Annotated in this window: 56 protein-coding genes, 6 tRNA genes and 1 other RNA gene (1 of these 63 running past the window's edge); 37 read left to right on the top strand and 26 right to left on the bottom strand. The window is 44.3% G+C overall.

The window, feature by feature from the left end:
• The 10 genes from J7M13_05545 to J7M13_05500 all read right to left on the bottom strand — a co-directional run.
• Positions 1-472 carry the 5' portion of an indolepyruvate oxidoreductase subunit beta gene (locus tag J7M13_05545; GenBank protein ID MCD6363442.1) on the bottom strand. 92 nt of this gene lie to the left of the window's left edge, so only the first 472 of its 564 coding nucleotides appear in the window; it begins with the start codon at positions 470-472; its stop codon lies beyond the left edge, outside the window.
• Between the two features lie 3 nt (positions 473-475).
• Complete coding sequence (gene iorA, locus J7M13_05540) at positions 476-2,275, bottom strand: indolepyruvate ferredoxin oxidoreductase subunit alpha (GenBank protein MCD6363441.1); 1,800 nt, start codon at positions 2,273-2,275, stop codon at positions 476-478.
• The gene (locus J7M13_05535; GenBank protein MCD6363440.1) at positions 2,276-2,683 is read right to left on the bottom strand and encodes an acyl-CoA thioesterase; all 408 of its coding nucleotides are present in this window, start codon (positions 2,681-2,683) and stop codon (positions 2,276-2,278) included.
• Between the two features lie 30 nt (positions 2,684-2,713).
• Positions 2,714-2,978, bottom strand: an RNA gene (ffs, locus tag J7M13_05530) — signal recognition particle sRNA large type.
• 23 nt (positions 2,979-3,001) lie between these two features.
• Positions 3,002-3,093, bottom strand: a tRNA-Ser gene (locus J7M13_05525).
• A 15-nt stretch (positions 3,094-3,108) separates the two neighbouring features.
• Positions 3,109-3,200, bottom strand: a tRNA-Ser gene (locus tag J7M13_05520).
• A gap of 2 nt (positions 3,201-3,202) precedes the next feature.
• Entirely contained in the window at positions 3,203-3,667 is a 465-nt protein-coding gene (gene tadA / locus J7M13_05515) for a tRNA adenosine(34) deaminase TadA (protein ID MCD6363439.1), read from the bottom strand.
• Between the two features lie 14 nt (positions 3,668-3,681).
• Positions 3,682-3,758 (bottom strand) — tRNA-Arg (locus tag J7M13_05510).
• Between the two features lie 9 nt (positions 3,759-3,767).
• Positions 3,768-3,857: transfer RNA gene (locus J7M13_05505), tRNA-Ser, on the bottom strand.
• A gap of 41 nt (positions 3,858-3,898) precedes the next feature.
• Entirely contained in the window at positions 3,899-4,762 is an 864-nt protein-coding gene (locus J7M13_05500; GenBank protein ID MCD6363438.1) for an ABC transporter substrate-binding protein, read from the bottom strand.
• A 125-nt stretch (positions 4,763-4,887) separates the two neighbouring features.
• On the opposite strand from J7M13_05500, the gene J7M13_05495 reads away from it, so the two are divergent.
• Genes J7M13_05495 through J7M13_05480 form a run of 4 tightly spaced genes read left to right on the top strand, consistent with a single transcriptional unit; the run spans position 4,888 to position 8,113 of the window.
• A complete protein-coding gene (locus tag J7M13_05495; protein MCD6363437.1) occupies positions 4,888-5,841 on the top strand; it encodes a diguanylate cyclase in 954 nt (317 codons plus the stop codon).
• The gene (locus J7M13_05490; protein MCD6363436.1) at positions 5,838-6,617 is read left to right on the top strand and encodes a tRNA (adenine-N1)-methyltransferase; all 780 of its coding nucleotides are present in this window, start codon (positions 5,838-5,840) and stop codon (positions 6,615-6,617) included. Before J7M13_05495 ends, J7M13_05490 begins: the two co-directional genes overlap by 4 nt.
• A complete protein-coding gene (locus tag J7M13_05485; protein ID MCD6363435.1) occupies positions 6,601-7,170 on the top strand; it encodes an epoxyqueuosine reductase QueH in 570 nt (189 codons plus the stop codon). Before J7M13_05490 ends, J7M13_05485 begins: the two co-directional genes overlap by 17 nt.
• On the top strand, positions 7,157-8,113 hold the full coding sequence (locus J7M13_05480) for an AIR synthase family protein (GenBank protein ID MCD6363434.1): 957 nt from the start codon (positions 7,157-7,159) through the stop codon (positions 8,111-8,113). The genes J7M13_05485 and J7M13_05480 overlap by 14 nt, the downstream gene beginning before the upstream one ends.
• Here the strand turns inward: J7M13_05480 and J7M13_05475 are convergent.
• The 7 genes from J7M13_05475 to J7M13_05445 are packed head-to-tail and all read right to left on the bottom strand — an operon-like array spanning position 8,071 to position 15,350.
• A complete protein-coding gene (locus J7M13_05475; protein ID MCD6363433.1) occupies positions 8,071-8,595 on the bottom strand; it encodes an NTPase in 525 nt (174 codons plus the stop codon). The two genes, J7M13_05480 and J7M13_05475, sit on opposite strands and share 43 nt — an antisense overlap.
• Positions 8,592-9,617, bottom strand: a complete 1,026-nt coding sequence (locus tag J7M13_05470; GenBank protein ID MCD6363432.1) for a homoserine dehydrogenase — start codon at positions 9,615-9,617, stop codon at positions 8,592-8,594. The genes J7M13_05475 and J7M13_05470 overlap by 4 nt, the downstream gene beginning before the upstream one ends.
• 30 nt (positions 9,618-9,647) lie before the next feature.
• Positions 9,648-10,775, bottom strand: coding sequence for a hypothetical protein (locus tag J7M13_05465; protein ID MCD6363431.1), 1,128 nt, complete (start codon positions 10,773-10,775; stop codon positions 9,648-9,650).
• Positions 10,763-12,676, bottom strand: coding sequence for a hypothetical protein (locus J7M13_05460; protein MCD6363430.1), 1,914 nt, complete (start codon positions 12,674-12,676; stop codon positions 10,763-10,765). The genes J7M13_05465 and J7M13_05460 overlap by 13 nt, the downstream gene beginning before the upstream one ends.
• Positions 12,673-13,428 (bottom strand): fibronectin type III domain-containing protein, encoded by a 756-nt coding sequence (locus J7M13_05455; protein ID MCD6363429.1) that lies wholly within the window; start codon positions 13,426-13,428, stop codon positions 12,673-12,675. The genes J7M13_05460 and J7M13_05455 overlap by 4 nt, the downstream gene beginning before the upstream one ends.
• Positions 13,425-14,045 (bottom strand): tetratricopeptide repeat protein, encoded by a 621-nt coding sequence (locus J7M13_05450; GenBank protein ID MCD6363428.1) that lies wholly within the window; start codon positions 14,043-14,045, stop codon positions 13,425-13,427. Before J7M13_05450 ends, J7M13_05455 begins: the two co-directional genes overlap by 4 nt.
• 21 nt (positions 14,046-14,066) lie before the next feature.
• Complete coding sequence (locus tag J7M13_05445; protein ID MCD6363427.1) at positions 14,067-15,350, bottom strand: FAD-binding oxidoreductase; 1,284 nt, start codon at positions 15,348-15,350, stop codon at positions 14,067-14,069.
• Between the two features lie 99 nt (positions 15,351-15,449).
• On the opposite strand from J7M13_05445, the gene J7M13_05440 reads away from it, so the two are divergent.
• The 15 genes from J7M13_05440 to J7M13_05370 all read left to right on the top strand — a co-directional run bounded on the left by J7M13_05440 (position 15,450) and on the right by J7M13_05370 (position 29,815).
• Complete coding sequence (locus J7M13_05440) at positions 15,450-15,791, top strand: TraR/DksA C4-type zinc finger protein (GenBank protein MCD6363426.1); 342 nt, start codon at positions 15,450-15,452, stop codon at positions 15,789-15,791.
• Positions 15,788-17,077 carry a glutamate--tRNA ligase gene (locus tag J7M13_05435; GenBank protein MCD6363425.1) on the top strand — a complete coding sequence of 430 codons (1,290 nt, stop codon included), beginning with the start codon at positions 15,788-15,790 and terminating at the stop codon, positions 17,075-17,077. Before J7M13_05440 ends, J7M13_05435 begins: the two co-directional genes overlap by 4 nt.
• Positions 17,063-17,137: transfer RNA gene (locus tag J7M13_05430), tRNA-Gln, on the top strand. Before J7M13_05435 ends, J7M13_05430 begins: the two co-directional genes overlap by 15 nt.
• Before the next feature lie 20 nt (positions 17,138-17,157).
• Positions 17,158-17,233, top strand: a tRNA-Glu gene (locus J7M13_05425).
• A 146-nt stretch (positions 17,234-17,379) separates the two neighbouring features.
• On the top strand, positions 17,380-17,868 hold the full coding sequence (tsaA, locus tag J7M13_05420; protein MCD6363424.1) for a tRNA (N6-threonylcarbamoyladenosine(37)-N6)-methyltransferase TrmO: 489 nt from the start codon (positions 17,380-17,382) through the stop codon (positions 17,866-17,868).
• 71 nt (positions 17,869-17,939) lie between these two features.
• Complete coding sequence (locus J7M13_05415) at positions 17,940-19,103, top strand: amidohydrolase (protein ID MCD6363423.1); 1,164 nt, start codon at positions 17,940-17,942, stop codon at positions 19,101-19,103.
• Positions 19,104-19,116: 13 nt separating this feature from the next.
• Positions 19,117-20,034 (top strand): ABC transporter permease, encoded by a 918-nt coding sequence (locus tag J7M13_05410; protein ID MCD6363422.1) that lies wholly within the window; start codon positions 19,117-19,119, stop codon positions 20,032-20,034.
• Positions 20,027-20,878, top strand: coding sequence for an ABC transporter permease (locus J7M13_05405; protein MCD6363421.1), 852 nt, complete (start codon positions 20,027-20,029; stop codon positions 20,876-20,878). Before J7M13_05410 ends, J7M13_05405 begins: the two co-directional genes overlap by 8 nt.
• A gap of 7 nt (positions 20,879-20,885) precedes the next feature.
• Positions 20,886-21,866: an ABC transporter ATP-binding protein gene (locus J7M13_05400; GenBank protein MCD6363420.1), complete on the top strand. Its 981-nt coding sequence runs from the start codon at positions 20,886-20,888 to the stop codon at positions 21,864-21,866.
• Complete coding sequence (locus J7M13_05395; GenBank protein MCD6363419.1) at positions 21,841-22,812, top strand: ATP-binding cassette domain-containing protein; 972 nt, start codon at positions 21,841-21,843, stop codon at positions 22,810-22,812. The genes J7M13_05400 and J7M13_05395 overlap by 26 nt, the downstream gene beginning before the upstream one ends.
• 17 nt (positions 22,813-22,829) lie before the next feature.
• Positions 22,830-23,942, top strand: a complete 1,113-nt coding sequence (locus J7M13_05390; GenBank protein ID MCD6363418.1) for a beta-aspartyl-peptidase — start codon at positions 22,830-22,832, stop codon at positions 23,940-23,942.
• A 75-nt stretch (positions 23,943-24,017) separates the two neighbouring features.
• The gene (locus tag J7M13_05385) at positions 24,018-25,586 is read left to right on the top strand and encodes a glutathione ABC transporter substrate-binding protein (GenBank protein MCD6363417.1); all 1,569 of its coding nucleotides are present in this window, start codon (positions 24,018-24,020) and stop codon (positions 25,584-25,586) included.
• 140 nt (positions 25,587-25,726) lie between these two features.
• Positions 25,727-28,528: an isoleucine--tRNA ligase gene (ileS, locus tag J7M13_05380; protein ID MCD6363416.1), complete on the top strand. Its 2,802-nt coding sequence runs from the start codon at positions 25,727-25,729 to the stop codon at positions 28,526-28,528.
• Complete coding sequence (gene lspA, locus J7M13_05375) at positions 28,474-28,938, top strand: signal peptidase II (GenBank protein MCD6363415.1); 465 nt, start codon at positions 28,474-28,476, stop codon at positions 28,936-28,938. The genes ileS and lspA overlap by 55 nt, the downstream gene beginning before the upstream one ends.
• Entirely contained in the window at positions 28,916-29,815 is a 900-nt protein-coding gene (locus J7M13_05370) for an RluA family pseudouridine synthase (GenBank protein MCD6363414.1), read from the top strand. The genes lspA and J7M13_05370 overlap by 23 nt, the downstream gene beginning before the upstream one ends.
• On the opposite strand, the gene J7M13_05365 is transcribed toward J7M13_05370, so the two are convergent.
• The 4 genes from J7M13_05365 to J7M13_05350 form a co-directional block, all read right to left on the bottom strand.
• On the bottom strand, positions 29,778-31,331 hold the full coding sequence (locus J7M13_05365; protein ID MCD6363413.1) for an NFACT family protein: 1,554 nt from the start codon (positions 31,329-31,331) through the stop codon (positions 29,778-29,780). The genes J7M13_05370 and J7M13_05365 overlap by 38 nt on opposite strands.
• A gap of 103 nt (positions 31,332-31,434) precedes the next feature.
• Positions 31,435-32,514: a diguanylate cyclase gene (locus J7M13_05360; GenBank protein ID MCD6363412.1), complete on the bottom strand. Its 1,080-nt coding sequence runs from the start codon at positions 32,512-32,514 to the stop codon at positions 31,435-31,437.
• A 3-nt stretch (positions 32,515-32,517) separates the two neighbouring features.
• On the bottom strand, positions 32,518-33,450 hold the full coding sequence (locus J7M13_05355; GenBank protein ID MCD6363411.1) for an ADP-ribosylglycohydrolase family protein: 933 nt from the start codon (positions 33,448-33,450) through the stop codon (positions 32,518-32,520).
• Between the two features lie 19 nt (positions 33,451-33,469).
• Positions 33,470-34,390, bottom strand: a complete 921-nt coding sequence (locus J7M13_05350) for an asparaginase (protein MCD6363410.1) — start codon at positions 34,388-34,390, stop codon at positions 33,470-33,472.
• 159 nt (positions 34,391-34,549) lie between these two features.
• Here J7M13_05350 and citC point away from each other — a divergent pair, with 159 nt between their 5' ends.
• Genes citC through gcvPB form a run of 11 tightly spaced genes read left to right on the top strand, consistent with a single transcriptional unit; the run spans position 34,550 to position 45,349 of the window.
• Positions 34,550-35,602, top strand: coding sequence for a [citrate (pro-3S)-lyase] ligase (citC, locus tag J7M13_05345; protein MCD6363409.1), 1,053 nt, complete (start codon positions 34,550-34,552; stop codon positions 35,600-35,602).
• A 20-nt stretch (positions 35,603-35,622) separates the two neighbouring features.
• Entirely contained in the window at positions 35,623-35,895 is a 273-nt protein-coding gene (citD, locus tag J7M13_05340; GenBank protein MCD6363408.1) for a citrate lyase acyl carrier protein, read from the top strand.
• A complete protein-coding gene (locus tag J7M13_05335) occupies positions 35,892-36,767 on the top strand; it encodes an HpcH/HpaI aldolase/citrate lyase family protein (GenBank protein MCD6363407.1) in 876 nt (291 codons plus the stop codon). Before citD ends, J7M13_05335 begins: the two co-directional genes overlap by 4 nt.
• A gap of 4 nt (positions 36,768-36,771) precedes the next feature.
• Entirely contained in the window at positions 36,772-38,319 is a 1,548-nt protein-coding gene (citF, locus tag J7M13_05330; protein MCD6363406.1) for a citrate lyase subunit alpha, read from the top strand.
• Positions 38,309-38,827 (top strand): citrate lyase holo-[acyl-carrier protein] synthase, encoded by a 519-nt coding sequence (gene citX, locus J7M13_05325; GenBank protein ID MCD6363405.1) that lies wholly within the window; start codon positions 38,309-38,311, stop codon positions 38,825-38,827. Before citF ends, citX begins: the two co-directional genes overlap by 11 nt.
• Positions 38,824-40,698, top strand: coding sequence for a diguanylate cyclase (locus J7M13_05320; GenBank protein MCD6363404.1), 1,875 nt, complete (start codon positions 38,824-38,826; stop codon positions 40,696-40,698). The genes citX and J7M13_05320 overlap by 4 nt, the downstream gene beginning before the upstream one ends.
• On the top strand, positions 40,670-41,122 hold the full coding sequence (tsaA, locus tag J7M13_05315; GenBank protein ID MCD6363403.1) for a tRNA (N6-threonylcarbamoyladenosine(37)-N6)-methyltransferase TrmO: 453 nt from the start codon (positions 40,670-40,672) through the stop codon (positions 41,120-41,122). Before J7M13_05320 ends, tsaA (J7M13_05315) begins: the two co-directional genes overlap by 29 nt.
• Complete coding sequence (gcvT, locus tag J7M13_05310) at positions 41,100-42,167, top strand: glycine cleavage system aminomethyltransferase GcvT (GenBank protein MCD6363402.1); 1,068 nt, start codon at positions 41,100-41,102, stop codon at positions 42,165-42,167. Before tsaA (J7M13_05315) ends, gcvT begins: the two co-directional genes overlap by 23 nt.
• Positions 42,167-42,547: a glycine cleavage system protein GcvH gene (gcvH, locus tag J7M13_05305; protein ID MCD6363401.1), complete on the top strand. Its 381-nt coding sequence runs from the start codon at positions 42,167-42,169 to the stop codon at positions 42,545-42,547. Before gcvT ends, gcvH begins: the two co-directional genes overlap by 1 nt.
• A gap of 5 nt (positions 42,548-42,552) precedes the next feature.
• Positions 42,553-43,896, top strand: coding sequence for an aminomethyl-transferring glycine dehydrogenase subunit GcvPA (gcvPA, locus tag J7M13_05300; protein MCD6363400.1), 1,344 nt, complete (start codon positions 42,553-42,555; stop codon positions 43,894-43,896).
• On the top strand, positions 43,889-45,349 hold the full coding sequence (gene gcvPB, locus J7M13_05295) for an aminomethyl-transferring glycine dehydrogenase subunit GcvPB (protein MCD6363399.1): 1,461 nt from the start codon (positions 43,889-43,891) through the stop codon (positions 45,347-45,349). Before gcvPA ends, gcvPB begins: the two co-directional genes overlap by 8 nt.
• 18 nt (positions 45,350-45,367) lie before the next feature.
• Here the strand turns inward: gcvPB and buk are convergent, their stop codons facing one another.
• From buk to tgt, 4 genes are read right to left on the bottom strand one after another with little or no spacing between them, the layout of a single operon-like run.
• Positions 45,368-46,432, bottom strand: a complete 1,065-nt coding sequence (buk, locus tag J7M13_05290) for a butyrate kinase (GenBank protein ID MCD6363398.1) — start codon at positions 46,430-46,432, stop codon at positions 45,368-45,370.
• 2 nt (positions 46,433-46,434) lie between these two features.
• On the bottom strand, positions 46,435-47,331 hold the full coding sequence (locus tag J7M13_05285) for a phosphate butyryltransferase (protein MCD6363397.1): 897 nt from the start codon (positions 47,329-47,331) through the stop codon (positions 46,435-46,437).
• The gene (locus J7M13_05280; GenBank protein ID MCD6363396.1) at positions 47,332-47,880 is read right to left on the bottom strand and encodes a DUF1464 family protein; all 549 of its coding nucleotides are present in this window, start codon (positions 47,878-47,880) and stop codon (positions 47,332-47,334) included.
• Positions 47,870-49,000: a tRNA guanosine(34) transglycosylase Tgt gene (gene tgt / locus J7M13_05275; protein ID MCD6363395.1), complete on the bottom strand. Its 1,131-nt coding sequence runs from the start codon at positions 48,998-49,000 to the stop codon at positions 47,870-47,872. The genes J7M13_05280 and tgt overlap by 11 nt, the downstream gene beginning before the upstream one ends.
• Positions 49,001-49,132: 132 nt before the next feature.
• Between tgt and J7M13_05270 the strand changes: the two genes are divergently transcribed.
• From J7M13_05270 to mnmG, 7 genes are all read left to right on the top strand, one after another.
• The gene (locus J7M13_05270) at positions 49,133-49,345 is read left to right on the top strand and encodes a hypothetical protein (protein MCD6363394.1); all 213 of its coding nucleotides are present in this window, start codon (positions 49,133-49,135) and stop codon (positions 49,343-49,345) included.
• Positions 49,345-50,799 carry a sodium:solute symporter family protein gene (locus tag J7M13_05265; GenBank protein ID MCD6363393.1) on the top strand — a complete coding sequence of 485 codons (1,455 nt, stop codon included), beginning with the start codon at positions 49,345-49,347 and terminating at the stop codon, positions 50,797-50,799. Before J7M13_05270 ends, J7M13_05265 begins: the two co-directional genes overlap by 1 nt.
• Before the next feature lie 150 nt (positions 50,800-50,949).
• Positions 50,950-51,744 (top strand): electron transfer flavoprotein subunit beta/FixA family protein, encoded by a 795-nt coding sequence (locus tag J7M13_05260; protein ID MCD6363392.1) that lies wholly within the window; start codon positions 50,950-50,952, stop codon positions 51,742-51,744.
• A 14-nt stretch (positions 51,745-51,758) separates the two neighbouring features.
• Entirely contained in the window at positions 51,759-52,763 is a 1,005-nt protein-coding gene (locus tag J7M13_05255; protein MCD6363391.1) for an electron transfer flavoprotein subunit alpha/FixB family protein, read from the top strand.
• Positions 52,757-54,175 carry an FAD-binding oxidoreductase gene (locus J7M13_05250; protein ID MCD6363390.1) on the top strand — a complete coding sequence of 473 codons (1,419 nt, stop codon included), beginning with the start codon at positions 52,757-52,759 and terminating at the stop codon, positions 54,173-54,175. The genes J7M13_05255 and J7M13_05250 overlap by 7 nt, the downstream gene beginning before the upstream one ends.
• 239 nt (positions 54,176-54,414) lie before the next feature.
• Positions 54,415-54,717 (top strand): hypothetical protein, encoded by a 303-nt coding sequence (locus J7M13_05245; GenBank protein ID MCD6363389.1) that lies wholly within the window; start codon positions 54,415-54,417, stop codon positions 54,715-54,717.
• Between the two features lie 130 nt (positions 54,718-54,847).
• Positions 54,848-56,731, top strand: a complete 1,884-nt coding sequence (gene mnmG / locus J7M13_05240) for a tRNA uridine-5-carboxymethylaminomethyl(34) synthesis enzyme MnmG (GenBank protein MCD6363388.1) — start codon at positions 54,848-54,850, stop codon at positions 56,729-56,731.
• On the opposite strand, the gene J7M13_05235 is transcribed toward mnmG, so the two are convergent.
• Positions 56,698-57,671, bottom strand: a 974-nt coding sequence (locus J7M13_05235) for a TIGR01212 family radical SAM protein (protein ID MCD6363387.1), incomplete at its 5' end; no start/stop codon positions are given. The genes mnmG and J7M13_05235 overlap by 34 nt on opposite strands.

Below are 57,671 nucleotides of genomic sequence, written 5' to 3'. Positions count from 1 at the left end.
CGTTCTTTATCTCCTCTGGAGGAAATTTATCTCTCAGAAGCGATGTTAACTTCCCCAGCATAACTACATTTAGAGTCATAGGAGCGTTAAGCTCTCCAAGAGCTATCTTATACCCATCCACTATATATATCCTAAGCTCTCTTCCTTCTATGAGATCCTTTAAAACGGGATGCTCTATTCGCGAGCCTATATCGCTATTTAAAAGAGCTATCCCTCTTTTAGCAAGAAAAGGGAGGTTTCTCAACCCCTCATGCCAATCGAATGAAATTAAAAGATCCGCTTCACCTTGAGCGACTAAGGGGCTTTTATAATCCCCCACCTTGAGGTGAGAAACCACACTACCCCCTCGCTGTGCCATACCATGTACCTCAGAACCTATAACGTTAAAGCCCTTTGATAGGGCATATTCAGCTATAACACGTGTTGCTAAAAGTATTCCCTGGCCACCTATACCGGAAAATACTATCTGCATGACTCATTCCTCCTTTATAGCCTTTACCGGACATACCTGAACACAAACCCCACAATTTATGCAAAATCTGGGGTCTATCATGGCCTTATTTTTATCCTCGTCAAATATCAATCCTGGGCAAACGAACTCATCTATACAATATCTACAACCCGTACACTTAGATTCATCAACGTAGATCTTTTTATCATATTTCTTTCTCTCAAGGAGCTTACACGGGTGCTTAGCTATAACCACCGCTACCTTTTTCTCCCGCTTTACATATTCCCCTGCCTCCTTAAGCACAGATATGGTTCGGGGGATATCATAGGGATCAACCACCTCAACGAAGTCCACACCACATCCTTTAATGAGCTTAACCATGTCAACTTTTTCTCCCTCTTTCATGAGATTAACGCCAAACTCCGGGGTAGGTTGCCCACCAGTCATAGCTGTAATATGATTATCCAAGACAAATAGTATAAACCTGCGCTTATTATAAACAGCATCTATAAGGCCTGGCACCCCCATATGATAGAAAGTGGAATCCCCTATCGTGGAAATGACAGGAACATCATCCCCCAACGCTACATTAAAGCCCGAACCCATGGTCACGGCACCGCCCATGCAGATAACGCTATCAACCGCTTTTTGATTCACACCAAGGGTATAGCATCCTATATCACTGGGGTAAATTCCCTTCGGAAAAGCTCTCCTTAGGGCAAAGAAAGAAGCTCTATGGGGACAACCCGGGCATAAAACGGGCTTTCTCACCTTTACGCCAAGTTCAGATAGAGCCTCACTATATCCCTGGGGCTCTCCCTCAAAGCTGAGCGGGAAATGCTTAGACAAAACATCCCTTATAACCTCAGGTGTCAGCTCTCCCGCTCCAGGAACATACCCACTCAGTTTTCCTAAGACCCTTCTTCTCTCCTCTACTTGAAGCTCTATAACAGGATAGGTTTCCTCAAATATCAAAACTTTATCACAAAGTGATAAAAACTCATTCAACGCTCTCTCATCGATAGGAAACGCTCTACCTACCTTAAGAAGCGGAGCATTTATAGAGTACCCTTCAAGTATATCTTTAACTATTGCATAGCTAACGCCACTTGCTATTATACCCAAGGAGCTTTCCCCCGAGTTCTCTATAACCGTAAAAGGATCTCGTTCCCCACCTATCTGTCTCAGCTTATCATTTAACCTCTTATGATGCTCCCTTCTTATAGCAGGTAAACATACCCATCTTTTTACATCCTTAACGAATTCTCCTTTCTTAGGAGCGAATGAAAGCTCTTCCAGTGGAACGTTTTGCCTTGCGTGGCATACCCTTAATCCAGGTCTAATCATTACCATAATCCTATGTCTCTCCGAAAATTCATACGCAAACTTGACCATCTCCTTGGCCTCACGGGGCGAAGATGGATCAAAAACGGGAACCTTAGCCATCATAGCAGCAAACCTGCTATCCTGCTCCGTCTGAGAACTGTGAGGGCCGGGATCATCAGCTGAAACTATTATAAAGCCCGCGGCTGGTTCCGTATAAGCCACACTCATAAACGGATCAAACGCTACATTAAGCCCCACTTGCTTCATCGCTACCGCAGATCTTTTACCAGCAAAGGACGCAGTAGCAGCTATTTCGAATGCCACTTTCTCATTAACGCACCATTCCACGGTAGCATCTATTCCTTCTTCCTTATAAAATCTCGCCACAGCTGGAAGTATCTCAGATGAAGGCGTACCAGGATAGGAAGTCACAACCTCAGCGCTGCTCTCGACTATTCCCCTCGCTATCGCTTCATTTCCAAGAAGTATCTTCTCCACCTACTTATTTACCTCCTTTCCAAAGAGAGATATAAAACTTTTCGGAACTTTAATCATCCTACCATTTCTATCCACAAAGCAGTGTTTAGTTTTCCCAAGGGCTATCAGCTTACCACCTCTTTCAACCCTATAAGAGAACGAAACCGAATAATCCGTTATTTCCTCAAGCTTTGCTCTGAGCGTCAAAAGATCATCATAAAAAGCTGGGGATTTATAACGGCACCAGCTTTCAACTGCAGGCATGAAAAACCCCATTTTTTCAAGCTCAGCATAGGGAAGTCCCGCTCTCCTACACAGCTCGGTTCTGCCGACCTCAAACCAATCCAGATATCTCGCATAGTAAACAACACCCATTTTGTCGGTCTCTCCATATCTAACTCTCAAGCTTATCTCTATTTCCAACGGTATCTACCTCCTTAGCCTAAAAAGAAACCGTGGCCGTGCACCTATCGTCGATTTCCTCCCCCAGGACGTTTCTCGGGCCTCCAGCTCCAGCCAAGCACCCCCGTGGCACCCAGAGAATACCGCTTACCGTTGCTCCCTTCCGGGCCTGGCGGGGTTCACGGCTCTCTGCCGCACGGGACCCAGCCTTCATCGCCTTCAACCTGAGACAGCTCCCATGAGAGGAAACCTCTGATAGGAATTCAACCCCGCTATAGCGGATTGCGGGTTCAGGGCACCGCTACCTCCCCGTCTAGCACGACCACGGCTTTTTCCTAAACTAAATGGCGGAGAGGGAGGGATTTGAACCCCCGGGGCGGGATCAACCGCCCACTCGCTCTCCAGGCGAGCGCCTTCGACCGCTCAGCCACCTCTCCGCTCTTATTCCTACATGGCGGAGAGAGCGAGATTCGAACTCGCGAGGCGGGATCAACCGCCTGCTCGATTTCGAATCGAGCGCCTTCGACCCCTCGGCCATCTCTCCGCCTACTTATTCCTTTTTCTGGAGAAAAAAGCCCTTAAAAGCTCCCTGCTTTCCTCCGCCAGAATCCCTCCTTTTACCTCAACGGAGTGATTCAGGCTCTCATGTTGAAGTATATTCATAACGCTTCCTGCAGCTCCAGAACGAGGATCCGCCAATCCATATACCAGACGCTTTATCCTCGCCTGAACCATCGCACCCGCACACATTGGACAAGGTTCAAGCGTAACATAAATAACAAGGTCAACCAAACGCCAGCTTCTTAGCCTTAAAGCAGCTTCCCTTATCACAAAAAGCTCAGCATGCGCTAAGGGATCCTGCAACTGCTCTCGCCTATTGTGAGCTCTGGCTACAATCTCATCTCCTATAACTCCAACCGCTCCTACTGGAACCTCATCCTCATCTGCCGCTTTTCTCGCTTCCTCAAGCGCAATTCTCATAAAGTACTCGTCTATATTTAAGACATCCATTTTCCTAAATTAAGTGGCGCGCCCGAGAGGACTTGAACCCCCAACCAGTGGATCCGTAGTCCACCGCTCTATCCAGTTGAGCTACGGGCGCGCATCCTAATGGCGGTGAGGGAGGGATTCGAACCCTCGAGAGGAGTTACCTCTACTCGCTTAGCAGGCGAGCGCCTTCGACCTACTCGGCCACCTCACCGCCTATTCTCGTAAAGATTTTAGCAATCTATTTATTAATTGTCAAGGAGTTATAAGCTTAAGGAATACTGGCTTGTTGCCCTTCCACTGAATAAGGAAAGCGGGCTTTGTCGGATTACCAGCTTCAGGATCTATTGTGATCTTACCGGTCACACCTTCGAGATCTTTCGTATGTCTTATATAATAGTTAATGTTATCCCTCGTCAGCTCTTTCCCATCCTTAAGACAGTTCTTTATAGCGTTATATACTATCAGATAGGCATCATAGGCAACCGCAGCTGCAGCATAAGGTTCCTTATTATATTTGCTTCTGAACTGCTCAACGAACTTCTCCGCTATTCCCGTCTTAGCGCCATCTGGATGGAAGTGATCATAGAAATACATTCCATCAACAGCCCCACCGGACATCTCCCAGAGAGATGGAGATCCTCCAGTATCTCCCATCATCCTGATACCCTTAAAGCCCTTCTCCTTGAGAAGAGCCAAGCTCATTGCAGCTTCTCTCGAATAAACGGTCATCACAACGGCCTCAGGCTTGCTCTTAACGATCTCATCTATAACCTTAGCTACGTCAGGAGGTGAGGCGCCCGTCTCAGTGGAGTAAATCTTCGCGGTCCCTCCCAGAGCCTCTATTTCCTTCTTAGCAAACTCGGCAAGACCTGTGGAATAAGGCTGTTTCGTGTCTTGGAGGATAGCTATCTTTTTAACACCCTTATCCTTAACCAGGAAGGTCGCTATAATCTTTCCACCGAAGGTGTCTATGAAAGCAACTCTCGAAACGTATTTTCTCCCTTCAGTTACCTTTGGATTGGTTGCCCACGTGCAGACCATCGGCACCTTAAGCTCCTCAGCCACTGGTGCTGCCCCGAGAGCAAGGCCACTCCAAGGCCATCCTATGAGCGCCAAAACCCTCTGAGGCAAGCTTTTATCACACGCTTTTATACCCTAAGGCCAAAGGTGTTGCCTAATCAAGAGATGTGTGTGATAATTTTTAATGTGATTTTTTTCCTGGAAGGAGTGATACTGTAGGAGTGAAAATCCTCGTAGTAGATGACAGCAAGCTGATACGAGCCCTGCTTAGAAATATCTTGGAAAGAGAGCTAAGATCTCAGATAGAGGAAGCCTCAAGCGGAAGCGAGGCTGTGCAGAAGACGGCTGAAGCTGAGTACGATTTGGTTATACTCGACATGTTTCTACCAGACACCATAGGTGTAAACATTATCAAGCAGATAATAAAGCTCGAGAGGGGATGGCTTCCGGTAATAATAATCACATCTGCAACAGATAAGAGGTATCTAAAGGAAGCCCTCGAGAAGGGAGCCATAGACTATATAAGAAAACCTTTCGATGAGGTAGAGCTCACTGCTCGTGTAAAGGCTGCTTTGAGAACAAAAAAGCTATATGATAGATTGAGAGAAATGAACCAAAAGTTATTGGAAATGTCCATAACGGATGAACTAACGAAGCTATATAATAGGAGACACGCCATGACGAGCTTAGAAATGGAGTTTAAAAAAAGCAAAAGATATAAAACCCCTATGTCTGTGATAATCTCGGACCTCGACCACTTTAAAAGCATCAATGATGCTTATGGACATTTAGCAGGAGATGAGGTTCTTAAAAAAGCTGCAAGCCTTATAAGAGAGAACATTAGAGAAGCGGACATCGCAGGAAGATATGGCGGTGAGGAATTTATGATCATCTTGCCAAATACGAGCTTAGATGGGGCGATAACCACGGCGGAAAGGCTACGCAGTAAAATAAGCCAAAGTCAGATTCTAGTACCAGGGAATGGAAAGGTTATCACTATAACCATGAGCTTTGGAATTTGCTCTTATCCTGAGGAAACCATAAGGGATAAAGAAGATATGATAAAATTAGCTGATGAAGCGCTCTACATTTCGAAGAAGAAAGGCAGGAATAAAACGACGTTTTATAGCCGAGGAGTTTTCTTATCCATACCAACAGAGGGAGGTAAAAAATGAAACTTAAGGAGAAGGATCTGGTTCTATTACTTTCGGAATCGGGAGCATCCTTTTTAACGAGGTTGAGTAAGAGAAAGTTCTCAACCCACCTTGGAGAAATAAACTTAAGTGATGCTCTAAATAAGGAATATGGCGATTTTATCAAGACACACAAGGGAGAAAAGTTCTTTTTGATAAAACCTCCCATCGGAGAGTTCACAAGAAGAATAAAACGTCAAACTCAGATAATCTTTCCAAAAGAAGCGGGATATATACTTATGTACCTTGACATATTCCCCGGAGCCAGAGTTATAGAGTGCGGATCTGGTAGCGGTTCACTGACAACGATATTAGCCCATTTCGTTGGAGAAAACGGAAAGGTTTTCTCATATGAAAGAAGAAGGTCATTCGCTAACCTTGCCGAGGAAAACCTTAGAAAATGGGGGGTAATAGATAGGGTGGAAATAAAGATCAGAGACATAGAAGAGGGATTCGATGAGGAAGGAGTAGATGCGATATTCCTTGATCTGCCGAATCCTTGGGACTATCTAAGGCACGTCAGAAAAGCTCTACTTCCGGGAAGACACTTTGGAGCCATCTGCCCAACTTATAATCAGCTGGAAAAGCTAACGGAAGCTCTGAAAGATAACGGATTCACCTGGATAAGATCCTTAGAGCTGCTTAAGCGTGATATTCGCCCCTTCCCTGGAAGAATAAGACCAGAAGACAACATGATAGCCCATACCGGCTTTTTAATCTTTGCTACGCTTGTTAAGCGAGATGAAAAGGAAATCTAAAGTATTGCTTCATATATGTTGTGCCCCAGATGCTACATATCCATTCTTAGAGCTATCAAAGGAGTTCGAAACCATTATAGGATACTTCTATGGATCCAATATTCATCCAATAGAGGAGTATGAAAGGAGAAAAGAAGCACTCGTTAAGCTCTCCAGGGAGTGGAAATTCACAGTGATATTTGAGAGGTATGACCCGGAAAGCTGGGTCAAAGAAATGAAAGGCCTTGAGAAAGAACCCGAAGGTGGTAAAAGATGTGAAAAATGCTTTCGTCTACAGCTTGAGAGAACCGCTTTAAAAGCCAAAGAGCTTGGAATAGAAGCCTTCACAACGACACTAACGATAAGCCCCCATAAAGATGTAGTGCTGATAAACTCATTGGGAAAAGAGATAGCCGAGAAAACCGGTTTAAAATTTATCGAAAGAATTTTCAGGAAAAAGAATGGTTTTAAAAAGAGTGTTGAGCTCAGCAAAAAATCAAATCTATACAGGCAAAACTATTGCGGTTGCATATTTAGTATTAGAAAGGAGGAAGGAAGTAATGGAACTGGGTAAGCTTCCCCCTCATATGATGGAAAAGCTCGTTTTCCCCTACCTTGGAGCACCTAATCCCCGCGTAGAGCTTGGTCCAGCGGTGGGAGAAGACGCCGCTGTTATCAACGTTGAAGGGAAAAAATACCTCGTAGTATCATCGGACCCTATAGTTGGAGCCGACGAGGAACCAGGGTTTTACCTCGTCCATATAAACGCTAATGACGTTGCATCAAAGGGAGCAGATCCATCCTTTTTCACCACTACTATAATAGTTCCGGAAAGCTGGGAAGAGGAAGATCTTGAAACTCTCATGAAGGAGATAGACAGAGAGTGCAGGAAAATAGGAGCCAGTCTCGTTGGAGGACACACAGAAATAACAAGGAAATTCAAACATCTTATACTCTCCGGAACGATGTTTGGCTTCGCAGATAGGGTGCTATCCGCCAAGAATATAAAACCAGGGGATAAGATAATACTAACCAAGGGAGCAGGAATAGAAGGAACTTCTATACTCGCACGAGCGAAAAGAAGCTTTCTTGAAAAAAGGCTATCGCAACAAGAGATTGAGAAAGCTATTTCCTTAAAGGAAGAGATATCCGTAGTAAAAGAGGCAAAAATCCTAAGAAAGTGGGCTATATTTATGCACGATCCAACGGAAGGAGGAGTCTTGGGAGGATTAAACGAACTCCAGATAAGAAGCGGGTTAAGCATAGAAGCTCATCTTAATGAAATTCCCATTCCCGAAATAGTAAAAAAGGTGTGCGACGCACTTAATATAGATCCTTTGAAGCTAATTGGATCGGGAGCCCTTTTAGCGGTCATTCCGGAATCCGATGTAGAAATAGCCATATCTTCCCTAAACGCCCGCGGTATAGAAGCTAAGATCGTAGGAACCTTCGTAGAAGGAGAGGGGAACCTACCTTATTCAGAGGGAGACGAACTTTGGAAAATCCTAAGCTGGTGAGCTAAAATACTTCTATTATCCAGCCTAACCTCTATAATCTCGACATCCTTCCTTGCTCTGATTCTTTTTACTACAGGATGGTTTATCCTCCCCATCGTGGCTACGACTCTCAAGGAATCAAGCGCTTTTAATAGAGCTTTCTCAAATCTCCTTGAGAAAAGCTCCATCTTACCTATTTCATCTATGACTATAATTGAAGCTCCCTCAGAGAGGCCTTTCTCTATCTCCCCAACGCCAATTTTCTCAAAATCACTTAGGTTAACACCATATTTTCCAACCCTATAAGGGGAAGAAAGCGATTCATGCGCGAGAACACATTCCCTTCCGGAGAGAGTTATAAGCTTAAATCCCCGCCTTCTTCCCCCTTCCCTTATTTCTTCGGTGAAAAAACCACGGGCATCTGAAACCCCTTCCATAAGCTTCTTAAGAAGGGTAGTTTTACCAACGCCCGGAGGACCAGTTAATATAAGATGCTTTCTCATCCTCTTGAGAGTTTCCTCGCAAGGGAAACAAGGTCTGAAAAGAGGGCATATCCAGCTTCTCTGCCACCAGCTCCCCTACCCACTATGGTAATCTCTCCCACAGTATCGGTTGAAAATGTAACCGCATTTAGCGTTCCCAAAATGTTAGCCAGAGGATCAGTTAAAGGAACCTTCTCAGGAGAAACCTTAACCCGAACGCTTCCGCCATCTCTATATCCTTTAGCTATAAGCTTATATCTCGCTCCCTCTCTTAGAGCTCCTTTGATATCCTCAACCTTAAGCGATGTTATACCCTCACACTCTATCTCATCGAGTTTCAGGTTAGCTCCCATAAAGACGTTAGCCATTATAAGCGCTTTGGCTGCCGCATCCCATCCCTCAACATCCATTGTTGGATCCGCTTCAGCATAACCAAGTCTCTGAGCTTCTTTAAGAGCTTCCTCAAAACTGAGCCCATCCTCCATTTTCGTCAAGATGTAATTGGTAGTCCCATTAAGTATCCCTCTAAAGGAAACTATCTCACTACCAGGCAAGCACTCCCTAATCAGATTAAATACTGGAGTACCTGAAAGGACAACCCCTTCAAACCTTATCTCGACACCGTTAGCCTCAGCAAGTCTGAGAAGCTCTCCCAGGCGCAGAAGGATAGGCCCCTTATTGGTGGTTATAACGTGCTTTTGGGCCTCGAGAGCTTCCCTCATGTGGGTAAAAGCAGGCTCCCCCGTTTTAAGCTCGGTCCATGTAGCCTCAAGAACCACATTGGCATTGGTTTTAGTTATGGTAGATACAGGGTCGAGATCTTTTATTCCCCCAGGATAAGATGATATTTCGGACTTAGATGCAAGTTCAAGAACCTTAACCACATTTAGTCCCTCAGGGTCGTAAACAGAGCCCCTAAGCTTATCACAAACTGCTACAACATTGATCCTCAATCCCTCTTTCTCAAGCTCGCTCTTTTTCTCAACCAATAGACTTAAAAAACCTTGACCAACGTTCCCACAGCCTATTAAAGCAACGTTAATTCCCACGAGAAAATCACCCCCGCCAGCTCTTTAAAATCTTGATTTAACAAACTCATACCAATCTGAGGCATCCGTAGCTATCGTGAAACCGCTATAGGCGCTTTCCCTACTTCCAAGAGTATATATATAGAGTGAAACGCCGCGAGATCCAGAAACTATACCATCTGAGACATGCCATTCATTTTTGACCATATCCTCTATCGATTTTTTTAGATTCTCTATCGTCTCCTTGGTAGAATCGCTTAAATCCAAAGCTCCGAGCCTCTCGCAAAAATCATAAAGATCTCTGAAAGAAGCCTCCTCACCAGGCGTTATGAAATAAGACTGTGTTTGAAGAACAATCCCCCAGAGAGCAGAAGTATCCGAAAAGTTAAGAAGATCACTACCAAGGTCATTAAGATAGCCTACAACATCCGCTACCTTAGCTATATCGATAACCGATATCGCCACATCGTTTCTCCCCTGATAGAGATTTTTAAAATCTTCAACGAAACTTCCCGAAACTTCCAATGCGGTATGATGAGGATTTGCAACTACTTTCTGAAAGATATTCTCATAGTTAAAGCCATCATCGGGCATGGCACCCTGAAGAGCCACAACTACAGACACATTTCCCTTAAGCTCATCCAAAAGCTCAAGCTCTGCTTTAACCGATGAGTCTAAAACGAGCAGATCTACATTCTCCGTAAAGGAAGAAAGAGCCTTAGAAAGATTAAGGCAGCTAACTAAACCATCCCACGAGTTATCCTCATCCCTACTCCAAAGAATCAAGAGATATTTTTCAGCCGGATAGTTTTCAAAGCACCAATTAGCAAAAGACGCAAGAGCATCTGAAGAGGTAGGTGAAGCATCCGAAAGAGTCCCAAGAAGTTCCATATTCCCCTTCTCGACAAGATAGCGAACCATTCCACTGCCGGTTTCAGAACAGCGTTGCACAAGTATTTTAACATCATCCGTTGAGCCTATTTGCCTCATCTCATAGAGATCTATACCTGCTAATTCTCGAGAGGCTAAAGTAGCATCGTTCATGAAGACCATTATCGTCCATTTAGGCATATGACTTGACGGACTTCCTCCTCCCTCTCCACAACCGCATAATAGCGTTGATAAAGAAAGAAGAGCGATGAAAATAAAGATAAGTGATCTTAATCTTCCCACTTTTTTCTCACCTCCAGTATCAGAAGCCATCCCACAAGCATTGGAGCAAAGTAAAGGAAGCTTCCTCCTTCAACAGACGAGCAACCAGCCGATGCGATAAACTCGTCTCCGCCGCCTCCTCCACCACCGCTTTTCTCAAGCTTCAGAGCTCCATACATTAAAGGCTCAAGGCTTGCAGTATCAGAAAAGTTAAGGAAGGGATATTCTCCAACAAACGCATCCTCTCCACCGTCATAGACCTGGAGATAATATCCTATCTCAGATCCCGCCTTAAAAGGAAATCTTCCTGTACCCAGAGGTATCTTTACCTCCATCTCAAGGAAGCCATCCTCGCTTAATTCCCCTTCCGCTTCAACCTCAGGACAGAAAACCGCATCGAGAGATCTAACTCTATATTGAGAATAGTCATACCATAACGGATAAAAGTAAGCCACCCATTGACTCCCATCGTAAAATACCCTAAGCTCCCCTTCATCAGTGTCTCTCGTTGAAGGAAAGGAACCATCATCGTTAGAATCAAGATAAACTATCAGAGAATCTCCTATATCAAGGCTCTCGTCATTATAGCTCCTGATACCTATATAAAGATATTCCTGATCGTTCTTTAAATAAACAGAAATCGAGGACGTGGCTGAAGTTGAAAGGTCCTCTGGAGGCAGAACAAGAGCTCCTGCTATGTCAGAATCGCTCAAAACTCCATCTATTTCCATGTCCCCCCACTTAATTTCTTCCACATCTCTTGTTTCTTTAAGATAGGCTTTCAAGAAGTCTCCCCATCCCGTGAAATTCGCAAAATCATGTCTCCCATCATCATAAAATCTATCATAAGACCCCTCTCCTCTATCTGGGAAAAATATGCTCAATCCATTAGCATTTCCATAAGCTGAATAATTTTCTCGGACGGCACTTTTAATCGCATCGCATAAGGAAGAGGCAAGTTCTGAAACAGATGTTCTCCAACCAGCAAGAAAGGCACAAAAAGAGTAAAGATCTATCACAGATGGGAGGTAAAAGGAAGTCGCCTTTGCCCTTGAAACTCTTGCAAGCGGGACCTTTTCTATCAGAGCAGAAGAAAGCTCCTTGAGGAGAGAAGCTATATCGTCCATCCTTCCAAGATCTATAAGAGAAAGCGTAGCTCCACTCGTCTCCATATAGCTATTTATTATCATCTTGCCCAGATATTCGGGAGAAACGCTTACCCCACTATCAAGCGCATTAGCGAGATCAGCTAAGAAAACGTCGTACTTCCATCCCTCTCCTGGTTCCACCTCCTCCGAGGCCACCATAAAAGAAGCGTAGTTTCTAATCTCGTAGGCAACCTCAACCATCGCCATTAGACACTCATCAAATCCAATAAGATCTATCTCATAACCTCTATTTTTTAATATCCTGAGAGCGGTTTGAAGCTCATCTATATAAAGATAATCGTCGCTCGTTTCATCGTACCCAGCGCTTTTCCACGAAACCCTAAGATTCCTTGCTCTCCAACCATCTCCATGATTCCAAAGTACGAGAGCATAGTGATCTGCAGGGTAATTATCTTCAGCCCATGAAACGAAGTCTATAAGGGCTTCTGAACAACCCATGTTTACCTCCCCTAAAAAGGAAACAGCATTAGTAGAAAAAGGAGTCATACCTTGCGTTAAAACGAACCTGTACGTTCCCGTCCAATCGTCATAATTATCACCCGAGGTCGCATATCCCGGAACCCTATCAAATTGAACGACCAACGTAAGATTAGAATTCTCTCCAAGAGGAGCAGAGGTCATCTCAAGAAAATCGGAAATAGCATACTCTTCCAAGTTATTATCAGCATTCATATATATCATGACGGTCCATGTATCTGCAACCGCAGCACTGGTCATAATAAACAAAAAGAGTATAGCTAAAAACAACCTCATCTTTTGATCCATCTCCCCAAGCTAATAGTAGCTAAAGCTATAATCGGAAACAGAAGTACCACCCCGAGACTACCCTCGCCAAGCGCACAGCCAGCGCTTAAGATAACCTCCCCTCCTGATGGAAGCGTTCTGACCTCCACCTCATTTGACGAAGTTCTCCCCGCTTGATTGAAAGCCAAAACCCTATAGGTATATTTCGTATATTCCGAGAGTCCTGTATCGATGAAACTTTCCATATTGGGAGGAAGTACATCAACCTCTATCCAGTTTCTTCCCCATTTTCTCTCGACTATAAAACCAAGCTCATTATCAGATCTATCTTCCCAAGTAAGCTCTATTTCCGAGGAAGAAAGTGCCTTACCACTGAGATCAGTTGGCGGATCAGGAAAGCCTATGGTAGTCACAGGCTGAGAGAGCTCACAATAATCGGTATAATAGGTATCCTCATAAGCTCTTATCCTGTAATAATATGTTTCCCCAGGGGTTAAGCCCTCATCGTTATAAACATTAACATCAGGAGGTGTATAACCCATTTGCTTCCAGCTACTTGAAGATGTTTTCCTCTCTATTAAGAATCCATCTTCATCCGTAGAATTATCCCACCAAGTAAGTCTAATATGAGTTGGAGAAACTATTTCCGCCTCGAGATTCGAAGGGGGAAGAGGAAGTGAAAAAGCAGAAGCAGTAACCGCAACCATCACTATCCCAAATGCTAAGAACGACAAAAGTCTTAGCAGGTGTTCTCCCCTCATTTTTTAGCTTTTCTCACCTGATTAAGCAGATATTTGGCTATCTTGTCCTTCGGATCGAGATTCAACGCTCTCTGTAAATACCACTCCGCCTTATCGTAATAACCCAGCTCGAAGGAAACTCTACCGGCCCACAGGAAGGCCTTCTCAAAAGTCGGACTTAATGCACAAACTTTTTCATAAAGTCTTAACGCTCTTTCCTTATTCCCCCTCAAGTAAACATCGTAAGCGCGCTCATAAGTATCATAGGCTTCCTCACCATGCTTTATTATTCCCTTGCATTTCTTCGCAAAATACTTAGCTATTTTATTATCGGGCTGCACCACAAGCAATCTCTGCCAAGTTGCAAGTGCCTGCTTAAATAAACCAAGTTCCTGATAAAGCCTTGCAAGCCAATAAAGAGCCTTTGCATGGTTTGGATCTCTGCTTAAGACAATATTGTAGTATTTGATGGCCATATCATATTGCCCCTCCTGATAGTAGTTATACGCTCCCTCGAAATAACGCTCTGTAACGAGCTTTTCGATGTCCGATGAGCTGCCCGTCTGCTGTCCAATAGCAGGCAAAGCAGCAAATACAACCAGTAAAACGCACACAACTATTAAAATTATCCTTTTCATTTGGCATCACCTCAAGAAGGATTATAACATAAATACAGGCTCAGAGCTTATAACGCCCTTAGGATCCAAAGCGTCTTTAAGACGTCTCATTATTTGCGCTCGATCGTCATCTTGCAAAAGGGTCGCCCTTCCAATCAACCTTCCTCTTCTTCTCAACACTGTCCCATTAAGACGCTTTACTAAGGCGTGAAGCTCCTTAGAAGCTTGAGAAATTTGCTCAGCGCTCCCTTCTAAAAAGCAGATATGCAAGTTTCCATCCCCAATATGTCCAAAAACAGTGCTCTTAGCTCCGGTTTTACGAAGAATACCTATAATTCCCTCACATAGGCTTATTAAAGAGGAACGTGGCACGACCACGTTCTCAAACAAAAAAGGAGTTTGGGAATACACTACAGATCTGAAAATTCCTCTTCTGAGCTTCCATATGTGGTGCCACTCTTCCAAATTCTCCAAGACTTTAAGATAAAGAGCCCCACCATCTTCGCCCATTTTCATAATTCTCTTAGCGTCCATTATAGCCGCATCTGGAAATCCCTCCGTTTCAACAATTAAGATAGCTCCACTTCCCCGGGGAAAATCGAAGCTCCCTCCAACAATATCAAGACTATTCGAATCAAGGAGTTCCAAGCTAAACGGCATTATGCCAGTAGACACAATATTAAGAGCGACCCGCCCAGCGCTTAAGATATCCTCAAAAGCTATGACTAACGTTCTAATAAATAAGGGTTTACGAACAACCTTAAGACAAACCTTTGAAATAATTCCAAAAGCACCTCTTGTCCCCACAAAGAGCTTCTCTATCCCACAGGCCATTCGCCCCAGATCACGATACCCGAGGGCTGCCGTTTCTCCATCTGGAAGCACAACCTCTATTCCAACAACATATCCTCCCATAAACCTGTGTTTTAAGGCTCTTAAACCAACAGCGTTAGTAGCGATACTTCCTCCTATCGTAGAGAATCCAGCACTCGTTGGACTACACGGAAGAAATAGATCCGCTTTAACAAGAGCAGAGATAAGATCGCTTACTATCGTACCTGCCTCAACCTCAATAAGCATGTTTGTCTCATCCACTCTGAGGATCTTTCGTAACTTTAAAGTGGAAAGTACTATATCACTATTAATCTTACCTTCCACATCCGTTCCCGATCCGCGAGGAAAGATTTTATAACCCTTCTCAGCTGCAACTTTGATGATATTTCTGATCTCATCTATCGTTTCAGGTTCAACAAGCACTCCTCCACCTTCCAGCTCCCTCACATTATCCGTGCCCACTATATTCTCAACCATACCCTTAAGGGACATAGACAAAACCTCCTTAAAATTTTCGTTCCACAGACTTGATTTTATCATAAAGATGGTTTTATAATCTTTAAAAGTCTTTAAAAGATAAGGGGTGAAAAAATGAGGGATCTATCTCGCTTTAAGAAACGTCTTGAGGAGATGAAAGAAACGCTCACTAAGAGAATTAAGGCAATAGAAAAGGAAGGACCTCGAGACATAGGTTCAGAAGAAGTAGATGTAGCAAACTACATGAATGAGATGGATTCGCTCTTCAGAGAGAAGGAAGAAGCGGAAAAAACGTTAAAGAGAGTTGAAAGAGCCTTAAAAAGGTTTGAAAAGGGAACCTATGGCTTATGCGTTGATTGTGGAAGAGAGATAAGCGAGGAGAGATTAGAAGTTGTTCCATTTGCTGAAAGATGTATAGAGTGTGAGAAAAAGCTGAGCAAAGCGGGGAGGAAATAAAGGTGGTCAGAGTCAGGTTCGCTCCCAGCCCCACGGGGGCCCTTCATGTCGGAGGAGCGAGAACGGCTCTCTTTAATTGGCTATTCGCCCGAAATAAAAAGGGCATTTTTATTTTGCGTATAGAGGATAGTGATAGACTAAGATCAACAAAAGAAGCGGAAGAAACCATTTTGGAGGGCTTGACCTGGCTTGGGCTTACCTGGGATGAGGGCCCTCATAGGCAAAGTGAAAGGCTGGATATATACAGAAAATATGCGGAAAAACTCGTCTCTGAGGGAAAGGGCTACGAGGAAAATGGCGCACTAATATTCAAAATTCCAGAAGGCAAAACCACACTGGATGATATAGTCTGGGGAAAGATCACCATCAAGAACGAAACACTTAAGGACATCGTAATGATAAAATCCGATGGAACTCCAACTTACAACTTCGCTGTCGTAGTAGATGACCATGAAATGGGAGTAACACATGTCATAAGAGGAGAAGATCACATAGCCAATACTCCCAAGCAGATCCTTTTATACCAAGCTCTCGGATGGGAGCTCCCACAATTTGCTCATCTTCCCATGATTCTTGGACCTGATAAATCAAAGCTAAGCAAGAGACATGGCGCTACCTCTGTGGCAGAATATAGAAAGCTTGGTTTCCTATCGGACGCTTTCTTTAATTACCTTGCCTTGCTTGGATGGAATCCGGGATTAGATAGAGAAATTTTCTCGCGAGAAGAACTTATAGAGTTATTCTCCTTAGAAAGGGTCATAAAAAGAGGAGCTGTATTCGATATGAAAAAGCTCGAATGGATGAACGCACAATATATAAGGAAAACCCCAGCTGATAAGCTTTACGATCTTGTTCTGCCATTCTGGGAAGAAAGAGGATGGATCAGCAAAGATGAAGAGCTCGATAAGGGTTATCTTATGAAGATAATAGATTTGATAAAAGAAAGATGCAAAACCTTAGTAGAGCTTGCTGATTTTAGCGATTACTTCTTGAAAAAGGAACCGACTTATGATAAAATGCTCGTGGAGCAGGAGATCAGAGGTAAGGAAGATCTCCTGAGGGAGGTAGCAGAGGAATTAGAAAGTATAAAATCTTTTGAAGCTAAAAATATAGAGGTTTGTTTACGAGCTTTCGCCGAGAAGAAGGGCATTAAGCTAAAGTATATCGCCCAAGCTATAAGAGTAGCAATTAGCGGAAAGAAGGTAACACCTCCCCTATTTGAGGTAATGGAAGTTCTTGGTAAGAAAAGAACGATTGAAAGAATAAGGCGCTGGGGAATCGTCTAAGTGGCAGGACACGGGACTCTGGATCCCGGCGTGGAGGTTCGAGTCCTCCTTCCCCAGCCATATAATAAAGCTAATGAGGTGGCCCCTTCGTCTAGCGGCCTAGGATGTCGGGTTCTCAGTCCGACGACGCGGGTTCAAATCCCGCAGGGGCTGCCATAAAAAGATAAAAAATAGGGAAGGTTTTAAAGCCTTCCCTATTTTTTTATGTCGCAAACTAAATCAATTTGACAAATTATGAGAAAAAAGCTAACCTTTCCAAAGGGGGATCCAGAACAGCTTACTAAGGAAGGCTGGTGATATGTATGGAGATTTACTATAAGCCGATCGGCATAATACATAGCCCCTTTAGGAAACCCAAAGGCGTTCCAATACAACCTTCTGCAGCAAAGGGAATCAGGGGAACCGTTGAGGTCTTTCCCGAATATGCAGCTGGATTGAAGGATCTTGAGGGATTTTCACATATCATCTTAATCTACCATTTCCATCTTGCAAAGCGCGGAAAGCTCCTCGTCAAACCATATATGGACGATAAAGAGCACGGTGTCTTCGCCACCCGTGCTCCCAGTAGGCCAAACCCCATTGGTCTCTCAATAGTAAAGCTCGTTGATTTTAACGGAAACGTGCTCCAGGTTGAAGACGTTGACATCGTTGATGGAACTCCTCTACTTGATATAAAACCATACGTACCAGAGTTTGATATCAGAGCAGTCGAAAGAGCAGGTTGGTTAGAAGAAAACGTTCACAAGCTCCCAGAAGTCAAGGACGACGGCAGATTCGTAAAAAGTAGCTAATCCCCTCTAATTCCGATCTACCTTTAGGCGGTTGACAATATTTTTATCAAGGCTATATAATATCATATGTTATGATGGAAAGGATAAAAGAAAAGATCGATGAAATCTATCCCCACGTGGTAGAAGTGAGAAGAAAGATACATGAACACCCAGAGCTACGGCTTCAGGAGTATGAAACCTCAAAGATTGTAGCCTCAGAGCTTCAAAAAGTCGGTTGGCAAACTCTATCCAGCTTCGCTGATACTACCGCTGTAATAGGCATTCTTGAGGGAAAGAAAGATGGTCCAACAAGAGCATTCAGAGCAGACATGGACGCACTACCTATAAAGGAAGAAACAGGGCTCCCCTATAGTTCGAAGATAGATGGAGTAATGCATGCCTGCGGACATGATTTTCACACCGCGATTTTGATAGGACTTGCGTATATACTAAGCGAGCTTAAGGAGAGCCTTAAGGGAAAAGTCGTTCTGGTATTTCAACCAGGAGAAGAAGGAGGCTTTGGAGGAAAAATACTCACTGAAGCCGGCTTAATAGAGAAGTTTGGAATAGAATACATCATCGGACAGCATCTCTTCCCCAACATCCCCTTCGGAAAAATCGGTTATAGGAAAGGAGTAATGACGGCAAACGCCGACTCATTCAGAATAATCATTCAAGGAGCGGGAGGACACGGTGCAAGGCCCGAGGAAACAATCGATCCCGTAGCTGTTTCCTCTCATATAACGCTTGGCCTTTATACCCTTCTCGCAAGAGAAATATCCCCCATGGATCCCACGGTTATAACCGTGGGATCCATCAGAGCAGGCAAAGCAGGGAACGTAATCCCAAGCGAAGCTATAATGGAAGGCACCATTAGAACGCTTGGGGAGAGAAACAGAGAAAAGGCTTTAAACCGCTTAAAAAGCGTAGCCGAGGGAATAGCATCTACCTTTAGAGCAAAAGCGCAGGTTGAGATAGAGCTTGGTTATCCCTCCGTAATAAATGATCCAGAGATAACAGATAAGGTTACCCAAGCCGGAAAAATTTTCTTAGGAGACGAAAATGTTATAGAGATAGAGCATCCCTCGATGGGAGGAGAGGACTTCGCCTACTATCTCAGGAAAACTAAAGGATCCTTCTATAGAATAGGAGTAGGACCAAGCTATCCACTCCATAACTCAAAATTCGCTCCAAATGAGGAAGCTCTTAAAATAGGTATGGGAATAAATGCAACTATAGCTTTGCTACTGCCATAGGAGGAGTGATCTTATGGGAAGATTCATATTAAGAAGGCTCTTCCTGCTAATACCCGTTCTAATAGGCGTTTCCATAATAGCCTTTCTCATACTCCATCTGGCTCCCGGGGATCCTGCTGAGCTTCTCGCGGGAGAGGAAGCCACACAGGAGGACATAATGCACATAAGGCAGCAATTTGGGTTGGATAAACCTCTTTACGTTCAATACTTTAGATTCATCAAGGGAATCTTCACTGGAGAGCTCATCTCACTTAAATTCGAGATGCCGGTCATGCAAGTAATGTGGCCCAGAATTATAAATACTATAAAGCTCTCCTTAGCAAGCATTCTAATAGCGGTGCTAATAGGTATACCAGCGGGGGTTCTCTCCGCTACCCATAGATATTCCTGGATAGATTATATAAGTATGGTAGCTGCCCTTATGGGCGTTTCCATGCCAGTTTTCTGGTGGGGACTTATACTCATACTCCTTTTTGCCGTAACGCTGGGAGTACTTCCCTCTGGAGGAATAGGCGGTATCAGACATATAATACTACCTGCCGTCGTTCTGGGAACGGCGTCCACAGCCATAATAGCTCGCATGACACGATCAAGCATGTTAGATGTCTTGAGACAAGACTATATAACCACTGCAAGGGCAAAGGGACTTCCAGAGAGGATAGTTATATATCGACACGCTTTAAGAAACGCTCTGATACCGACGGTAACGGTAGTTGGACTGCAATTTGGATATATGCTTGCAGGAGCGGTTCTAACTGAAACAGTTTTCTCCTGGCCCGGCGTAGGAAGGCTTCTGGTAGATTCTATATTGGCAAGGGACTTCCCAGTGGTTCAAGCCTCTTTACTTATAATAGCCATGATTTTCGTTCTGGTAAATTTAGCCGTTGATATACTTTATGCATTCCTTGATCCGAGGATAAGATATGAATAAGCGCAGAACGCATCTTTTGATAGTATGGCGTAGATTCAAGAGAAATAAAATAGCGATCGTGGGATTTTTTATAGTATTGCTTTATCTCCTTACGGCTCTATTAGGCCCCTACATAGCGCCATATGACCCCTATAAGCAGGATCTAAGCAAGAGCTTTGCTCCAATTTCATGGGAGCATCCTTTCGGCTGCGACGAGTTTGGAAGAGACCTCCTAAGCAGAATAATTTATGGATCTCGTATATCACTTATCATCCAGCTTGGCTCAATAGTTATAGCTCTGATAATAGGAGTAGCCTTAGGAGCTATCGGTGGATACTATGGTGGTAAGCTTGATGAAGTCATAATGAGATTTATGGATATTCTTTTGGCTTTCCCCGGAATGCTTCTCGCACTTGCGATAATAAGTATTCTTGGCCCAAGCTTAAAAAACCTAATAATAGCGATAGGAATCTACTCTGTCCCTCAATTTGCAAGGATTACAAGAGGAGCAGTTATAGCTATAAAGGAAAACGAATATATAAAAGCAGCTAAGGCAATAGGAGAAAGCGATCTTTCTATAATAGGATTATATGTTCTCCCCAATGCCCTCTCTCCTATAATAGTTCAAACAACGCTCAGGATGGCAACCATTCTCTTAACAGCAGCTGGATTGGGATTCCTCGGTTTAGGAGTCCAACCCCCCACGCCTGAATGGGGTGCCATGTTAAGCAACGCACGAATGTACCTTAGAATAGCTCCGAGAGTAGCGGTCCTCCCAGGACTTGCAATAATGTTTGTCGTTTTGGGATTTAACCTTCTCGGAGATGGGCTCCAAGATGCCCTCAATCCGAGATTAAAGGAATGATATAAAAATGAGCGATGAAGTCTTGAGAGTGGAAAATCTCACCACATATTTTTATACTGAAGAAGGTGTCGTGAAAGCGCTTGAAGGCGTTAGCTTCTCCATAAACCGAGGAGAGATCATGGGACTCGTCGGTGAGACGGGGTGTGGCAAATCCGTCACCGCAAGATCCATAATAAGATTAATTCCCTCACCTCCAGGAAAGATAATAGGTGGAAGAATATTATTTGAAGGTAAAGACCTGCTCAAGCTTTCAGAGGAGGAAATGAGAAAGCTCAGAGGGAAAGAGATAGCCATGATCTTTCAGGATCCGATGAGCAGCCTTAACCCCGTCCTGAGAGTGGGCTTCCAAGTGTTGGAAGCCATCTTAACCCATGCTAAGATCTCAATTCAGGAGGGAATCGCCCGGGTTAAAGAAATGTTCAGAAAAGTAAATATTCCAGACGTGGATCAAGCTATAGAACGATATCCTCATCAGTTCTCCGGAGGCATGAGACAAAGAGTAATGACAGCAATGGCGCTTTCAATGAGTCCTAAGCTTCTTATAGCGGATGAGCCAACTACAGCTCTTGATGTATCCATACAAGCCCAAATACTTTCACTTATAAAGGGACTTCAAAGAGAGTTTTCAACGAGCGTTCTTCTAATATCCCATGACCTTGGGGTTATAGCTACGATGGCCCAGAAAGTGGGCGTTATGTACGCTGGAAGTATCGTAGAGTACGGAAGCATAGAAGACATATTCAACAATCCCCTCCACCCTTATACCAAGGGTCTCTTAGGCGCTATCCCCCGCTTGGATGAAGATAGGGAGTGGTTAGAAGTCATTCCGGGCTCGGTTCCCAACCTGATCTATCCCCCGCCAGGATGTAGGTTTCACCCCAGATGTTCCCTTGCAAAGGATATATGCAAAAAGGTAAAACCAAAACCTATTGAGGTAGAAAGGGGACACACAGTTGCCTGCCATGAATACGATATTAAGGGTAGATAATTTGGTGAAGCACTTCCCAATAGATAAAGGGATAATTTTTAGCAAAATAGTTGGCTATGTGAGAGCGGTAGACGGCATCTCCTTTTCCATAGAACAGGGAGAAACGCTGGGGCTCGTTGGCGAATCAGGAAGTGGAAAATCCACCACTGGCCTTCTCGTAATAGGCCTCCTTAACCCAACAAGCGGAAGCATCGAATTCAAAGGAAAGGAATTATCAAAGCTAACGGGCGAAGAGCTGAAGATTTTCCGACAGAAGGCTCAAATAGTATTTCAGGACCCGTTCTCCTCGCTCAACCCACGAATGATAGTTAAGGATATAGTTGGAAGGCCACTTAAGGTTCACGGTTTGGCAAAGAATGACAGAGATATGGAGAAGAAAGTATTAGAGCTTCTTGAGGAAGTAGGCTTAAAGGAAGAGCACCTTTCCCGATACCCTCATGAGTTTTCGGGAGGACAGCGTCAAAGAATAGCAATAGCAAGAGCTCTTATCTGTAACCCTGAATTTATTGTGTTAGACGAACCGACATCTGCTCTTGATGTTTCCGTTCAAGCTCAAATACTGAACCTTCTTAAGAAGCTTCAAATAGATAGAAAGCTATCCTATTTATTTATCTCCCATGACCTGAGCGTTATCAGACACATGAGTCATAAAATAGCAGTAATGTATCTTGGGAAAATAGTTGAATATGCTCCCAAGAAGACCCTTTTTGAAAATCCCCTTCATCCTTACACACAGGCTCTTTTAAAAAGCATACCCAAACCCGCTATTACGAGGGAAAGCGTAGAGGAAAAGATTATCAGAGGAGATGTCCCAAGTCCTATGAATCCCCCACCCGGTTGCAGATTCCACACGAGATGTCCTTTAGCAAAGGAAATATGTGGGAGAAAGGAACCCAGCCTTAAAAGAGTAAGCGATGGTCATCTCGTAGCTTGCCACATGATTTGAAAAAGGAGGGATAAGACTTGATACTCCTCAAGAATGCGCGCGTATTCTCACCCGAGGATCTGGGCAATAAGGATATTCTTATAAGCTTCGATAAAGTCTATTGGATTGATGAAAAAATCGATGTAAATATTCCTAAAATAAAAGTCATTGATCTGGGCGAGAGCATCATAACGCCGGGGTTTGTTGACCTACATGTTCATTTCGCGGGAGCTGGCGGAGAGGGAAGCCCCATTAATAGAACGAGGGAGCTTACCATAGACGAGATCATAAGCGCTGGCATAACAACAGCAATTGGTTTACTTGGAACTGACGGTTACACGCGAAGCATGCTCGGGCTGCTTCAAAAGGCATACGCCCTCGAGCTACAGGGACTTTCTACATACATATACAGCGGTTCTTATCAAATACCTCCACCGACTATAACCGGAAGCGTGGCAATGGATATAATAGCTATAGAAAAGGTGATAGGAGTAGGAGAAGTGGCTATCTCAGATCATCGCTCTTCATGGCCAACCGTTGATGAGCTAATCAGGTTAGCATCAGAGATAAGAGTAGCTGGAATGCTCAGCGGGAAAAAAGCTATACTTCACCTTCATACCGGCAAGTTCCCCAATCCCCTGGGAATACTACGCGAGGTTTTCAAGAGAACCAATATACCCAAGTATCACTTTCTCCCTACCCATATGAATCGAGACGAAGAAATCCTTAAAGAAGCACTGAAATACTGTCTCGAAGGAGGATACGTTGACCTAACGGCAGTCACGAAGGATTTTTCAGCAGCGGATGGCGTTAAATACCTACTTGACAATGGAGCCTCACTCGACCAAATAACAATAAGCTCGGACTCTGGTGGAAGCCTTCCAAGATTTGACGCTAATGGCAACCTAATTGAAATGGCTGTAGCCTCTCCAAAAGCCCTATTTGAGGAATTTTTAAAATTGAAAGAGCTAATAGGCCTTGAAAAAGCCTTAAAAATTCTTTCAACCAACCCTGCTGAAAGAATAGGCTTGAAAATGAAAGGTAGAATAGAGGAAGGAGCCGATGCCGATCTTTTAGTATTTGACAACGAATTTAATCTTAAGGGCGTTATTTCCAAGGGTAAAATACTTAAAGGAGGTGATGTCTTCTAAAGAGGTTTAAGCGAGCTAATGTTAATAAGCGGGAGGGAAGGACAGAAGCAAAAAAGACATGGGAGGTGAGCTTCCTTGAGGAGGAAAGCGTGGATAGTCGTGTTAGGTTTGGTCATAGCGGCAGGCTTGATCGCACTCCCTGCTCTCGCCAAAGAAAAAGTGTTAATTGTGGGGCAGGGGGCAGAGCCCGTTACCTTAGATCCACAAAACGCAACGGATAATCCCTCAGAAGAGGTAAACCGCCATATTTATGACGGCTTGGTAGAATTCGATGAGCATCTTAATATCAAGCCAGCCTTAGCTTACAAGTGGACCGTTTCAAAAGATGGCTTAGTATGGACGTTCTATCTTAGAAAAGGAATTAAATTCCACAGTGGAGCTGAGTTTGACGCTTACGCAGTTAAGAAAAACTTCGATCGCATAATAACTAAGAGATTGAGGAGAACAGCTCTTTATAAACCACTCATAAAGGAGATAAAGGTGGTAGACAAGTACACCGTGCAGTTTATACTTAAAATACCCTTCGGTGCGTTTCTGCATCACTTAGCCCACGGTGCTGGTCTTATACTAGACCCCACATACATAGATAAAAACGCTGATATAAAGCATCATCCATCGGGAACAGGACCCTTTATCTTCAAGGAGTGGATTCCAGGAGACCACATAACACTCGTTGCAAATAAAAATTACTGGAAAGGTAAGCCAAAGATAGATAAGATTATTTTCAAGACGATACCTGAGGATACGAGCAGAACCATGATGCTCGAAACTGGAGAGCTCGATATAGCCGAGAGGGTTTCCCCATTTGATATTCCCAGACTTAAGAAAAACAAAGACATAGTCGTAAGCATAACCCCATCCCTAAGGGTAATCTATATACTTATGAATACTCAGAAGGAGATATTCAAGGATGTTCGTGTAAGGCAAGCGCTTAACTATGCGGTAGACAGAGAGGCAATATGCAAGAATATTCTGAAGGGATTAGCTGAGCCTGCAAATGGACCTCTTGCTCCCCTAACCTGGGGATATGCAGATATCAAGAAATATACCTATGACCCAGAGAAGGCGAAAAAGCTTCTCGCTGAAGCTGGATGGAAAGACGTCGATGGAGACGGTATCCTCGAAAAGGATGGGAAAAAGTTTATAGTCCAGCTTGCTACCCCACATGGAAGATACCTCATGGACTATAAGGTTGCAGAAGCCGTTCAAGGCTATTTAAGCAACATAGGCATTAAAGCAAAGTTGTGGACAGCAGACTGGGCAACTTACTTAGCGAGACTCCGCAAGCCTGTAGATAAAGCCACACATGAGCTTGCCCTTCTGGGATGGGCTCCATCCACTGGAGATGCAGACTGGGTATTAAGACCGCTCTTCGCTACTAACATGTGGGCTCCCATAGGCGGAAATAGAGCCTTCTACTCCAACAAGGAAGTAGATAAGTTAATCGAGGAAGGTATGAAGACGGTAGATCCAAAGAAGAGAGCTGAGGTATATCGTAAGGCTCAGAAGATCATCATCCACGATGCCCCATGGATCTTCCTCCACGTTCAGAAAGATGTTATAGGGTATCGCAAGAAGGTTCACGGAGTTGTCGAATTGCCTATAGAAATTCTCATAGTGAAAAACGCTTGGATAGAGGACTAAGGAAACCTCCCCAGCTTTAAAAACCCGAAACGAACGAGGGGAAGAGTAAAGACTCTTCCCCTCTTTTTATATGTAATTCCTTTTGATATAATTTTGCTCAGGCTTCTTACAATTTTCCACTAAAGCGAGGGGTGAACGAAATGGATTATAAAGATACCCTAAATCTTCCCAAGACCAAATTCCCAATGAAAGCAAACCTCCCGAAAAAGGAACCGGAAATTTTAAAGTTCTGGGAGGAAAGGAAAATCAACGATAAGGCAAGAGAAAAGAGAAAAGGCGCCGAGAAGTTCGTTTTACACGATGGCCCTCCCTATGCTAATGGTCCAATACACATAGGGACCGCTTTCAATAAGATACTCAAAGACTTCATAAACAGGTATAAATTTATGCGGGGATACGATGTACCCTACGTGCCCGGTTGGGATACTCACGGTCTTCCCATTGAATACCAGGTTTTGAAAGCGAATAAGATAAGGAAGGAAGATATAGAGCCGGTGAAGCTTAGAGAAATGTGCAGAGAATATGCTCTTAAATTCGTGAATAAGCAAAGGGAAGAATTCATAAGGCTGGGAGTTAGGGGACACTGGGAAAGACCATATATAACATTGGACCCCAAATATGAGGCTAAGCAAATTGAGATATTTGGGAAGACCGCGCTTAAAGGATATGTCTATAGGGGGAAAAAACCTGTTTTCTGGTGCTCAAGCTGTGAAACAGCTTTGGCTGCAGCTGAGGTTGAATACTGGGATGAAACATCCCCATCCATATATGTTAAGTTTAGAGATACTGGCGAGCTTGCCAGCTTTTTCAAGGGAGCAACGGATAAACCTATAAGCATTCTCATATGGACAACCACACCATGGACGCTTCCCGCTAACTTAGCCATAGCACTTCACCCCAACTATGAGTATGCCCTCCTTGAAGATGAAAAGGAAGCTTTTCTTATAGCTCTTAAAACGAAAGAGAGATTGGAAAAAATAATAGGAAGGGAGCTCAAGCTGATAAGAACGGTTAAGGGAAGCGAGCTCGAGAATATTAAAGTTCACCATCCCTTTTTAGATAGAGTAGTTCCTCTTCTTTTAGCCGATTTCGTAACCTTAGATGAAGGAACGGGATGTGTTCACTCTGCTCCCGGACATGGACCTGAGGATTATGAGATGGGAGTAAGGTATAATCTTGAACCATTCTCACCACTGGATGACAAAGGAAGATTCACATCGGAAATTCCTATTCTTGAGGGACTTAGATACGACGAGGCTAACAAGAAAATAATAGATATCATGAGGGAAAATGGAACTCTTCTTCACTTGGATGAGATTACCCACTCCTATCCTCACTGCTGGAGGTGCAAAAAACCAGTTATATTCAGAGCCACACCTCAGTGGTTCATCAACGTTAGCGCCTTTAGGGAGGAAGCTTTAAAGGCGATAAATGAAGTTGAATGGATCCCAGACTGGGGAAAGAACAGAATCTATAACATGGTTAGAGACAGATCCGATTGGTGTCTCTCAAGACAGAGAGTCTGGGGAGTCCCAATACCTGCCTTTTATTGCAAGAAGTGCGGTAAAGAAATCATCACTGAGGATACTATAGAAAAAACGAAAAGGCTCTTCGAGAGAGAGGGTTCAAGCTCATGGTTCTCAAAATCGCCAGAGGAAATATTGGGTGAAGGCTTCAAATGCCCTCATTGCGGAAGCTCCGAAGGATTCGAAAAAGAAACCGACATCATGGACGTATGGTTTGACTCAGGAACCAGTCACTTCGCAGTCTTAGAAGATGATCCGGATCTGAAATGGCCTGCAGATATGTATCTTGAAGGGACAGATCAGCACAGAGGCTGGTTTCAGACATCGCTTTTAACCTCTGTAGCCGTGACGGGAAGAGCACCGTATAGATCCGTTTTAACGCACGGTTTCATAGTCGATGGTGAAGGAAGAAAGATGTCAAAATCTCTGGGGAACGTGATATATCCCCAGGAGGTCATAGAGAAATACGGAGCAGATTTGCTAAGACTTTGGGCTGCTTCCTCGGACTATAGGGTAGATGTAAGGATCTCTGAAAGCATACTCAACCAGCTTGTTGAAGCCTATAGGAGAATAAGAAATACCGCAAGGTTCATACTCGGAAACTTATACGACTTTTCTCCATCAAAGAATTCGCTCCCCTATGAAGAGCTTCTTGAGATAGATAAATGGGCGCTACTTCGCCTACAACATCTTATAAAGAGGGTCACTTGGGGATATGATCACTATGAGTTCCATCTTCCGTATCACTATATCCACGATTTTTGTGTCCTCGACATGAGCTCGTTCTATCTCGATATACTGAAAGATAGGCTTTATGTCTTACCTCCGGACTCCAAAGAAAGAAGAAGCGCTCAAACTGTTCTATTCAAGATAGTCCTTACCCTATCCAAGCTGATTGCCCCTCTTCTTAGCTTCACAGCGGAGGAAATATGGCAGCATTTGCCAGATCCTGAAACAAGGGAGGAAAGCGTTCACTTGAGCAACTGGCCCAAGGTAGAGGAAAAGTATATGGATGAGGAGCTTGAAGAAAGATGGGAAAGACTAATAAAGGTAAGAAAGGCAGTAAATAAAGCACTCGAAATGGCTCGTCAAAACGGTCTCATAGGATCATCCCTCGAAGCGAAAATTAGAATCTTTATACCCGATGAGAAAGTCAAAAAGCGCTTTACAGAGAAAGAACTCGCTGATATCTTCATCGTCTCACAGGTCGAAGTTTCTAAAACTCCATTAAATGATTTCGACTTTAAAGATGAGGAAGAAACCGGAACCGAAGTAAAAATTCTCAAGGCGGAGGGGAAAAAGTGTGAGCGTTGCTGGCAGTATCATCCAGATACCGGCAAGGATAAAGAATTTCCTGACACATGCCCGAGATGCGCATCCATATTAAGGAAGCTTGGATACTCGCTTCAGGCATAGGTATAGATAGAATAACCAAGCTACTTGCCTTAAAAGAGCTTCGGAGAGGAGAGATATCTCTCCTCTCCGGTTTAATTAAGCTCAAGCTTCTCTTCAACGAAGGATCGGCCTTTGGCATAAAAATCTTTAAGGGCAATAAGATATGGATAATCATCACATCTCTATTTATAATTCTGCTTTACTCTCTGCCAGCGAAAGACCGTCTTTCAAGAACCTCAAGAGCATTTTTGGTAAGTGGCGCAATAGGAAACCTATTAGACAGGATTATATATGGAAGAGTTGTAGATTTCATAAACCTCCCCTATTGGCCTACCTTCAATGTAGCTGATGCTTTGATAACAATAGGAATCGTACTCGCTCTGATCAGCTTTTTCAAAGGATGGAGAGATGAAGATACGAGTAACCCCTGAAGATTCTGGAAAAAGACTCGACAAGCTGATCTCAGAAAAACTAAAAGAGATATCGAGATCCTTAGCCAAAAAATTAATAGAAAGCGGCAAAATTATCGTTAATGGATGCAAAGCGGAGCCGAGCTACAAGGTTAAAGAAGGAAACGAAATAGAGATATCAGAGCTTCCGCCAAAGCACAAAGTTATAAAACCTCAAGATATTCCCATTTCAGTGGTTTTTGAGGACGATGACATTCTCGTTCTTGATAAACCAGCAGGTATAGCGGTTCACCCCTCCCCAGGGTGTGAGGAAAATACCATAGTTAACCTACTGCTTAAGAGATATAGAAATCTGCCCGGGGCTTCACCAGAAAGGCCTGGTATCATTCATCGCCTTGACAAGGATACATCAGGTCTAATCATTATAGCGAAGACACCTTTAGCCTATAAAAGCCTCTCTAAGCAGTTTTCCGAAAGAACGGTTGAGAAAAGATATCTTGCTTTGTTATTGGGGAATCTACCTCTCGATGAGGGGAAAATAGAGCTCCCCATTGGTAGAGATCCCTTTAATAGAAAGAAAATGAAAGTAACGCTCGGCGGAAAAGAAGCCATTACTTTCTTCAGAGTCCTTAAAAGATATGAGGGATTCACCCTGGTAGAGGTTCAGATAAAAACTGGAAGAACGCATCAGATAAGAGTTCATTTTTCCTATCAAGGGTATCCCATTGCTGGAGACGAAGTCTACGGGGAAGGTAAGCTCCCCTCGCTTAAAAGGCAGTTTCTGCACGCTTACAAGTTAGCTTTTTCCCACCCATGCACGGAAAAGAAGCTATCTTTCACCTCCCCCTTACCTCAAGATCTTAGGAGATTTCTCCGCTCCTTGGTCTCACCCAGATAGTATTTTGGTTTCTTACAAGAACCGCTCCTCTCTTTCCCGAGGGATGCCTTTTAACATACTTAACCAGGGTATAATCCACAGGAACTTTAGCATTCATCCTTGCCTTACTATAATAAGCAGCCAAGGAAGCAGCGAACTCTAAGACATCTCCTGGAAGCTCGGATCCCCACGGGTTTCTCACTACCACATGGCTTCCCGGAGATCCTCGAACATGAAGCCAGATATCCTCCGGTGATGCTTTCTTAAATGTTAATAACTCATTAGATTTCGCTCCCTTACCAACGAGGATCTTCCAACCTTTGTAATCGAACTCCCTAAAGGGAAGAGAAGATTTTTGCTCTTTCTTCTCCCTCTTTTCCTTCGTTACTTTTTCAATGCCATCTATAGCGTCGAGCTTTGCGATTTCCATCTCGACCCTCGCAAGCTCCTCCCTCGCCTTTTTCACCCCTCTCTTAAGCTTTGATGCTTCCTTAAAAAGCTTTTGAGCATTCATGGCAGGTGAAAGTGAGGGATCAAGCCTTATCGTCTCAAGCTCACCCGTGTATGGATTAAGAAGACTTGCTTCTCTCTCCCCCTTCTTAATAAAGCTTATGTTGGCGAGTATGATCTCCCCAAGAAGCTTAAGTCTTCTTGCTTCCTCCTCACGCTCAATAACATCAAGAAGCTTATCCCTCTTTTTTAAAAGATATTTAAGCCTATCTCTTCTTTCTTTTTCCCTTCTTTTCCTCCACTCGACTTCCTCCTCAAACTCCATCCTTCTGATCATAAAGCTCCTCACAAGCTCCGAAAGAGTAGCAAATGACTCTTTAGCAGCTGCCCTTGGAAAGTCATAATCCAGAATCCAATAGTCGAGAGGGAAGCCCTCCTCCGCAATGAAAAGAACGGGTAGAAAAGCTCTCTTTTCCAGAGCGTTTATCCAGCTTTCCCATTTTTCCGAAACACTTCCCGAAGAAAGATAATCCAACAGATTTTCACTCGTTCCCTGAAATACCGCTGAAATCCTATCGATGGAAAGCTCTCCTATATTCCTGAAGAGAAGCGGGTTCACCCTGCGCGAAATTGGTGGTAGATAGTACCTGCTTTTCATCCCCTTTTCTTTCCAAGCGGAGACAACTATACGCTCATCCTCCAAAAGAATAGCATTAGCCCTACCAGGAAAAAGCTCTAAAGCCAGTTTTCTTCTTTCAACCAGGCGAGATGCATATCTCGTTTCGAACTGGAGAAAAGCCACTCTATCAAACTCATGCTGATAAACGCGGATAAGCTCGCTTCCAACGAGATGTTTCCTTAGAAGAAGCACAAACGGAGGATCTGGTTGATCGGTTATGCCCACAGGGGAATCCGAAGCAAAAATGGAGGAAAACGAGCGGGAGAGAGCAATTGATATCCCCACTCCCCCGCTGAATTCCAGAAAAACCCCCCTCTTATCCAATTTTACAGATCTAATCCTCTTCCCCAAGAAACTCTCCTCTAACTCCCCCAGAATCCCCCTAAGAACGCTTCCATCAAAAGCCACTATCTTTCACCGCGCTTGTATGGCACGATAGGAGGGCAGCCGAAGTAAGAACATAAGGAATCATAATGTCCTACAACCCTATTTTTATGTAAAAGGCACAAAGCTAATCGACTGTGGTGAGTGAACTTATGTCTATCCTCCACGAAGACTTAGATCTAACATCCTTGTCGGTTTTTATGGTGTTTTTACCAGATTCTTTGGCAAAATAAAGGGCTTCATCAGCCCGAAGAAGGAGATCCTTAGGAGTATCATCTCTCTTCGCCTCTGCTATGCCAACGCTTAAGCTCACCTTAAGGGGTTTTCCCATGAGGCCTATAAAAGGTATCTTCCTTACGTTTGAGGCTGCCCTCTCCATAAGAGCGAGGGATTCATCAAGATTTTTTCCAGGGAAAAGAATACAGAACTCGTCCCCACCATATCTGTATAGAAGATCCCCGTTAGAGAGACTCCCCTTCACAACCTCGGTGATTTTTTTAAGCACCTCATCTCCAAAAAGATGACCATGAGTATCGTTGATCTCCTTGAAGTCATCTATATCAAATATGGCAACGCAAAACGGTACACCATTTTTTCTCCTTCTTTTCAGATTCAAAGAAACCATCGTTTCAAGACTTCCTCTATTTAAAGCCCCCGTCAGCCTATCGGTTAGAGCTTCCATCTGAACCCTTTTCAGTTCTTGCTTCAACTCTCTTATCTGCCGTTTAGATTCCTCAAGCTCCCTGGTTAACTCATCTACCCTTTTTCTCGCCTTAGCTACTTCTTCAAGGAGACCTCTTATCACAATTGCAATGTCCTTTCTTTCTCTCGCTCCTTTAACACCATCGGCAAATGTTTCCATAGTGGTATCGAAATCCTTGCCAACACCGTGCATCAACTCAGCATGATTTGCGAGCTCTTCCGCAACAGCGTATAGCTTAGCAGAAGCCTTAGCTAAAACGGTCTCCTTATCGCTTGAGGGAAGCTCTCCTCCCCACTCTCTTATAAAGTTCTCCCAAGTAAGGGGCTCTCCCCTTTCATAGAGCTTTTCAACTATCCTATAGCATCTATCATAATTCTCAGGAGTGAGAGGAATATAGTATCTCTTATCAGTGGCAAAAAGGAGTGCATACCTTGCTACTTCACTGACTCTTTCGATTTCCTTCTCATTAATCTCGGCTTTCTCATCCTTAAGAGAAACCATCAAGCTTTAAGCTCTTCCTCCCCTCTTTTCATTCCAAGCCTCATAAAGCTTTTCCCCAAGGGAAACAAGGTAGTCTTTTCTCTCAATGCCATTTAACCATTTCTCCGGTATACCGCCTACACCGTTAAAAGCACCGCTTATCGCTCCCGCTATAGCCGCTATGGTATCCGTATCTCCACCTGCCATAACCGCATTAACGACGCTTCCAAGATAGCTATCAGGAGAAAAAGCAAAGCAGTAAAGGGCACTTGGAACGCTTTCAACCACGTAAGCGCTTATCCCGAGAAGCGGTAAGGCATCCATCGGAGGAAAACCCTCTCCGAGATACCCCTGTGCTTTCTCAAGCTTCTTAGCAAGTTCAGACTCACCAATATACTTAGCGGTTTCCCTCAGAAGAATATTCGGATTAACATCCCCTCTGCATGCAAGGGCAACAGCATAAGCAACTGCCTGCGCTCCCTTAACCGCCTCAGGGTTTTTATGCGTAATTTCAACCGCGAGTTTAACTTTCTCCTTAAGTAAATTAAGGTCATCATGGAAGAAAAGAGCAACCGGAGCTATCCTCATGGCACCTCCATTGCTCGCAGCCATCTCTCCTCCTATTCCACTTTCTTTCCATGAGATTCCCTTAAGAAGCTTTTCTACAGCCTCGGTTGTGATCTTTCCCATACCGCGGGTATCGCCTTTCTTGTACCAGTCTACGAATTTCCTCGCGATATCCCCTGGATCAACATCTCCCTTATCTATAAGGCTCTCCGCATGAAGGATAGCAAGCATAGTATCATCCGTAAACTGTCCAGGTTTTAGGCCAGCTCTTGAGAGAAAGCTTTTCCTGTCCCATTTCTTCCTTATGTCTCTCGATGTCCATCCCTCAAAAGGCATGCCCAGAGCATCCCCTATCGCAAGCCCCAATATAGCCCCTACGAACTTATCCTTCACTTAGAAAACACCTCTCTTTCTAAGAAAACCTCTCCTTTAACTCCTCGAGGTCCCTGGTTATACCCAGAAGGACCATAAGCTTTATCCTGGCCTTCAAGCCGTTAAGCCTGCCTGCTGATATGACCCCTTCCCTTACAAGATAAAGACTCCCCCCCTCATACCCATATATCGGAACGATGTCAGAGCCTGAGCATCTGCTGGATAAAACCACCGGGATACCATTGCGAATCGCCTCTCTTATTGAAGGAACGAGAACGGGAGGAACATTTCCACATCCCATCGCTTCCAGAACTATACCCTTATAACCAGAAGAGATGAAAAGATCAAGCGTATCTGGATTCATGGAAAAGCAGGTCTTTACTAAAGCAACTTTCTCCTCAAGATCTTCGGTTTCATAGAACTCCCTTTTAAGGAGCTTCCTCCTAAACTCTACTCCTTTAGGCGTTATAACCCCTATGGGGCCAAAAGGCAAGGAGGAAAAAGCATCTACTCCAAAAGATTTAAGCTTAATAACCTCAACAGCTGAATGTACCTCATCGTTCATAACCACAAGCGCTCCTTGACCTATAGCATCGAAACAAGAAGCTACTCTAATTGCGTTAAATAGGTTTCTCTTAGCATCGCTTCCTATGAAGCGAGGAGGATACATAGCACCCGTAAAGACAACTGGTGCGGATCCGCCATAAAGCAAGTCAATCATATAGGATATCTCCTCAAGCGTATCTGTCCCCTGAACCACGACTATTCCATCAAAGCTCTGAGATAGCTCTCTAATCAGCTTAGCGAGATCAATGACATCCTTAACTCGAAGATGACTCGAAGGGACGGTTTTCCAATCCTTCACCTCAATCTCAGAAACGCCAGCGGGAAGAGGTAAATCAGCGAGAAGATCACTCCCCCTTAGGACCGGCATTAGCCCTTCTCCCTCAGTATCTTCCATAGATATCGTACCACCCGTGGTTATAACGGCAATCCTGCTTTCCCCTATCCTTGAACACCTCCTTTTTCAAAGAAATTTTAACATAGATATAGCTCTCTGTAAAATACCAATTGAAAGCTCACTCAAGCTAATTTATAATATGTTTTGAGGTGATAGCCCATGGAATTCACCATTAAGGAAGTAGATCTGCACAATCCTGAAGAGAGAAAAGAAATAAAGCGCTTTCTTGAAAAACTCGGCTTACAGCTTGAGGAGGGAGTAGAATATACATTAGCTTTAAAAAATTCAAGAGGAGAAATCGTTGGAACAGGTTCATTTGAAGGCAAGGTCCTAAAATGCATAGGGGTGGATCCTGACTATCAGGAAGCCGGACTGGCGGGAAAGATAGTCAGCACCCTTATAGAAGAGTTAAGGAATAGGGGAAGATTCCACTACTTCATCTTTACCTCGCCGGAGGGAGCAGAGAGATTCAAAGAGCTCGGATTCAGAGAATTAGCAAAAGGAGAGCCCCTCTTCGTGCTGCTTGAGGGCGGTATAGGTGGAATAGATGACTATATAAGCTACCTCAGAGAAAATAGAGTAGAGAACGTTAAAGATGCCTCTGGATGCGTAGTTAACTGCAATCCCTTCACCTTAGGACATCAACATCTCATAGAAACCGCAGCTTCCAGAAGCGAGTTTGTTTACATAATAGTGGTAGAAGAGGAACGATCGCTTTTTCCCTTTAAAGTTAGATATAAGCTGGTAAGAGAAGGAACTAAACATCTTAAAAACGTCAAAGTGCTTAAAGGTGGAGATTATGCAGTATCATCCGCTACCTTTCCCTCTTATTTTTTGAGAGGTAGAGAATCGCTGGAAATAGCCCTTTCACAAGCAAGACTCGATGTTTCCATATTCGCAAAATACATAGCCCCAGCGTTAGGAATAAGGAAGAGATTCGTTGCCGAGGAACCATACTGCCCAGTCACCGCGCAGTTTAATAAAGCCATGAAGGAAATTCTCCCCAAACATGGAATAGAGCTCATTGAGATTCCGAGGAGGAGAACCGAAAAAGGAGAAATTATAAGCGCATCCACAGTCAGAGACCTAATAAGAAAAGACGCATGGGAAGATATAAAAAGATTTGTTCCAATGACCACTTATGAGTTTCTCATCTCGGAAGAGGCAAAGCCGATCATAGAGAGAATCAAGAAAAGCAAAAGTAGGCACTAAAGAGGGAGGGATGGAGAAAAATGAGGGTGGCTCAAGCCGGAAGCCTGGAGTCGTGCGATGCGTTAATCACCGTCCGGGAGCAACCTGAGGGAAGCGGAGTAAAGATTAGCATTGAAGGGACGAGCAAGTATAGATTTGGCGAACACATAAGGAAGCTAATCGAGGAAGCGCTTTCTTCCCTCGGGGAAAAGGATATCGAAGTTCAGGTTCAAGACAACGGAGCTCTGGATCCAACTCTAAGGGCACGCCTGGAAACTGCGATTTTGAGGCTCAGGAGGGGAGAGGGAAAATGAGACTCAGAAGAACGATGATGTATGTTCCAGGCAATAATCCCGGACTCATGGGCTCCGCAGGAATATTTGGAGCAGATGGAATAATACTCGACCTTGAGGACTCGGTATCGATAAACGAAAAAGATGCAGCAAGGAACCTTGTTAAGCACTTTTTATTATCGCATGACTTCGGCAAATGCGAGGTCACGGTAAGAGTCAACCATATCGATACCCCGTACGGATTGGATGACTTGCGAGAAATAGTCCCATGTAAGCCGGATGGTATAAGAATGCCAAAGTGTGAATCAGCAGAGGAAATAAAAAGAATAGATGAGTTAATCAGCGAAATAGAGGAGAAAAATGGGATAGAAGTTGGAAGCGTTAAACTCTTCGCAATACTCGAGACGGCAAAGGGTGTATTTAACGCTTACGAGATAGCAACCGCATCGAAGAGGATAACCGCTTTAGTTTTCGGAGCAGAGGACTACACCGCATCTATGAGAACAAATAGAACCAAAAGTGGAGAGGAGCTATTTTATGCCCGCTCTCAGATAGTATTAGCCGCGAGAGTGGCTGGAGTCGACGCTCTCGATACCGTATTCCCCGATATAAACGATACTGAAGGACTAATTGAGGAAACTAAGCTTATAAAGCAACTTGGTTTCGATGGTAAATCGGTCATACATCCGAACCAAATAGAGCCAATACACCAAGTATTCACACCAGCTAAGGAAGAAGTAGAAAAAGCTCGCAGGATAATAAAAGCTTATAAGGAAGCAATGGAAAGAAAGAGTGGCGTTGTAGCTCTCGATGGAAGAATGATAGACGCTCCCGTCGTCGCAAGAGCAAAGAGAACACTCTTTTTAGCCGGAGAACTAACCGAGGAGGTGTAGAGCCTTGAGAAACGCCGTAGGAAGAGAAATCCCAGAGGAAATAAAAGGATATGGTAAGACTATTCCCTTTAAGGGAGTTGGAAAGCATATACCATCTGGAAGAAAGGCATCTCCCCCAAAGAAAGCCACCTATCCAACCCGGACATCAAAGGTGGTAAAATCCCTGGAGGATGTAATCAAAGCCGTTGAGCTCAAGGACGGGATGAGTATATCCTTCCATCACCATCTGAGGAACGGAGATAGAGTCGTTCTCCAAGTCGTTGAAGCAATAGATAAGCTTGGCATAAAGGATATAACCCTCGTCCCCACCGCTCTCTTCCCCACACATAGAGAGCTCGAAAAGTATATCAGGAAGGGAACAATTTCAAGGATCTACGGTAATATAAATGGTCCCCTCGGAAGAGCCATCTCAAAAGGGGTAATGGAATACCCTGTAGTATTCAGAAGTCATGGAGGAAGAGCGAGAGCCATAGAAGACGGAGATCTTCACATAGATGTCGCCTTTATAGCGGCTCCCGCAGCCGACCATTACGGGAACTTAAACGGCGTTATGGGTCCCTCGAGCTGCGGATCTCTCGGGTACGCGTTCACGGACGCAATGTTTGCTGACCAAGTAGTAGCAATAACGGATAATCTCGTGGACTTTCCCCTCACCCCAATCTCTATACCCCAGATATATGTCGACTATGTCGTTGAGGTTGAGCATCTTGGTGACCCCAAGGGGATAGTATCGGGAACGACGCGAATAACGCGAGATCCCATGAGATTGAAGATAGCAAAGAACGCCGCCGACCTTATAGAAGCGTCAGGGCTGCTCAAGGATGGCTTTTCCTTCCAAACGGGAGCAGGAGGCATATCCTTGGCGGTAGCACGCTTTGTAAGAGAAAAAATGATCGAGAAAAAGATAAAAGGAAGTTTTGGTCTGGGAGGAATAACGAGCTACTTTGTAAAGATGCTCGAAGATGGTGTTTTCAAGACCTTATTTGACGTCCAGTGCTTTGACCTCGAGGCGGTTAGATCCCTTCTCAGAAATAATGAACATGTTGAAATCTCAGCAAGCTTTTATGCGAATCCGCATAACGCTGGATGCCTGGTGAATAAGCTCGATTGCGTTATACTCGGCGCGACTGAAATAGACCCAAGCTTTAACGTCAATGTCAATACCGAAGTAGACGGCGCCTTGACGCACGGCACGGGCGGGCACTCCGACACCGCAGCCGGTTCAAAGCTAACCATCATAGTAAGCCCGCTCATAAGGGGAAGGATTCCCACGGTGGTCGAAAAGGTCCTGACAGTCACCACTCCCGGCGAGACCATAGATGCCTTCGTGTGTGAATATGGAGTTGCCATAAATCCTAAAAGACAAGACCTTTTAAATAGAGCAAAGGAGGCAAAACTTCCTATAGTGTCGATAGAGGAACTACTCGATAAGGCAATAAAGCTCGTCGGAAAGCCCGAGCCTTTAAGACTCAAAGATCAGATCATAGGAGTTATAGAGTACAGAGACGGAACGGTCATAGATGTAGTTTACGGAATAGAAGATGAATCTTGAGGAGGTTTTAAAAACAAGAGAGGAAAAGTGGAAAAACGCCCTTAAGATAGCACTACGAAGTAAAGGAAGCGCAATAAGCGTTACCCTTAACTCGCCTGGTGAAACTAAAAGGGACCCTGAAACTTTTAAGGCACTGGCACTAATTGTAAGCGATGTCCTGCTCGCTCTCGAGCGAGCAGGAATAGCTTTCAATGAAATTCTCTTTAAAAATGAAGGAGCGTATCCATATTTTGTAGCTGGCGTGCGAGGTGATCCAACGCGGGTCAAGAAAATAACCATAGAGCTGGAGGAAAAACACCCCATAGGAAGACTCCTTGACATTGATGTGTTGAAAGCGGATGGAAGCAAAATCTCGCGTAGAGACCTCGGCTTAGAGGAAAGAAAATGCTTCTTATGTGACCTATCATGGATAGAGTGTAGAAGAAACAAAAAACATTCCAAAGAAGAGCTAAAGAAGTTTTATAGGAAAGCTTTAAAAAGCTTCCTAAGAGGGTGTGAAAGTAAGTGAGGAAAGCGCTATCCTTAAGCATAGTTGTAATCGGAGGTATTATAGTCTTAATAACCATTCCCATAATACTGATACCAGTTCTGTCATCGATAAGAGACACGGTATATTCCGCGGAAGAGAGACTTATAAACGCCATCTTAAACAGTACCATAAGACTCATAGATCTGCAGTTTGAAAACCTATACCAGGAAAAACAATCAAGGCTAATGGAAATACACAAGGATCTGAAAAGCTTTACTCTATCAGCCGTAGCGCTCATAAAGAAGGTGAGAGGGAAAATAAACAAGGAAAGAGCCATTCAAAACCTTAGGAATATAAAGCTCTTTATATATGATGAAACTGGAAAAAAGATTCTCGGGGGGAAAAGCATCTTTCCCCCCGAGCTTATAAAGAAGGGTATCAAAAGCGCCAAGATCTCTGGAGAAACCTTTATGCAGTTTAGGAGCGAGGGGCATCCATATCTTCTCTATTTCAAGCACTACCCCAAAATGGGATGGATAGCAATGTCTACCTACTCCTTGGAGAGGCTCGAGGAAGATTTCAAGGTAAGATACTATCAATCTATTTTCAACTTGAGAAATGCCCTAAAGGGCATAAAACTTGAGAAAACCGGATATATCGCAATCCTCTCTGAAGACGGCAAGATACTCCTTCATCCAAATCCAAAGCTCGAGGGTAAAAAGATTCCACCAGAACCTGAAAGAGGGAGATCCATGTTGAATCTTATTAAGGAAGCAGCAAAGAAAAAGAAGCACGTTTTCAGTTATCTCTGGTATTCCCCCGATGGGAAAAGCATCGTAAGGAAACTTGGCTTTGTGAGATATTACAGGCCTTTGAAATGGTATGTATTAGCCACAGTGTATGAGGAAGATGTCAGGGAAAAAATCAGAAGAATGAATACCGTCGTGGGAACGATCGTCGGAGCGGGAGCTCTGCTCAGCTTATTACTCGCTGCTCTCTTAACACACCGCTTAAGAAGGGAAGTGAGTTTTCTTCTTTTAACATGGGAAACCGCTCAGGTGGGAATAGCGATATGCTCTGGCGATGGACACACTATAACGAGCGTAAATCGCTCCTTCTCAGAGCTTACAGGAAAGAAAGAAGAGGAACTCATCGGGAGATCCATAAGCGATCTTATACACCCAGAGGATAGACCTATCTTCTCGAAATATATCGCTAACGTTAGAAGGGGAACCCAAGAAGACTGCCAAATTAGGTTCAGAAAGGAAACGGGCGAAAATATACACGTAATTTTGAAGTCATCGATGTGCAGCGAAAAGAGGGTCTTTCTTCACTCATTTATAGATATAAGCGAGATAATAGAGCTTCAGATGCAGCTTGAAAGAGCAAATGAAGTTTTGCAAAAGCTATCCTCAAGGGACCATCTAACCGGAGCTTTTAACAGAAGAACTCTTGACACGGATCTCGCAGAAAAGCTCGAGGAAGCAAGGGTAAGAGAGGAGCATATTTCAATAATAATGCTCGATATCGACCACTTCAAGAGGATAAACGATACCTATGGTCATCAGGTTGGAGATTATATTCTTAAAAGCTTAGTAAGGTTGATTCATTCCAAGCTAAGATCCGAAGATACCATCTACAGATATGGTGGAGAGGAATTCGTCATAATACTTCCAGGTGCCAGTAAGAAGAATGCTATAAAAGTGGCAGAGCGCTTAAGAAAAGAAATAGAGAGCTTCCCCTTTACATACAGAAAGGAAGAACCACCTCTCAGAATAAATATAACCTGTAGCTTTGGCGTTGCCACTTTCCCAGAAGATGGAGCTACGCCGGAGGAGCTTCTAAAAAGAGCTGACAAAGCCCTCTACAGGGCAAAGGAAGGTGGGAGAAATAGAGTCGAAATCGCTTGAGCTAAAACCCATAGGCATGGTTAAAAACGCTTTTGATTCCCCCACCCTGCCTGAAGAGATAGCGAGGCATCCCTCTACCATATTTATATTTCCTCAATTTCTCAAGGGATTGAGCGGATTAAAAAAGGGGGACGTGCTTTTGATCCTCTTTGTCTTTCACAAAGCTAAAGGATATCGTCTCAAGGTCCATCCTAAGGGAGATCCGAGAAATCCCGAAAGAGGTGTTTTTTTAACATGTAGCCCTTATAGACCTAATCCCATAGGCGTATCGGTGGTCAGAGTAATCGAAACGCGAGAGAAAGAACTCGATGTTATCGGTTTGGATGCCCTCAATGGTTCGCCAATAATAGATATTAAGCCTGCTTTACCTATACTAAATCTCCTTAAGGAGATGATGAAAGATGAAAAGAACCCCCCTTTATGAGAGACATCTTAATCTCGGGGGAAAGATGATAGAGTTCAGTGGTTGGGAAATGCCCGTTCAATACGAGGGCATAATATCTGAACACTTAGAGGTTAGAAATGGGGTCGGAGTCTTCGACATAAGTCATATGGGTGAGATAGAGATAACTGGAAAAAGAGCGAAAGATGCCATTCTCAAAATCACTCCCGTTCACGCAAATAAGCTCACTCCATGCCGAGCTTCCTACTCCTTTCTTCTCAACGAGAATGGAGGGATAGTCGATGACCTGATAATATATTCACTTCATGAAGAAAGATTTCTACTCGTGGTAAATGCAGGCAACATAGAAAAGGATTTTAACTGGATAAAGGAGCTCATCACAAATGAAGCAGAGGTTATGAACCGATCGGAAGAAATATCTGCCATATCGATTCAGGGTCCGAAATCTGGCAGGATATTTGAAAAGCTCTTTGGATTTGCCTTAAGCGAGCTTAAATATTACTCCTTTCGTGAAGGATTAGAGACAAAAAGCGGAGCGAGCACTATACTCGTCTCGAGAACGGGATATACCGGAGAGATCGGCTTTGAAGTTTATACGGATAACAACCATATCCTAAGGATCTGGGATGAAGTGATCGAGCTTGGAGCGAAACCCTGCGGGCTGGGAGCGAGAGATAGCCTAAGGATGGAAGCGGGCATGCCTCTTTATGGACACGAGCTTAACGAAGAGACCACACCGATTGAGGCAAGTCTGGAAAAGTTCATCGACTTAGGCAGAGATTTCATTGGAAGAAACGGACTAATAACAAGAAAGCCTGAAAAGAGGCTAATCGGTGTCAAGCTTCTTGAAAAAGGGGTTCCTCGCCCAGGTCAAAAGGTGTTTTGCGAAGGTGAAGAAATCGGATATATAACAAGTGGAGGATATTCTCCTTCCTTAAGGGAATATATAGGAATGGCTTATATAAAGCCTAATATAAAGGAGAGGAATCTGGAAGTAGAAATTAGGGGAAAAAGGAAGAAAGCCACGGTTGTGAATCTTCCATTTTATAAAAGGAGGCGAGTGTAATGATTCCAAAAGAGCTTAAATACTCAAGCGAACACGAGTGGATAAGGGTGGAAGGGAACATAGGAACCGTTGGAATAACCTCGTACGCGCAGGAACAGCTCGGCGATATAGTCTTCGTCGAACTACCCGAGACGGGCAAAGAGGTCAACAAGATGGAAGCCGTCGCTGTTGTTGAATCCGTTAAGGCAGCCTCCGATATATACACTCCCGTTAGCGGGAGGATAACCGAGGTAAACGAGGAGCTTAACGACTCTCCAAGCCTGATAAACGAAGATCCATACGGAAAGGGGTGGATATTCAGGATAGAGCTCCGGGATCCGAGAGAGCTCGATGAGCTTCTCTCCGCGGAAGAGTATGAGAAGCTCACCAAGGAGGAATAGCAACCATGCCTTTTATCCCTCATACTTCCGAAGATGAAAGGGAGATTCTCAAGCACCTGGGAATCAAGAGAAAAGAGGAGCTTTTCTCGCATATCCCAGATGAGATTAAACTCAGGAGAGACTTGCTTCTCCCCCCTCCTCTATCGGAACTGGAGATAGAAAAAGAGCTTATTAAGATAGCTTCGCTAAACCGCACCGTTCGGGACTACGTATCCTTTCTCGGCGGTGGAAGCTACGACCACTGGATACCTGCCACCGTTGAGGCCCTGCTATCACGAGGAGAGATATTCTCCCCATATACCCCTTATCAACCAGAAGCGAGTCAGGGAACCTTAACCATGTTATTCGAATACCAAACAATGATGTGTGAGCTCTTCCAGATGGAGGTATCCAACGCATCCGTATACGATGGAGCAACAGCATTAGCCGAAGCATGTCTTATGGCTCTTAGAATAACGAAAAGGGACAAGGTGCTTTTATCATCCGCCATACATCCTGAGTACAGAAAGGTCGTCCGCGCATATATGGAAAGCGCCGGATTTGGAGTAGAAGAACTAAGCTTTGATCAAAAGGGGAGAACAAACTTAAACGAGCTTGAAAGCAAAAACCTTAGTGAATTTGGAGCAATTGCGATCCAAACCCCCAACTTTTTCGGAGTCATAGAGGATATAAATGCCTTTAAAAACCTGAAAAAGGACGGAGCTCTACTTATAGCCTGCGTAGCTGAACCCCTTTCGCTCGGAGTAATAGCACCACCAGGAAGCTATGGAGCCGATATAGCGGTTGGGGAGGGAGGCTCACTCGGAATGCACCTAAGCTTCGGCGGTCCCTATCTTGGCATATTCACGAGCAGAATGAAGTATCTGAGGAACATGCCAGGTAGAATAGTAGGCGAAACGATAGACAGAGAGGGTAAGAGAGGATTCGTGCTCACTCTCGCAACGCGTGAGCAGCACATAAGAAGAGCGAAAGCTACATCAAATATCTGTACAAATCACAATATGTGTGCCATAGCCGCTACCATATATTTAGCCTCCCTTGGTAAAAGGGGCTTCAAAAAAGTATCAGAAATAAATCTGAAAAAGACTCACTTTCTTGCGAAGGAAATCGCAAAAAGAGGCTTCGAGCTCCTATTCCCCTCTCCTTTCTTCAACGAGTTTGCTATTAGGATTAAAAACCCAGAAAAGGTTATTGAAAGAGGACTCAATGAGGGATTTATAGCGGGCTTGTCACTTGGAAAGTTCTACGCAGAGCTTAAAGATGCTCTTCTCATAACCGTTACGGAGATGCACTCACTTAACGATCTGTCTCGCTTTGCGAGCTTTCTGGAGGGAATGAAAGATGGTTGAGAAACTTATATTTGAGCTTGGAAAAAGGGGAAGGACTGGCTCATCCATTCCAAGGGATGAGCTCGAGAAAATCAGTCTCAAAGAGCTTTTAGAAGAAGACCTCCTAAGAGAGAACGATCCTAAGCTACCCGAGGTTAGCGAAATCGAGATCATAAGACACTATACTAAGCTCTCCCAGCTTAACTTCTGTGTTGATACGAACTTCTATCCACTGGGTTCTTGTACGATGAAATACAATCCGAGAATATGCGAAAAGCTCGCTTCCTTAGATGGTTTTAAAAACCTACATCCATACGAACCAGAAGAGCTTGTTCAAGGAGCTTTAAAAATCATGTACGAGCTCGGCAAGTATCTGTGCGAAATAGGAGGATTCGATGCCATTACACTTCAGCCCTCCGCTGGAGCTCACGGAGAATTAACCGGCCTTCTTATGATAGGAGCGTACCACAGACACAGAGGTGAAAAGCGAACCAAGGTGATAATACCAGATTCAGCACATGGAACGAATCCCGCCTCATGCACCTTAGCAGGATTCAAGGCTATAGAGATAAAGTCAGGGGAAGATGGCTGCATAGACATAGAAACCTTAAAAAAGCACCTTGATGAAAGCACAGCGGCAGTCATGATCACAAATCCCAACACGCTCGGGATATTTGAGGAGAAGATTGCTCAGATAGCAGAGTTAACCCACTCCGTCGGAGCTCTACTTTACGGGGACGGAGCGAACCTTAACGCGCTCATGGGGATATCCCGACCCGGGGATATGGGATTCGACGTTCTACATTTTAATCTCCATAAAACCTTCAGTACTCCACATGGAGGGGGCGGTCCTGGTTCTGGTCCAGTGGCGGTAAAAAAGGAGCTAGAGCCCTTCTTACCCATTCCAGTTATAGTAGAAGAAAATGGTCGCTATCGTCTTGACTATGACAGACCTCTATCCATAGGGAAAATCAAGGCATTCTATGGAAATTTCTCCGTTATGTTGAAAGCTTATGTTTATATAAGAATGATGGGGAGCAAAGGGCTCAAAGAAGCATCCGAAAAGGCAGTACTTAACGCCAACTACGTTATAAGCAGATTAAAAGGAGCTTTTGAGCTCCCCTATGATAAACAGCCAATGCACGAGGGGGTCTTATCTGGAAAGAGATTCAAAAAATTCGGGGTTAAAACTATAGATATAGCAAAGAGACTTCTTGATTACGGCTTTCATCCACCTACTGTATACTTCCCACTTATAGTAGAAGAAGCCATAATGATCGAGCCCACTGAAACCGAAACCAAGGAAACCCTTGATGAGTTTATAAGCGCAATGCTCCAAATAGCAAAGGAGGCTGAGGAAAACCCATCTCTTCTCAAGGAAGCCCCACACAAAACGCCCGTAAGGAGACTCGATGAGGTAAAGGCAGCGCGGAATCCCGTTTTAAGATGGATAAAAAGCGAGGGGGATCAGTGAAGGATCCCCCTCGCTTTTTTACGCGTAAACTTTAGCTTCCTCCTCACCCCTGAGAACTCTCAGAGCACCCAGCGCAAGCGCTTTCATCTCATCCTCACCAGGATAAACCATAACAGGAGCAATAAACGAGACTCTCTCTCTTATCCAACCAACCACCCTCTGACTATAAGCAACTCCCCCAGTTAAAACTATAGCATCTATCTCTCCGGCAAGGACCGATGCCATCTTTCCTATCCATCTTGAAACCTGATAAGCCATACCTTTAAGAACAAGCTCAGCAAATTCGTCGCCTGAGTCTATTCTCCTTTCAACCTCCATAACGCTGTTCGTTCCAAGGTAAGCAACAAGTCCACCATTTCCAACGATGCGCTTAAGAAGCGATGGAAGATCAAATGCACCTTTATTAAGAAGATCTAACACTCCCAAAATCGGTAAGGTAGGCGCCCGCTCAGGTGTAAACGGCCCCTCACAGTTTAAGGCACTATTAACATCCACTATTCTCCCTCTTCTGTGAGCGGCAACAGATATACCACCACCCATGTGAGCGATAACAAGGTTCACCTCTTCATACCTTTTTCCGATATCCCCAGCAGCTCTTCTCGCAACCGCCCTTTGATTCAAAGCATGAAGTATGCTTCTTCTCTCAAAACCTTTCAATCCCGAGACTCTGGCTAAATCCTGAAGCTCGTCGACAACCACAGGGTCAACTATATAAGCGGGACAACCAGCCTCGCTTGCTATTTCATGAGCGAGAATAGCACCGAGATTAGACGCATGCTCACCATATCTGGCGTTTTTAAGGTCATCTAAGATAGCTTCATTCACGAGATAGGTCCCGCCCGGTATAGGCTTAAGCAAACCTCCTCTTCCAACGACCGCTTTGAGCGAAGAAAGATTTATCCCATTCTCCCCAAGAAATTGAAGTATTATCTCTTTCCTGAAAAGATACTGATCTATTATCCTCTCATATCGTGAAAGCTCCTCCTTGGAGTGCCTCAGAGTTTCAGAAACAAGCTCCCTCTCTCCATCAAATACCGCAACCTTGGTTGAGGTAGAGCCCGGATTAATGACGAGTATCAGCATCTCTACATGGCACAAACGGCTGCTAACGCTATCGAGAGGAGCTTAGCTTCAGCGCTATCAGCTCTCGAGGTTAAAACGATTGGTACCTTTGCCCCCATAACCACGCTTGCACTTCTCGCTCCCGCTATAAATATGAGTCCTTTATAAAGAACGTTCCCCGCATCTATATCTGGGAGAACTATGATGTCCGCTTTACCCGCAACGGGACTCTCTATCTTCTTATGCTTAGCTGCTTCCTCAGAAACCGCGTTATCGAGGGCAAACGGCCCATCCACTATACAACCTTTTATCTGCCTGCGCTGATTCATCTTAGCGAGAAGAGCAGCATCAAGTGTCGCAGGTATCTTAGGATTAACGACCTCAACCGCGCTGACTATCGCCACCTTTGGTTCCTCATAGCCAAGTTTATGCATCACATCAACAGCATTATGAATCAAATCGACCTTCTGCTCAAGCTCCGGAGCTATAACTATTCCCGGATCGGTTATAGCAAAGACCCTCGGATAGGTAGGAAGCTCAAAAAGGGAAACCATCGAAAGCACCCTACCCGTTCTTAACCCCTTTTCTTTATCGAGAACCGCTCTGGCTATCTCAGCCGTTTGAAGATACCCTTTCATTAAAAAGTCACACTTTCCCTCTCTAACGAGCTCAACCGCCTTATAAGCAGATTCCATACTACTTGAGGTATTATGTATCTCATATTTAGAGACATCAATACCGAGCTCCCCCGCGACTCTCTCAATCGCGGACTTCGATCCCACCAAAACCGCTTCCACTATTCCCTTCTCGTGAGCCTCATTAACCGCCTCCAAAACATGAGCATCCTCAGCGGCAGCTACCGCAAGTCTCATACCCTTACCACGTGCCATATCTAAGAGATCAAGCAAACTTTTTAACAATTAAACCACCTCCATCTCTATTATTTTCATTTTAAGTGGCTCTATCCTCCTCCTGAGCATATCCCAAAAATCACGATTCTTCAACAGCCTTCCGAAACAAACGATCGCGTCAACTTCTCCTGAAAGCGCAGTACACATAGCCCATATTTCTTTATTCATTTGATAAGCCATTGCCTCAACTATAAAAGAATCCATTTTAAGAGCTTCATCAAGGTTATCCGTTGAGAGATAGGAATAAAGTCCCCCCTCCACTAAAAGTTTTTTCCTCCAGCTATCTGGATCAGAAACGGCAGCCTTTGCGATTTCAGCTGTGGGAAGTTCCCCACAGGTTCTTAAGGAAAAAGCCCCAAGCTCGGTAGAAGAAACGCAATCAACAATCTCCCCATAGTCGACCGCACATACAAAAAAGGGATCATCGAGGTTAACGAGAATATACCTCCCCTCATTGAGACTACCATAGACGCGAGCGATAACGGGCATTAAAGAATCATCTATCTCCCTCTCTATCTCTGGTATGCCAGATAAAGACGTCACTCCCTTAAGCTTCAAGACCTCCCCCTCCCTCAAATTTTTCTATAAACGCTCTCTTAAATTCCGGGAAGTACCCTCCTTTTATCGCCTCACGAGCTTTCCTCACAAGATCAACCAAAAGATATATATTATGATAAGACGCCAACCGCGCTGCAAGTATCTCTCCAGCTTTGTAAAGATGCCTAAGATAAGCACGTGAGTAGTTTCTACAAACATAACAGTCGCACTCTGGATCCGGTGGAGAAAAATCCCCCTTCCACGACTCGCTCCTTATATGCTCCTTACCCCTGTGTGTAAAGATGGTGCCCGTTCTACCGTTTCTCGTAGGCAAAACGCAGTCGAACATATCTATCCCTCTCTCAATGGCTTCAAGAAGACTTGAGGGATACCCAACTCCCATTAAATAGCGAGGTTTATCCTCCGGAAGAAGAGGAATCACTACATCAAGCATCTCATACATGACGGTTTTTGGCTCCCCCACGCTTAAGCCACCTATAGCATATCCATCAAAACCTATCTCAACGGTTCTTAAAGCGCTCTCTTTTCTCAAATCGGGATAAACGCTCCCTTGAACTATCCCAAACAAAAACTGATCCTCCCTCTTTTTGGCATTCTTACATCTTAAAGCCCATCTTAATGTCCTCTCCATAGCTTCCTTAGCATAGGAATAAGAAACGGGATAGGATACACACTCATCGAAGCAAACTATAAAATCTGCCCCCAGCGCCTCTTCTATCTCTATCACCCTCTCCGGCGTGAAAAAGTGATAAGAGCCATCAAGATGGGAGCGAAAGCGCACGCCCTCATCGCTTATCTCCCTGAGGTCAGTCAGGCTAAATACCTGAAAACCTCCCGAATCGGTTAATATAGGGTGAGGCCAGCTCATGAAGGAGTGAAGCCCTCCCGCTTTTCTTATAAGCTCATGCCCAGGCCTTAGATAAAGATGATAGGCATTGGAGAGTATAATGCTCACTCCTATTTCCTCAAGCTCTCTTCTCTCCATAGCCTTCACGGTAGCCTGAGTTCCCACAGGCATGAAAACAGGCGTTTCCACAACACCGTGAGGCGTCTCTATAAGAGCAACCCTCGCTGAAGTATAAGGACAACGATGCATAATTCTAAAGGAAAACGCTTTCATTTCCGCATCCTCCTTTAAATTTATTATAGCACATATAGATCATCCTTGACTTGAGTAGGAGAATTGGTGTAAACTTAATTTACGGTTCTATATATCAGGTTCAATATATCATAGGTAAGGGGGGAACGTGGTATGGGAAAAGGAATAGCGGTCTTCTTTGGATTTGTAATACCTTGGGTAGCCTACGCAGTTATATCCCCCTTCTTCAACTTCTTCGATGTTAAAACCAAAAGTCCTCTTATATTAGGAATGCCACCACTGATGTTTTGGGACACTCTATGGATAATCTTAACGCCGATCTGTCTGCTTATAGCCTATAACATCGAGAAGAAGGGGTGGTCATGATGTCCCACGCAACTATATCCTTAATCATCATATTCTCGTGGATAATCCTAACGCTCGTCGTAGGAGTATTAGCGGGTGTTAAGAGAAAGTTTACGCTCGATGGATACCTCGTTTCCGGAAGATCCTTAAGCTTCATATTTCTATACGTCTTATTAGCAGGAGAGATATACAGCGCTTATGCTTTCTTAGGCGTCGGAGGATGGGGATACTCCTTCGGAATGCCCATAATGTATGCACTTGGCTATGGAACCATGGCTTACGCCTTCGGTTACTTCTTCGCCGAATATGTATGGAGAGCTGGGAAGAAATTCGGCTTCGTCACACAAGCAGATCTATTCAGAAAGAGATATGACAGTAAGTTTCTTGCGGTACTGGTAGCTCTCATAGGTATAGTTTTTAATGTACCGTACCTTCAGCTTCAGCTTCAGGGGCTCGGCTATATACTCAATGTGACATCGCTTGGCTCAATATCGGTTAATACCGGAATAGTCGTCGGAATGCTTATAATGCTCGTCTACGTCTACACGAGCGGATTGAGAGGAATAGCTTGGACGAACCTTATGCAGTCGATTATGATGTTCGTAATAGCGTGGGTAATTTTATTCTCGATACCCTTCATAAAGTTCGGTGGAGTTGGAGAGATGATGAAAAAGCTCGCCGAGGTGAAGCCCTCTCACCTCATCCTATCGGGTAAGATGGGAATCAACTGGTATGTTTCCACCATGGTGCTTTGTGGTCTGGGCTTCTTCATGTATCCGCAGATGTGGCCCTCCATCTATAGCTCAAAGGATATAAGAGCGTTAAAGAGAACCTATATTTTCCTACCCTTATTCTCTCTCTTCATGATACCGGTCTTCCTTGCCGGTATATCCGTCGTCACCGCGGGAATAAAGCTTTCAAGAGCCGACGCTGCGGTTCTTGAAGCGGTAAAGCTCGCATATCCAGACTGGGTCCTTGGGATAGTTGGAGCAGCGGGCTTTGCAGCAGCGGCCTCAACCGCAAGCGCTATAATACTGACTCTGGCAGGGCTTTTATCCAAAAATCTATACGGAATGCTTAAGGAAAACGCCTCTGATAAGGAGCTCGTCATGGCAAGCAGAATATCGGTGCTTATTTTTGGACTCACGGCAATGTTCCTCGCCCTTTACGCGGGAGGAAGGCTCGTTGCGCTTCTACTTCTTGCCTACTCGGGTATAACCCAAATGTTCCCAGGAGCGTTCCTCGGACTCTTCTTCAAGAAATTCAATAAAGTTGCGGTCGGAGCGGGAATAATAGCAGGACTTATAACCATTACATATCTAAAGTTCTTCGGTCCTGGAAATCTTTATGGTATACACTTTGGTCTATGGGGACTGGCGGTAAATCTCGTGGTAACTTTCGCAGTAGCTTCCGTAATGAAAGAAGACGAAAACTTCAAACCCTTTAAGGAGGGACTTGAATCGGTTAAGGTTTAATCATCTAATAGAGAAGCTTCCTCCCGGGGGTAGCTCCGGAGCTACCCCCGGGAGTTTTTTTTAAAGATGTTGACTAATTCTTCAATATCAATTACACTTTAAGCTAATTAAGCTAATATCATGATAAAGAGGAAGGGAGGGAAACAAATATTGCGAATAGGCGTATTGATAAAGCAGGTTCCCGCTACCGATAAGGTTAAAATCGACGAAAAAACGGGAACGATGCTGAGAACAGAAACGGAAGGGGTAATCAACCCCCTCGATCTATACGCAGTTGAGGAAGCTTTAAGAACGAAAGAGAGATTCTTCCCCAACGCCGAGATAACGGTTTTATCCATGGGACCTATGATGGCTATCGAAACCGTTAAAGAAGCGATATCTATGGGATGCGACAAGGGATACCTCCTCTCCGACGTTAAATTCGCTGGAGCTGACACCTTAGCTACGGCTTACGCTCTCTCCTCAGCAATTAGAAAGCTTGGTGGTTTTAACCTCATCTTCTGCGGGGAACGCGCAACGGATGGGGAAACCGGGCAAGTTGGGCCCAGCGTTGCAGCTCAACTTGACCTTCCCATAATAACCTATGTAAGCAAGATAGAAAAGATAGAAGATGGGAAACTGATAGCTCACAGAGCAATAGAGGGAGGACACGAAATAGTGGAATCCCCCCTACCGGTAGTTCTAAGCGTTGTGAAAGAAATAAATGAGCCGAGGCTCCCCACCCTGAGCGGAAAGAAAAGGGCTCGAAGACTGGAAATACCCGTACTTAAAGCGGATGACATCGAAGTTGACGAGAGCAAAATAGGTTTAAATGGTTCTCCTACAAGGGTCGTTAAGATATTCTATCCCAAGATAGCACGAGAGGGAGAAATCATCTACGCAGACGACCCAGAAAAGGCTGTAGAACGGCTTTTAGACTTTCTCAGAAAAAGAGATATCATTTAGGGAGGGATTCCTCAATGAAAGAGAAAAGCGTATGGACTCTCGGAGAGTATAGAGATGGTAAGATTCACACGGTATCGTATGAGCTCCTCGCATGGGGAAGATCCTTAGCCGATAAGCTAAATGGGGAGCTCACCTGCGTAATATTGGGTAAAAATCTCAAGGATCAGATTAAAGAGCTAATATACAGAGGTGCAGATCATGTGATCCTCGTTGATGACCCACGCCTTGAGCATCTTGAAGTCGACCCCTTTGTGAAGATACTCAGCTCGCTCGTTAGAGAATATGAACCCGAGATCTTTATAGCCTCAGCTACCACAATAGGAAGAACAGTAATGCCAGTTTTAGCCGCAACGCTCTCAACTGGCTTAACTGCTGACTGCACTGGTCTTGATATAGAAGAGGAAACTGGGCTTCTCCTACAGACCAGACCAGCCATAGGTGGAAATGTAATGGCAACCATAAAGACTCCTGATCACAAACCGCAGATGGCAACCGTCAGACCCAAATCTAAAAGACCCCTCCCAAGAGATGAAAGCAGGAAGGGCAAGCTAACAGAAAGAAGCTTCCCCGATAGCTACTTTGCCTCGAGGGTAAGAAGAATATCATTTATACCGGACGAGAGTGCGGAGATTCCCATCCAAGACGCTGATATAGTTATATCAGGCGGGAAGGGCTTAAAAGATGAAAAGAATTTCTCGCTTCTGTTCAAGCTCGCAGAGCTTCTAAACGGAGCGGTAGGAGCTTCAAGAACCGCGGTCGACAATGGATGGATACCCTACTCACACCAAGTAGGTTTAAGTGGGAAAACAGTAAGCCCCAGGCTCTACATGGCTTTGGGAATCTCAGGAGCAGTTCAGCATCTTGCCGGAATGTCATCCTCTGAAACCATCGTCGCCATAAATACCGATCCCGAAGCAAACATATTCAAGGTTGCAGATTTCGGAATCGTTGGAGATCTGTTTGATATAGTCCCCCTTCTCATCGAAAAGCTCGAAAAGGAAAGGGGTGGAAGATCTTGAAATATGGAAAGATAACTAAGGAAATCGTCGAGAAGCTGAGAGAGATATGTGGAGAAAACGATGTAATTTATGAAGACAAGGAAAGGCTCGAAAGCTACGCTTGCGATGAATCTGGAAAGCCTTTCTGCAGGATGCCAGATGTCGTTGTTAAGCCGGAAAGTGCAGAAGAAGTTTCAAAAATAATGAAGCTGGCGAATGAATACCTCATACCCGTCACCCCTCGAGGCGCAGGGAGCGGAGTCGCAGGAGCGGCTATACCTCTACATGGAGGCATATTGATGTCAATGGAGAAGATGAACAGAATACTTGAAATTGACAAGGTAAACCGCGTGGCAGTGGTTGAACCAGGAGTCGTAACCAACGACCTTTGCAAAAAGGTAGCAGAAGAGGGGCTTTACTATGCAGGATATCCTATGAGCGTAGCAACGAGCTTTATTGGAGGAAACGTTGCTACAAACGCTGGAGGAAGTAAAGTTGTAAAATATGGAAGCACGCGAAAGCACGTACTTGGAGTCGAGGTCGTTCTTCCAACGGGAGAGATAATCCAGCTCGGAGGAAAGAGAAGAAAAGAAACATGGGGCTATGATCTCTTAGATCTTCTTATAGGCTCCGAGGGAACCCTGGGAATCTTTACAAAGATAATCCTAAATCTAATGCCATCCCCTGGAAAGGTAGCGGATCTCCTGGTACCCTTTGACAGCGTAGAGAGAGCTATTGATGCAGTTGCCAACATAGTGGTTGCTGCAAAAACGCTTCCCGTAGCGGTAGAGCTAATGGATAAGATTTCTGTGGATATAACTACCTGGTATCTCAATACATCTCTTCCTTTACAGGAAAAAGCTGGAGCCTATCTTATAGTTCAGCTTGAGGCAAGCTCTCAGAGAGAGCTTGAAGATATCTATGAAAGAGCAGGAGACGCATGTTTGGAGAGCGGCGCGCTTGAAGTCTTCGTTGCGGATAACCCAATAACATCTGAAAGTATATGGAGGATAAGAAGAGAATATACCGAAGCCTTAAGAGCGAAAGACCCATATGTCTCACTTAGCGGAGATATGGTGGTTCCGTCATCTGAGATTCCCAAGATGATGAAAAAGCTAAATGAGATAGCTAAAAAATACAACGTGGAAGTAGCAACCGCCGCACATATAGCCGATGGGAACCTTCATCCAGCACTGTTTAAGCCAGAAGGCGTTTCTCTCGAAGAGTGGGCTGAGCTGTCCGAAAAGATATTTGAAGAGATCATAGCGGAAGCGGTAAAACTGGGAGGGGTTGGAAGCGGAGAGCATGGCGTTGGCTTTCTTAAGAAAAATGCGCACCTCAATACAAGAACCCCAAAAGAGATAGACCTTATGAGGGGAATAAAGAAGCTTTTCGATCCCAACATGGTCCTCAACCCGGGCAAGATAATATAATTGGAAGGTCTGGGGGATACCATATGTCCCCTCAACGATTCTTGTAGCTATAGTTATATTCCTCATCGTTATTTTCGGAGCAGATACGGTAAGGGCTTCTTCATCTCTCGCATCTGTAATAGTTTACAAGTTTATAATAGGAATGCTCGCCATATATGGATCCGCAATTTATAAGAACTTCCCCAACTTTCAAGGGTAATCCAGACAGCTCACCCGCCAGGAGGTTTTTGGAGGGGGCTATGGAACGCCATTGTATATCCGGGCTACCTGGAAATCTTCCAACATATATAGTAGCCTTCCTCATATTGCTCGCGGTTATCTCAACGGGCGTTACCTTAGTCTACGGCGGGGCAAAAAGGGTCGTTGACTTCTGGGTGGAGAAAATAGGCGCTGGTAAAGGAATAGATACCAAAGAAAGATCAAAATATATCATTGTAACAGGTATATACGTTATAGTAACCTGGGCGATAGCATTAGCTGGCTTAATTCCTCTAATAGCTAAAGGATATGGAACGGTAGGGTACTTAGCCAACCATTTATAATTATCCCCGTCCTCTATAAAGGGTTCAGGCATGGAAGAGAATGGGAGAAAAAAGCAGAAAGTCCGGAGGCTTAAGCCTCCGGACTTTAACTATAACAAGATACGGAGTATAATTAAGAAGGTGATCTAAAATGGTTGAGTATCCCAAGGAATACGATGTCATAGTTGTAGGAGGAGGACACGCAGGGTGTGAGGCTGCACTGGCATCCGCGAGGATGGGATGTCAAACTCTGCTTCTGACCCTTTATTTAGACAGCATAGCCTTGATGGCGTGTAATCCATCTATAGGCGGTCCTGGAAAAGGACATTTGGCCAGAGAGATAGATGCCCTTGGAGGAGAGATGAGTAGAAACATCGATGAAACGATGATCCACATAAGGATATTAAACGAAAGCAAAGGACCTGCGGTTCAGGCTTATAGAGCCCAGGCTGACAAAAGAGAATATCACCTCAGGATGAAGCAAGTGCTTGAAAGACAGAAAAACCTGGATCTAAAGCAGGGAATGGTAGAAGAAATCGTCGTTAAGGATGGAAAAGTCGTCGGCGTGGGATTAAGAAACGGATGGTTCTTTAAGGGAAAGTGCGTAATAATCGCAACGGGGGTTTACCTGAGAGGACTGGTCCACATCGGCTTAGTTCACTTCGAAAGCGGTCCCCTTGGAGAAACAGCAGCTTGGAAACTCTCGGAGTCATTGAAGAAAATAGGTATAAAGCTTGGAAGGCTGAAGACCGGAACATGCGCGCGCGTAGATGGAAAAACCATAGATTTCTCAAGTCTCACTCCGCAACCATCAGCCGATGAACCGCTTTCTTTTTCCTTCAGATCTCAAAAGAGGATCTGCAGAGGATACTTCTGCTGGATGACGAGGACCAACGAGAAAACGCATGAGATAATAAGAAACTCGCTTAACAGGTCTCCACTCTTCACGGGCGTAATAGAGGGAAGAGGACCGAGATACTGCCCCTCAATAGAAGACAGGGTCGTTAGATTCCCAGATAGAAGCTCTCACACGGTTTTCTTAGAACCCGAGGGAAGAAGAACCTGCGAGTTTTATCTCCAAAACTTCTCAACGAGTCTCCCCATAGATACCCAGATAAAAATGGTTCGAAGCCTGCCAGGTCTTGAAAAAGCGGAAATCATGAGACCCGGATACGCCATAGAGTATGATTTCGCCTATCCTACTCAGCTTAAGCCCTCCCTTGAAACCAAAGAGATAGAAGGGCTGTTTTTAGCGGGACAGATAAACGGAACATCAGGTTATGAAGAAGCGGCAGCTCAAGGACTAATAGCGGGAATAAACGCGGTTCGCAAGATAAGGGGAGAAAAACCGCTTATCTTAAGCAGAGCGGAAGCCTATATAGGCGTCTTGATAGATGACCTCGTAACAAAAGGCACAGAAGAGCCCTACAGAATACTGACATCAAGAGCAGAATACAGGCTCCTATTGAGGCAGGATAACGCGGATTTTCGCCTGCTTCAATACGGCTACGAATCGGGACTCATAAGAAAGGACGAGTATGAACGCTTTCTTCTAAAAAAGAAAAGAATCAGAGAAGAGATAGAGAGATTAAACATCGTTAAAATATCACCGACCGACAAGGTAAACGAAATTTTGCGTTTCTTAGGAAGCTCACCGATAAATAAACCGGTAACTTTAGCCCAGCTTCTTAAAAGACCAGAAATAAAGATTGAAAACCTTAAAGAAATAGATCCTTCCTGGAATGGCAGTTTATCGTTTGAAGAAAGGAAGGAAGTAGAAATAGATATAAAGTATGAGGGATACATAAAGCGCCAACTCTCGCTCGTTGAGCAGTTTAAGAGAATGGAAAACAGGAAAATTCCTCCCGATATAAACTACGACGATATTCCAGGACTCTCAAACGAGGGAAGAGAGAAACTTAAAAAGATAAGACCGATATCGATAGGTCAGGCTTCCAGGATTTCAGGGGTAAGTCCCGCAGATATTTCATTATTAACCATTTATCTCTCCTCAAGGGAAAGAAGCTCATCCTGAGACAGCCCCAGCTTAAGCTTTTTCCCCTGAAAGCTTTCTCGCCTGACGAGCTCCTCCTCTACCCGTCTTATAACCTCGCTCTTGCGTAAAACCCATTCAGGGGCTAAAAGCTCCTCCCTTGATGTCTCACCCGTTAATCTATGAACCACGATATCAATCGATAAGTGCTCGAGAAAGGAAGCGCACATATCCACATACTCATTAAGCTCAAGAGGCTTATACTTTCCGCTTATAACCATTTTCTCAAGTGGTGTCCCCCTAACCACATAGAGAGGGTGTATCTTAACGCCATCAACCCTAAGCGCTGAAAGAATTCTCGCGGTTTCAATAGCATCATCCTTCCCCTCCCCCGGAAGGCCAAGGATAACATGAGCGCAAACTTTTATCCCCCATTTCTTGCACCTTAAAACCGCATCTATAAACTCAGCAAGCGTGTGCCCCCTATTTATGAGCTTGAGCGTCTTATAGCTTATGCTCTGAAGACCAAGCTCTACCCAGAGCTCATCGACGAGAACTTTCAGCGAGGAATAAGCAGCTGGAAAAGGATCTGGGACGCAATCGGGGCGCGTTCCAACCGACAAACCAATCGGAGTAAAAAAATTACTTGCTTCCCTTAAAGCTTCGCGATATATCCGCATGTTCTTCCACAAGGGGGCGTATGTATTTGTGAAGGCTTGGAAGTAAAGCATAAAGAGATTAGTCTTGTATCTCTTGCTTAAAAACTTATAAGCTCTCTCTATCTGCTCTCTTAAGGTTAAGATCCCATATTCCCCTCGACCGCTACCCTTCTCATCGCAGAATATACAACCGCCCCTGCTTAACCTACCATCCCTATTAGGGCAATAGAAACCGGCATCTAAGGTTATCTTCTGAACTCTCTTCCCATACTTGCGCCTAAAGTATTCGTTAAGCGAGTTATATCTCCTCTTCACGAACGGTT

The sequence above is a fragment of the Synergistota bacterium genome, from assembly GCA_021159885.1.
Classification (GTDB): domain Bacteria; phylum Synergistota; class GBS-1; order GBS-1; family GBS-1; genus AUK310.
Note: the sequence above shows the minus strand (reverse complement) of the source record. Positions and strands in the feature narration are given on the sequence as shown.

Excerpts from the sequence above, each read along its gene's own strand:
- lspA (MCD6363415.1), top strand. The coding sequence starts at position 28,474 with ATGCCCGAGATGCGCATCCATATTAAGGAAGCTTGGATACTCGCTTCA.
- J7M13_05415 (MCD6363423.1), top strand. The coding sequence starts at position 17,940 with ATGATGGAAAGGATAAAAGAAAAGATCGATGAAATCTATCCCCACGTG.
- buk (MCD6363398.1), bottom strand. The coding sequence starts at position 46,432 with ATGCTGATACTCGTCATTAATCCGGGCTCTACCTCAACCAAGGTTGCG.
- tgt (MCD6363395.1), bottom strand. The coding sequence starts at position 49,000 with ATGAAAGCGTTTTCCTTTAGAATTATGCATCGTTGTCCTTATACTTCA.
- citD (MCD6363408.1), top strand. The coding sequence starts at position 35,623 with ATGAGGGTGGCTCAAGCCGGAAGCCTGGAGTCGTGCGATGCGTTAATC.
- citC (MCD6363409.1), top strand. The coding sequence starts at position 34,550 with ATGGAATTCACCATTAAGGAAGTAGATCTGCACAATCCTGAAGAGAGA.
- J7M13_05395 (MCD6363419.1), top strand. The coding sequence starts at position 21,841 with ATGAATACGATATTAAGGGTAGATAATTTGGTGAAGCACTTCCCAATA.
- gcvH (MCD6363401.1), top strand. The coding sequence starts at position 42,167 with ATGATTCCAAAAGAGCTTAAATACTCAAGCGAACACGAGTGGATAAGG.
- J7M13_05370 (MCD6363414.1), top strand. The coding sequence starts at position 28,916 with ATGAAGATACGAGTAACCCCTGAAGATTCTGGAAAAAGACTCGACAAG.
- J7M13_05490 (MCD6363436.1), top strand. The coding sequence starts at position 5,838 with ATGAAACTTAAGGAGAAGGATCTGGTTCTATTACTTTCGGAATCGGGA.
- J7M13_05450 (MCD6363428.1), bottom strand. The coding sequence starts at position 14,045 with ATGAAAAGGATAATTTTAATAGTTGTGTGCGTTTTACTGGTTGTATTT.
- J7M13_05350 (MCD6363410.1), bottom strand. The coding sequence starts at position 34,390 with ATGGAAGATACTGAGGGAGAAGGGCTAATGCCGGTCCTAAGGGGGAGT.
- J7M13_05475 (MCD6363433.1), bottom strand. The coding sequence starts at position 8,595 with ATGAGAAAGCATCTTATATTAACTGGTCCTCCGGGCGTTGGTAAAACT.
- gcvPB (MCD6363399.1), top strand. The coding sequence starts at position 43,889 with ATGGTTGAGAAACTTATATTTGAGCTTGGAAAAAGGGGAAGGACTGGC.
- J7M13_05410 (MCD6363422.1), top strand. The coding sequence starts at position 19,117 with ATGGGAAGATTCATATTAAGAAGGCTCTTCCTGCTAATACCCGTTCTA.
- J7M13_05405 (MCD6363421.1), top strand. The coding sequence starts at position 20,027 with ATGAATAAGCGCAGAACGCATCTTTTGATAGTATGGCGTAGATTCAAG.
- J7M13_05460 (MCD6363430.1), bottom strand. The coding sequence starts at position 12,676 with ATGAGGTTGTTTTTAGCTATACTCTTTTTGTTTATTATGACCAGTGCT.
- J7M13_05245 (MCD6363389.1), top strand. The coding sequence starts at position 54,415 with ATGGAACGCCATTGTATATCCGGGCTACCTGGAAATCTTCCAACATAT.
- gcvT (MCD6363402.1), top strand. The coding sequence starts at position 41,100 with ATGAAAAGAACCCCCCTTTATGAGAGACATCTTAATCTCGGGGGAAAG.
- gcvPA (MCD6363400.1), top strand. The coding sequence starts at position 42,553 with ATGCCTTTTATCCCTCATACTTCCGAAGATGAAAGGGAGATTCTCAAG.
- J7M13_05270 (MCD6363394.1), top strand. The coding sequence starts at position 49,133 with ATGGGAAAAGGAATAGCGGTCTTCTTTGGATTTGTAATACCTTGGGTA.
- ileS (MCD6363416.1), top strand. The coding sequence starts at position 25,727 with ATGGATTATAAAGATACCCTAAATCTTCCCAAGACCAAATTCCCAATG.
- J7M13_05265 (MCD6363393.1), top strand. The coding sequence starts at position 49,345 with ATGTCCCACGCAACTATATCCTTAATCATCATATTCTCGTGGATAATC.
- J7M13_05480 (MCD6363434.1), top strand. The coding sequence starts at position 7,157 with ATGGAACTGGGTAAGCTTCCCCCTCATATGATGGAAAAGCTCGTTTTC.
- tsaA (MCD6363424.1), top strand. The coding sequence starts at position 17,380 with ATGGAGATTTACTATAAGCCGATCGGCATAATACATAGCCCCTTTAGG.
- J7M13_05255 (MCD6363391.1), top strand. The coding sequence starts at position 51,759 with ATGAAAGAGAAAAGCGTATGGACTCTCGGAGAGTATAGAGATGGTAAG.
- mnmG (MCD6363388.1), top strand. The coding sequence starts at position 54,848 with ATGGTTGAGTATCCCAAGGAATACGATGTCATAGTTGTAGGAGGAGGA.
- J7M13_05440 (MCD6363426.1), top strand. The coding sequence starts at position 15,450 with ATGAGGGATCTATCTCGCTTTAAGAAACGTCTTGAGGAGATGAAAGAA.
- J7M13_05485 (MCD6363435.1), top strand. The coding sequence starts at position 6,601 with ATGAAAAGGAAATCTAAAGTATTGCTTCATATATGTTGTGCCCCAGAT.
- tadA (MCD6363439.1), bottom strand. The coding sequence starts at position 3,667 with ATGGATGTCTTAAATATAGACGAGTACTTTATGAGAATTGCGCTTGAG.
- J7M13_05400 (MCD6363420.1), top strand. The coding sequence starts at position 20,886 with ATGAGCGATGAAGTCTTGAGAGTGGAAAATCTCACCACATATTTTTAT.
- citX (MCD6363405.1), top strand. The coding sequence starts at position 38,309 with ATGAATCTTGAGGAGGTTTTAAAAACAAGAGAGGAAAAGTGGAAAAAC.
- J7M13_05455 (MCD6363429.1), bottom strand. The coding sequence starts at position 13,428 with ATGAGGGGAGAACACCTGCTAAGACTTTTGTCGTTCTTAGCATTTGGG.
- J7M13_05445 (MCD6363427.1), bottom strand. The coding sequence starts at position 15,350 with ATGTCCCTTAAGGGTATGGTTGAGAATATAGTGGGCACGGATAATGTG.
- J7M13_05335 (MCD6363407.1), top strand. The coding sequence starts at position 35,892 with ATGAGACTCAGAAGAACGATGATGTATGTTCCAGGCAATAATCCCGGA.